Genomic DNA, 54,342 nt, shown 5'->3' with positions numbered 1-54,342 from the left:
GCTATCAAGGAGGCGAATTTGATCCTTGGGCTAAGAACTCCCATTGGAAATGCCATCACCCAGTTGGCGTTGAGCGCCTTGCTAAAGCAGGTCGGTTGGCCCTGCCTTCTACTGCTTCAATTGCCTATCTCAGATACATGGATGACTTTCCTGTCCAAGCGATCTCAAATGTTTGGATGGATACTCAAACAGGCGCCTTTACTGACGAAAAGACCTATGTCGTCCAGACCAATCTGAAAGTCATCGAACGCTGCCTCCTGATGACCACCGATCCCGGCGATCTGGTGCTCGATCCCACCTGCGGCTCCGGCACCACCGCTTTCGTCGCCGAGAAATGGGGGCGGCGCTGGATCACCTGCGACACCTCTCGCGTGGCGATCACACTGGCCAAACAGCGGCTGATGACCGCCTCTTTCGACTACTACGCCCTGCGCTATCCACATGAGGGGCTGAAAGGCGGGTTCGATTATCAAACCGTGCCGCATATCACGCTGAAAAGCATCGCCAACACCCCCGACATCGACACGATTTATGACGTGGATCATCCCAAGATCACGGTCGCACTCGACGCCCTCAACACCGCGTTGACTGCCTCCCCGCCCAAACCGATCAAGCCCACCCAAGGCGTGCGCAAGGGCAAGCCGGCGGACTTTGCCAAGGGCGACTCCCTGCATGAATGGGAGGTCCCCTTCAGTCTGCCTGACGACTGGCCAGACAGCGCCAAACAACCCTTCGAGGCTTTCCACACTGCGCGCCAAGCCATGCAGCGCCGCATGGACCGGTCCATCGCAGATCATGCCGATCAGGAGACGCTGTATGACAAGCCCCGCATCGACAAGAACCGCCTGCGCATCACCGGCCCGTTCAGCGTTGAGGCCGTGCCTGCGCCTACTGTGCTGTCGCTCGACGAAAGCGTGCCACCGCAAGAGGCGGATGAAACCGTCGCCCGTTCCGGCGAAACCTCGCGCCAATCGCTCTGGCGCGACGAGCTGCTGAAAACCGGCGTGCGCGGCAAGGGCGGCGCGATGCTGCGTTTTGCCGAGTTCGAGACCCTGCCGGGCCTGAAATACATCCATGCGAGTGGATCATTGGCCGACACCGGCGAACGCGTCGTCGTCAGCTTCGGCCCCGAGCACGCGAGCCTGGAACAGCGACAGGTGGAACTGGCCCTGACCAAGGCCGAGACCCTGCGTCCGTCGCCGAAATTCATCCTGTTCTGCGCCTTCACCTTCGCCCCCGAAGCAGCCAAGGACATCGACGAAGTGAACTGGCCCGGCGTGACGTTGCTCAAGGCGCAGATGAACACCGATCTGTTGACCGAGGATTTGAAGAATAAGCGCGCCTCCAACCAGTCGTTCTGGCTGATGGGCCAGCCGGACGTGGACCTGCGGCGGCGCAAAGACGGGATGTGGGAGGTTGAGGTCAACGGCTTCGACTATTTTGATCCGAAGGCGGGCGATCTGGTGTCTGGTGGCAAAAACCAGATCGCCATGTGGTCGCTGGACGTGGATTACGACCAGCGCTCGCTGATGCCGCATCAGGTGTTCTTTCCCATGGCCGACGCCAAGGGCGGCTGGAACCGCCTGCGCAAGACGATCCGCGCAGAGTTGGACGAGGACCTGCTGGAGCAGTTCCACGGCACTGTGTCACTGCCGTTCGAGGCCGGAGACAACAAGCGGATCGCGGTGAAGATCGTCGATGATCGCGGGATCGTGTCCCTCAAGATCATGCCGCTGGAGGGGTAAGCCCATGTCCCTCATCATCAACACACCCTTCGTCTGCCCCGCCCAACATTGGGTCGAAGCCAAGGGCGGCAAGCTGGAGATCAAGACCGAGCGACGTCCGGCAAGCTACGAGGTCTTCGACGCCCGCAACAACACCAAGCGGACCGAGGTGCTGGATCTGGTGAACACCATCCACACCCGCGTCGACGCCTGGCGCGAGGCGGGCTGGCCCGGCGTGACCATCGTCACCCGCAAACTGCTAGAGCACTGGCATGACCGCGATGCGCGGCAGTACCCGTTCTGTTTTTGCCAGCTGGAGGCCATCGAGACACTTATCTGGTGGGTCGATGGGGCCGAAGCGTTCAAGCAGGGTATAGCGATCCCCGGCGATGGCGGGACGTGGGAACGCCTGTGCAACAAGATGGCCACGGGCGCGGGCAAGACTACGGTGATGGCGATGATCATCACCTGGCAGGTGCTGAACGCGCTGACCTATCCGAAGCGGAACAAGGATTTCAGCCGCGCCGTATTCATCGTGGCTCCCGGGCTGACCGTGAAAGAATGGTTGCAGGTGCTGCTGCCAAGCGAGGGCAGCTACTACGATGAGTTCAATCTGTGCCCGTCAGAGGCGCTGCGGGCGAGGTTGAACCAGGCCGAAGTGCTGATCGACAACTGGCATTCACTGATGCCGCTGAAGGAAGCAGATCGCTCGGTCGTCAAGAAGGGCCGCGAGTCCGACGAGGCATACACGCGGCGGGTGCTGGGCAAGCTGGCCACTCACAAGGACATCATCGTCATCAATGACGAGGCGCACCACGCCTATCGCAAGCCGCCCGAGGTGAAGATCAGCAAGAAGCAGGCCGCCGAACAGGGCATCGACCTGGACGAGGCGACCCGCTGGATCGAAGGGTTGGACCGTATCCACAAGACCCGCCGGATCCAGCGCTGCTTCGATCTTTCGGGCACGCCCTTCGCGCCCACCGGAAAGAAAAGCACCGACACGGCGCTGTTTGACTGGATCATCTCGGACTTTGGCCTGAATGACGCCATCGAGGCCGGGCTTGTGAAGACGCCGCGCGTGGTGGTGCGCGACGATGCCCTGCCGGACGCCAAGACGCTGCGGTCAAAACTCTACCATATCTACCGTGATCCCTCGGTGTCCGAGGATCTCAACCGGGCGAAGGCAGAGCCGCACGAGGCCCTGCCGAAGCTGGTGCAGGACGCCTACACGCTCCTCGGTGCCGACTGGCGGAAGACGCGAGCCCAGTGGCGGGATGTCGGGCATCACTCGCCTCCGGTCATGCTGACGGTGTGCAACCGTACGGAAACGGCTGCCCGCATCGAGAATTATTTCAACAAGGGTGACGCCCACTGGCCGGAACTGCACGCCATCGCTCGAACACTGCGGGTGGATTCAAAAGTCCTCGACAAGGCCGAGATTGGCGAGACAGCGACGTCAGACAAGGATTACGAAGCGCGGCTGAAGGAAATCATCGAAGCCGCCGACATTCCCGAAACCCGGAAGCAGCGCTTCCTGTCCCTGAAAAAAGAAGAGCTTCTGCACGAGATCGTCGACAATGTCGGCAAGCGCGGAGCCGCTGGGCAGGATCTGCAAAACGTTATCTCAGTCGCAATGCTCTCAGAGGGATGGGATGCCAAGAATGTGACCCATATCATGGGCTTGCGTGCATTCACGTCGCAATTTCTGTGCGAGCAGGTCGTTGGGCGAGGCCTGCGCCGGGTTTCGTACGATACCGACGAAAACGGCCTGTTCCTGCCCGAGTACGTTAACGTGTTCGGCGTGCCGCTTTCCATCTCGGAGACTGGAGAAGGCGGTGATGCGCCCCCGCCGCCAAAGCCGACGACGCAAATCGAGGTTATCCCGGAACGGGCGCACCTCGAGATCAAATGGCCAAACGTCTTGCGTGTGGAAACCGTCGTGAAACCGCAACTGACCGTTGCCTGGGACAAGGTGCCACCTCTGCTGCTTGACCCCGCCAGCACACCGATCAGTGCGGAATTGGCTCCTGCGCTCGGCGGCGCGACGGACATGGGCAAGGTCACAGCGATCGATCTGGAAAAGCTGCCGGATGGTTTCCGGTTGCAGCGCCTTGTCTTTCAGGCCGCCCGGAAGGCGTTTGCCGAACTGAGCCACGGTTTCTCTGGGACACCTGATCGAGCCAAGCGCATCCTGACTATACCGGCCGCTCGGATTCTTTGTTATCGCCAATCACCGCCAGCAGGGCTTCGTCCAGCTTCGGATCATCCCATGCTACGGAAATCGCCAGCCAGCGATCGAGGTGGTCACGAAACTGCGGATCGTCCCGGTTCATATGGAATGTGTAGAGCCGGTTAACGATTTGCCGCATCACGTCGCGCATCGCGCCATCGTCCATGTGACTGACATCGGTCCACGCTATCCGGCGGCCGTCTGCGTCGGTCACAAAGACATCGGAAAAGTCGCCAGTGTGAGTGACCGGAACGATCCCGGCATGAAGATCCTCAATGCCGGTGTTGCGCGCACAGATCATCGCCATCAACTTGGCCAGCCTGGCAGCGATGCGTTCCTCATCCGCTTTCTTCATGGATCGGTGCCTTGCGCGCCATCGTGCCGCTTCGCAAACTTTGCCAGCAGGGCTGCCTCGGCGCGTGCAAGCCCGTCCTCGGTCAACATCAGGGACTTTGCCTTGCCGACAGGATCAGCGATCAACCCTTTGGCATGAAACCGGTCAGTGATGGCCCAGTCGAGGCCTTTCCAGACGCGGTTTCCATCATGAAGTGACAGGCTGAGGATCGCCAGCGCGACGTCGTCAAGCTTCTCAGTATTGAGGTCCAGTTCCGCCATTTTGGCACCCTCCCAGAGCAGCATGGCGGCTGGGTGGAAATTTCTCAATGGCACAAAGGGCTTGCAAGCGTCGAATGAGGAAGGAGAAAGTTCGATTTCGGTCCGTTTAAAGAGCCGCGACCGACGTCGAAGCGTTCAGGTTGACCGAGACCCCATCCCAACAACTTCAATAGGTTACAGGCTTTGCACCAAATCCGCGCAGTCGAGAGGTCCAGAGAATATCGGCCCGGAGAGAACACCTTTGGGCATGCTGGCCCAGGTGCCGGTTTACAGCCCCTCCCGCATAACCCTTTAATATAACGGAAAAATCCGGCCGCAGCCGGATCTGGAGAAACGTTTCTCTAGGGCAAGTGGCGGGGAGACAGGGATTCGAACCCTGGGAACGCTCTCACGTTCAACGGTTTTCAAGACCGCCGCATTCGACCACTCTGCCACCTCCCCGGTCCGTTCAGCGGTTTAGGACGCAAAACCGGATGAGGCAAGGGGAAATCCACAGCGCAAGGGAAATCTCAGCCCTGCCCCGGCCGCGCGGATTCATGCCGTCCTTGCGGGTTTCCCTTGTGCCGCGGCCCGTCAGGGTTTTCATGGCCGTATGCGCAGGCTATCATGCCGCCAAATCAAGAAGACCGGGCATTCCGGCGGGGGCGCAAAAGCGCCGCGGGCACAGGCAAGGATGAGAGCATGAAAGACACCATGTCGACAGCAAAGACGGCCCCGCGGATTGCCGCGGCGGTCTTGGGCCTGCTGTTGATGGCAGGCTGTGAAGACGGTTCGAAACTGGCCTTTTTGCAGCCCAAAGCCAAAGCCGGGGGGGAGGTTCAGGCCTCCAGCAGCACCAAGCTGGTCGAGCGCGACGTGGAAGCCCCTGATGTGTTCCAAGTGACCGAAGCGGGGCTGTGGGACGGGCGCCCGTCGATCGGCGGGGTCTGGGTCGCGCATCCCGACACCAAGGACCCGGAGCGGGTGATCATCCGCAACAATGCCAATGGCCAGTTTGTGATCGGCGCCCTGTTCCGGCGCGAACGGGAAATACCGGGTCCGCGGCTGCAAGTGTCCTCCGACGCGGCCGCCGCGCTGGGAATGCTGGCAGGCGCCCCGGCTGAGCTGAACGTCACCGCCCTGCGGCGCGAAGAAGTCAGCAACGAGCCCCCGGTTGAGGATCAGACAGCTGAGCTGCCTGCAGCAGAGGCAGACGCCGAGGCGGATCCTGCCGCGGTACTGGCCGCAGCCGCCGGACAGGAAATCTCTGAAACACCGCTGGATCCGATTGCAGGCGCCGCCGCCGCGATTGAAGCCTCTGCCCCGGCCGTTCCGGCGCAAACAGCGCCCGCACAGGCGAAGCCTGCTGCCGCGCCGGCAGCCAGCGCGCAAAAATCCGCCCTGGACAAACCCTACATCCAGATCGGCATCTTCAGCGTTGAAGCCAATGCCAAACGGACGGCCAACATGATGCGCAGCGCCGGCATGGTGCCAGTGGTGCGCGAGCAAGCCTCCAGCGGCAAAGCGTTCTGGCGGGTTCTGGTTGGCCCGGCGCAGAACAAGACTGAACGCAGCCAGCTGTTGAAAAGCGTAAAGGAAACCGGATTTGCGGATGCCTATGCTGTCACCAATTGATCCCGGCGCCAAGCGCCTGGGGCGCACTCTGATCTCTTCGCTGCAGCTGGCTTTGGCCGCGGGACTGGCGGTCAGCCTGCCGGCGTTGCCGGCCGCCGCCTTTGATACCAAAGCGCGCGCTGCCTATGTTCTGGACGCAGGCACCGACACGGTGCTTCTGTCCAAGAACGCCGATGTGCCGCTGCCGCCTGCCTCGATGTCCAAGCTGATGACGCTGTATGTGGCGTTTGAGGCCCTGCGCGACGGACGGCTGACGCTGGACGAGACGCTGCCGGTCAGCGAGCACGCGATGAGCTACAAAGGCTCCACCATGTTCCTGGACACCCAGGACCGGGTGCGGGTTGAGGACCTGTTGCGCGGCATCATCGTGCTGTCCGGCAATGACGCCTGTGTGGTGATCGCCGAGGCGTTGAGCCCGGACGGAACCGAGGCCGGCTTTGCCCGCTATATGACCAAGCGCGGCCAGGACCTGGGCATGACCGCCTCGACCTTTGCCAACTCCAACGGCTGGCCTGCTGCCGGGCACCGGATGTCGGTGCATGATCTGGCAATTCTGGCCGAGCGGATGATAGAGGACTTCCCGGAATATTACCCGCTGTTTGCCGAAACCAAGTTCGAATTCGATGGCCGTGCGCCGTCCAACATCCGCAACCGCAATCCGCTGCTGAAGCTGGGCATCGGCGCGGACGGGCTGAAGACAGGCCATACCGAAGAAGCAGGCTATGGCCTGGTCGGCTCTGCCCAGCAGGGCGACCGGCGGGTGATCTTTGTGGTCTCCGGGCTGGACAGCGAGCGCGGGCGCGCAGAGGAGGCCGAGGCCCTGGTTAACTGGTCGTTTCGCCAATTTACCAAAAAAACCGTTGCCCAGGAGGGCGTCGCCATCGCCGAAGCCGAAATTTGGCGCGGGGCCGAGCAATCGGTAGGGCTGGTGCCGGCCAAGGATCTGGAGATCCTGCTGCCGTCGCTGTCGGCCAAGACCATTCAAGGCGAAGTTGTCTATAACGGCCCGATCGAGGCGCCGGTCGCGAAGGGCCAGCGCCTGGCAGAATTGGTTTTGCAGCCCGAGGAGCTGCCGGAGGTCCGGCTGCCGCTGGTGGCCGAAGCTGACGTGCCCGCCGGCGGTTTTGTGGTCCGTGTGAAAACCGCGGCACAGGTGCTGATCAAGCAGTTTCTGACCGGTCCCGAGGGGGCGCTGTGACGGCTGGCGCAGGGCGCGGCCTGTTCATCACCTTTGAAGGCATAGACGGGTCCGGGAAATCAACGCAGTGCCGCTTGCTGGCGGAAACCTTGCGCGACGCAGGCCGCGACGTTGTGCTGACACGGGAGCCCGGCGGCTCCCCGGGCGCCGAGGAAATCCGCCGCCTGGTGCTGGAAGGTGATCCCGACCGCTGGTCGGCTGAAACTGAACTGCTGTTGTTCATGGCAGCGCGGCGCGACCATCTGGAGCGCACCATTGAGCCTGCTCTGACGGCGGGCAAGGTGGTAATCTGCGACCGTTTTGCTGACAGCACGCGAATGTATCAGGGGTTGTCCCGCGGTGATTTGCGCGCGGCAGTGGACCAGATGCACAAGCTGATGATCACACGCGAGCCGGACCTGACCCTGCTTATCGACATGGACCCGGCCACAGGCCTTGCCCGTGCCAAGGGGCGGCAGGGCAAGGAAGAACGGTTCGAGGATTTCGGCATCGGGCTGCAGGAGAAGATGCGCGCGGGTTTCCTGGCGCTGGCGCTGGAGTTTGCGGACCGCTTCCGGGTTGTCAATGGCGCCCGCCCGGTGGAGGCCGTTGCCGCAGATGTGCGCCGGCTGGCGGATGCGGCCTTGGAAGGATCCCGGGTATGAGCACCGATGACGACCTGCCGCGCGCAGATCAGGCCGAAGGCGCCCCGCATCCGCGCGAAACCCAGCAGCTGATCGGCCAGGACGCGGCGGAACAGGATTTTCTGACCGCCTACACCTCCGGCCGATTGCACCACGGCTGGCTGCTGACCGGCCCGCAAGGTGTCGGCAAGGCCACGCTGGCCTGGCGGATAGCCCGTTTTCTGCTGGCCACCCCCCCGGCGGAGGAAGGCCTGTTCGGCGCCCCGCCCCCGCCGCAGACATTGGACATTGATCCCGAACACCCGGTCTCGCACCGTATTCAGGCGCTGGCGGAACCGGGGCTGGCGCCGATCACCCGCTCTTATGACGACAAGGGCAAGCTGCGCAGCCAGATTGTGGTGGACGATATCCGCAAGCTGAACCGTTTCTTCGGCCTGTCGGCGACGGATGGCGGGCGCCGGGTGGTCATTGTCGATGCCGCCGACGATATGAACATCAGCGCTGCCAACGCGCTGCTGAAGATGCTGGAGGAGCCGCCGGCCCGCACTACGATTTTGCTGATTTCGCACCAGCCTTCGCGTCTATTGCCCACCATCCGTTCGCGCTGCCGCACCTTGCGGCTGGGGCCTTTGTCAGCTCCGGATATGGAGGCTGCGCTGGCGCAATCCGGCGTTGAACTGCCTCAGAACATGGAAAATCTCGCCGCTTTGGCCGGCGGTTCCGTGGGTGCTGCGCTGCGGCTGATCAATCTTGGCGGACTCAGGATCTATGCCGAGCTGGTGAAGATCCTTGCTTCCATGCCGCAGCTGGACCGCCAGCGCGCCATGGCGCTGGCCGAAGCGGCCGCTCAGCGCGGGGCATCCGCGCGTTTTGAACTGCTGCTCACGCTGACTGAGATGGCGCTGGCCCGGCTCGCGCGTACAGGCGCAACCGGAGTACCGCCAGCGCCGGAAGCAGCACCGCAGGAGGCGGCGATGCTGTCGCGGCTGTCGCCTGACACGCGCAAGGCGCGCGCCTGGGCTGACCTCGCAGCAGAAGTGACCGCCCGCGCCCGCCACGGGCAGGCGGTGAACCTTGACCCTGCCGCGCTTGTCCTAGATACGGTTTTCAAGATGCAGGAAACCGCGTCGCGCTGAGGCCGGAAAGGCCCCGCGGCACTTACGGCGGCAGAGGATAAATGACCGAAGCGACCCCCCAGATAACGGACAGCCATTGCCACCTGGACTTCCCAGATTTCGAGGGCCGGCTGGATGAGGTGATTGCCAGCGCAGCAGAGGCCGGCGTGACCAGGATGGTGACGATTTGCACCAAAATGAAGAATGAACCCGCGGTGCGCGCCATTGCCGATGCGCATGCGCCGGTGTTCTATGCTGCGGGCACCCACCCGATGAGCGCGGCGGATGAGCCGATGGTCCCGGTGGATGAACTGGTGGCGCTGGCCAAGCACCCGAAGTTTGTCGGCATCGGCGAGACGGGCCTCGATTACCACTACACCGCCGACAGCAAGGACGTGCAGCAGGAGTCTTTGCGCATTCATATCGCGGCCGCCCGCGAAACCGGCCTGCCGCTGATCATCCACGCCCGCGCGGCGGATGACGACATGGCCCGCATTCTGGGCGAGGAGATGAAGAACGGCGCATATTCTTGCGTGATGCACTGCTTCTCCTCCTCGGCCGGGCTGGCCAAGGCAGCACTGGATCTGGGGTTCTACCTGTCAATGTCCGGCATTGCTGCCTTCCCCAAAAGCCAGGAGCTGCGCGATATCTTTGCCGCCGCTCCGGTGGAGCGCATTCTGGTTGAGACCGACGCCCCCTATCTGGCACCGCCGCCCTATCGCGGCAAACGCAATGAACCGGCCTATTCCGCCTTTACCGCCAAGGCGGGCGCGGAGGTTTTCGGCATGGACTACGCCGATTTTGCCGCGCAAACGCAGGCAAATTTCGACCGGCTGTTCTGGAAGGCTGCCCAGTATGAGGCCGCCGCCTGATGGCTGAGATGCGGTTCACCATCCTCGGCTCGGGGTCTTCGGGCGGGGTGCCGAGGATCGGCGGCCATTGGGGCGACTGCGACCCCGAGAACCCGAAGAACCGGCGCCAGCGGTGTTCAATGCTGGTGGAGCGTGTTGATGAGGGCGGCACCACATCCGTGCTGATCGACACAACACCGGACATGCGAAGCCAATTGCTGGATGCAGACGTCAGCCGCCTGGATGCGGTGGTTTACACACACTCCCACGCCGACCATCTGCATGGCATCGACGATCTGCGCATGGTCTATTTCAATATGCGCCAGCGCATCCCTGTCTATGCCGATGGTGCCACTCAGAACGACCTTCTGAACCGCTTCGGCTATGCCTTTGCGCAGCCGGATGGCTCTCCCTATCCGCCGATCCTGGACCTGAAGACCATTGGCGGGCCGTTCACAATAGACGGCCCCGGCGGCGAAATCACCTTTCGCCCGTTCGAGGTCAGCCATGGCTCGATCGACGCGCTGGGGTTCCGGATCGGCGGGTTGGCCTATTTGCCGGATGTGTCCAGAATTCCCGACGCCGCCCTGCCAGAGCTGGAGGCGCTGGATACTTGGATCCTGGACGGGCTGCGGCGCACGCCGCATCCTACGCATTTCAGCTATTCCGAAGCGCTGGAGTGGTTCGCGAAGATGTCTCCCAAACGCGGCATCATAACCAACATGCATATCGACATGGATTACGCCACGGTCGAAGCCGAGACTCCGGACCACATCACGCCGGCCTATGACGGCATGGTGATCCGGGTTGAGCTATAGCGCAATGCCCGGGTCTGCCGCCGTGCGCCCAGGCCCGTTGGGCAGACCGCAGACTTCATCTTTGCAAAAGTACTCCCGCCGGAGGCATCTGCGGCCAGAAGCCGGACAAGCCCCCCTGAACGGCAGCATCCCTTGCCTTCAAGGAACAGGCTGATGTTTCAAAGCCTGATCGACGTCATCCTGCCGGTATTTCTGGTCGTCGGCGCGGGTTACGCCGCCACCGCGCGGGGCGTGCTGACCCAGACACATATCGAAGGCGTGATGAAATTCGCGCAGGGCTTTGCCATCCCCTGCCTGCTGTTCAAGGCGATGGCGGAGCTGGATCTGTCATCCAGCTTTGACCCGCGGTTGCTGGCGAGCTTTTATACCGGCGCTTTCACCTGCTTCCTGATTGGCGTGTTCGGCGCGCGGATCCTGTTCAAGCGGGAGTGGGAGGACTGCATTGCCATCGGATTCTGCTGCCTGTTCTCCAACTCGGTGCTGTTGGGCCTGCCGATCACTGAACGCGCCTTTGGGCCGGAGAACTTGACCGGCAACTATGCGATCATCGCTTTCCATTCGCCGTTCTGCTACGGCGTCGGGATCACCGTGATGGAGATCGTGCGCAATCGCGGCGCGGGCGGGATCAAGACCGTCTCGGCTGTGCTGAACGCAATGTTCCGCAATGTGCTGATCCTGGGCATCGCGCTGGGGTTTGCGGTGAACCTTTCAGGGCTGGCCATTCCGATGGTTGTGAGTGAAGCCCTGTCGCTGATCATCCGGGCCGCCCTGCCCTGCGCGCTGTTTGCCCTTGGCGGCGTGCTGGTGAAGTACCGCCCCGAGGGCGATCTGCGGGCAATCCTGTTTGTCTGCTTCATCTCTTTGATGATCCATCCGGCGATCGTCTGGATGCTGGGCTCGGCCTTGGCCTTGCCGCAGGATCTGTTCCGTTCGGGTGTTTTGAACGCGGCAATGGCGACCGGGTTCAACGGTTACATCTTTGCCAATATGTACGGGCGGGCCAAGCGGGTTGCGGCGTCTTCGGTACTGATTGCCACCGGGGCGAGCATCCTGACCGTGTGGTTCTGGCTTCTGGTGCTGAGCTGACAGCCGCAGCGCAGCAGCGTTGCGCCCGGCATCAGCCGGGCAGCGCCCGCCGTCACAGTGTCGGCGGACGCTCGCGCCGGTGACAAGTCACCAGCGCGGGTCGTCCAATTCCAGCGGGAAGCCTTTGGGCAGCAGGCCGGCCTGGAACCAGTTCACAAAGGAGTGGATAGAGAATACCGGCAACCCGGTGGCTTTGCGCACGTCACGGGCATAGGGCACCATATTGGTGCATTCCAGCACGATGGCGCCAAGATCCGGGGTGTCCGCCACCATCGCGCGGGCGGCGTCGATCATATCCAGCCGGCAGGCTGCAAAGTCGATTTCCGGCGCATCGCCCAGGATATCGCGGGTAAAACAGCGCAGACCGTCAGTGCCGGCAATCGGCGTGTCCAGCGGCACGCCTGCGGCCTCAAGATGCGCAGGCGTCAGAGTGGCTTTGGAAATCGTCAGGATGCCGCAGCGCTTGCCTGCGGGCAGCAGGGTCTGCACCATCGGAACCTGCATTAGCGAGGATGTCGCCACCGGCACCCCCAGCGCCTGTTTCACCTCGTCCTGGATCAGCGCCAGAAAGCCGCAGTTGGTGGTAATGCCGTCGGCGCCCATGGCGACCAGATCGCGGCCCGCATCCACAAACAGATCAACCAGTTCCTTGGGGTTGCCGCGCACTACGTTTTCGGGATTGGCACCGCGCACCACCTTGTAATGCACCGGAAAGTCCCAGGTCATTGCGTTGCCCATATCGCCGTGGATGCGGGGAAAACGGGTTTCCAGCATCAGGATGCCGACTGCTGCGCCAAAAACCGTCTTACCACCGTGTTCCATGGGGTCCCCTATTCATCCGGCACGTAAAGCTGAGAGAATGCGATGCGGACGGCTTCCGTCGCCTCTTCGCGGCGTTTTTCGATGTGGCTGCGCATGGCCGCTGTGGCCGTTTCAGCGTTGCGGGCAGCGATGCCTTCAACAATCTGGCGGTGAGCCGAGATATCGCCCGGCGCCTTGCCCCCTGCCCGGTCGCGCATGCGTTTGAGGTCAATCAGGCGGATATAGCGGATCCGGCCATTGAGATTGTTGAGGATCCGCTGCAGCTCGCTGTTGCCCGAAAGCTGCGCCAGGCGGGCGTGAAAGCTTTCATCCATCGCCAGGAGCGCCTCCGGATCCGTCGCGCTTTGATACTCCGGCTCCATCCGGTTGAGGTAATCCGCCAGCGCCGCGATGTCGTCATCCGATGCGCGGGTGCAAGCAAGACGCACCGCCTCGCATTCCACCGCCACCCTGGCCTCATAGAGGTCCATGATGTAGCTGGGCGTCAGCGGGCGGCAGAAAAAGCCGCGGTTGTTCTGGAAGGTCAGGAACCCTTCGGCCACCAGCCGGTTCAGCGCCTCGCGCAGCGGCGTGCGGCTGGCACCCAGCACCTCGGACAAGGCGCTTTCGTTGATCCGCTGGTCAGGCTTAAAGGCAAAATCCGCTGCCATCCGGCGCAGCGCCTCATAGACCCTGTCCACATTGCTTTCGCGTTTGGCCATGTTCCCGCCATTCGTTCATTCCGCGGTGCAGATTAGGTGAGCCATCAACCTCGTGCAATATTGAATTCTGGTTTGCATACAATTTACACGGCCGTCTGGGCACCGCCTGCGGTATATGGCGCCAGCTCCTGCTTCAGAAGCGCCAGGAACTCCTGCCCCACCGCAGACAGCGGCCGCGACCTGGAGGTGATCACCGCCATTTCCATCATGATCCGGGGCCGAAACGGGCGGGAGATAAAGCCGCCGCCGATCTCAAAATCCAGCACAAAGGGATCAAGGATCGAGACCCCCATGCCTTCCTGCACAAAGCTGAGGAGATTCTTGAACAAATGCGAATGCACACGGGTTTTCAGCGGGATACCGGCCTGCTGAAATACCTCGCGGGTGCGGCGATGGGTCATGTGATCGGGGCCCATGACGATGAACGGCACGCCTTCCAACAGTTCAGGCGTCAGCACGTCATGTTCCGCCAGCGGACTGTCAGCGGGCATCGCCAGCAGGGTTTCGACGTTGATAGGATGCGCCTCCAGCCCGTCGTGGATCAGGGGCATTTCGCAAACACCGATTTCGAAAAGGCCCGCGATCACCCATTCCTGGATCTTCAGCGAATACTGCGCCTGAAAGGAGATCGACAGGTCCGGCCTTGTGCGGGCGAAGCGGGCGATCAGCGCGGGCATGAAACCGAAGGACAAGGAGTGCTGCGAGGCGACCTGCAGCTGCCCTGCCTGTTTGTTCTGCAGGTCGGTTACCGCCTGTGCCACATGATCAAAACCGCGCACCACGGTATCGACCTCCTGAAACAGGACGCCTGCTTCGGGTGTCGGGATCAGACGGCCTTTGCTGCGCTCGAACAGTTTGAGGCGGGTCTGGCGTTCCAGCTGGTACAGCAGGTTGGAAATACCGGGTTGCGAGATGCCCAGCTGCTCGGCCGCGCCGGTGACGGTGCCGGTTTCGACAATCGCGTGGAATGCCTGCAACTGGCGGAAGCGGAGGGACATCGGCAGCACATCATTTTTTATGATACTCTATTGAATTCTTTGTATTGGTAATGATGAACAAGTCAAGGCAAGCTTTGCCCAGCTTCTGGGAGGAAGAGCAAAGTGCTGGAACAAAAGATTGCCGGGATGGATCTGTGGCATCTCGCGCTGCCCGTTTTGTCGCGCCGCGACCATGGGATCGGCTCTGTCGAGGGCTCTTGCGAGGTCGTGATCCTGCGGCTGCGCAGTGAAGGCGGGGCGGAAGGGTTCGGCGAGGCGTCGACCTGGTCGGTGTTCACCGGCACGCCGGAAGCGAGCCTGGCAGCACTTGACCGCTACATCCGCCCGCTGGTGGAGGGCCGCCGGGTGGCAGACCGCGCAGCGATCATGGAGGATGCTGCCAAGGCCGTCGCCCATTGCACCGAGGCCAAGGCGGCGCTGGAAAGCGCCCTGCTGGACCTGACCGGGCGGATCACCGGTGCGCCGGTTTGGGCGCTGCTAGGCGGCAAGTGCCGCGATACCATCCCGCTCAGCTGTTCGATTGCCGATCCGGATTTTGACAAGGACATCGACCTGCTGCACCGGCTGCGGGCGGACAAGATCGGGCTGATCAAGCTGAAGACCGGATTCAAGGATCACGCCTTTGACATCATGCGGCTGGAGCGGATTGCCAAGGATTTCCCGGAATTCAAGGTGCGGGTGGATTATAATCAGGGCCTGAGCATTGAAGATGCGCCGAGCCAGGTGCGGGATGTCGCGCAGTTCAAGCCGGATTTCATCGAGCAGCCAGTGCGGTTCCATCATTTTGGCATGATGGCCAAATTGCGCGGGATGATCGACGTGCCGCTGCTGGCGGACGAAAGCGTATTCGGCCCCGAGGACATGGTGCGGGCCGCGCGCGATGGCATCTGCGACGGAGTTTCAGTCAAGATCATGAAATCGGGCGGGCTGACCCGCGGCCAGACGGTGGCGCGGATTGCTGCGGCAAACGGGCTGTCGGCCTATGGCGGCGACATGTTCGAGGCGGGTCTGGCGCATCTGGCGGGCACCCACATGATTGCGGCAACCCCCGAGATCAGGCTGGGCTGCGAATTCTATCAGGCGAGCTATTTCCTGAAGGAAGACATTCTGGAAACGCCTTTCCAGGTGGTGGACGGCCAGGTGGTGGTACCGGACGGGGCTGGACTGGGCATCAAACCTGACGTGGGTAAGCTGAACCGCTATGCGGTTTCCAAGAAAGTCTCGGCATGACACGGGAGAAGAAAACTGTTGCCATCATCGGCGCCGGTATTGTCGGTGTTTCGGCAGCGATAGAGCTGCAACGCGACGGGCATCAGGTGGTCCTGATCGACGGCAAGGGACCGGGTGAAGGCACCAGTCACGGTAATGGCGGCATTCTGGCATCCTGTTCTATTGTGCCGGTGACGGGTCCGGGGCTGTGGAAAAAAGCGCCGAAGATGCTGCTGGACCCGAACCAGCCCGTGTTCATGCGCTGGGGATACCTGCCCAGGCTGGCGCCCTGGCTGATGAAATACATGAGCCATGCCAATGCCGAAGATACCACCCGCATTGCTGCGGCCCTCGCGCCGGTTGTAGGCGATGCGCTGGCCGATCATCAGGCGCTGGCGGCGGGAACCGCGGCGGAACGGCACTTGAAGCCGTCCGATTACCTGTTCCTCTACAATGACCGGGCGCATTTCGCAGAGGACGCCTTTGGCTGGGGTTTGCGCAAGACGCACGGCTTTGACTGGGATGAACTGGAGGGTGCGGATGTCCGGGCCTATGATGCTATCTATGCGCCGGAACTTGGCTTTGCCGCGCGGCTGAAGGATCACGGCATAATCTCGGATCCCGGCCGGTATGTGAAGGATCTGGCGGCACATGTGGTGGCCAATGGCGGCCAGTTGATCCAGGCTTTTGTTACTGATGTGGCCCGCGAGAACGGACAAGTGACCGGCGTGCGGGCTGGCGGTGAGACCATTCCCTGCGATGCCGTTGTTGTTGCCACCGGCGTCTGGTCCAAGCCGCTGGCAGAGAGATTGGGAATTTCCGTACCACTGGAAGCAGAACGCGGCTATCATCTTGAATTATGGGAGCCTTCGGCGATGCCAAAGGCGCCTGTGATGGTGGCAGCGGCCAAATGCGTGGTGACCCCGATGGAAGGAAGGATCCGGATTGCGGGCATTGTGGAATTCGGCGGGCTGGAGGCCGGGCCGTCAAAAGCCCCGCTTGAGCTGTTGCGCAGGAACGCGCGGCGGATCCTGCCTGGTGTCACCTGGAAGCACGAAGAGGAATGGCTGGGCTACCGCCCGGCGCCGGCAGATTCGATCCCGGTGATCGGCGAAGTGCCGGGCCTGAGAGGCGCCTTTGTCGGCTTTGGCCATCATCACATCGGCCTGACCGGCGGGCCAAAGACCGGTCGCCTGCTGGCGCAGATGATTTCGGGCCGCACCCCGAACATGGATATGGGCGCCTATGACCCGGCGCGCTATGCGATTTGAAACCAACCAGTGCCTCTGAAGGGGCCGAAACTGAAACAGGGAGAAGACCATGAAGAAACTGACCAGACTGCTCGCCGCCACCGCGTTAACGGCGGCTGCCGCCCTGCCCGCCGCTGCGGAGACCTGGGACATGCCGATGGCCTATTCGGCCTCCAACTTCCACTCGGCCACAGGCGCAGAGTTTGCTGAATGCGTGACCACCGGCACCGGCGGCGAAGTTGAGATCAAGACGCATCCGTCTGGCGCGCTGTTTAAAGGCGCCGACATCAAACGCGCGGTGCAGACCGGCCAGGCACCGATTGGCGAGCGGCTGCTGTCCGGCCACCAGAATGAGAACGCGTTGTTCGGCTTTGACTCGATCCCGTTCCTGGCGACCTCGTTTGATGACAGCGACAAGCTGTGGAAAGCCGCCAAACCAGCGATTGAGACGCTGCTGGCCGAGCAGAACCTGACACTGCTTTATGCCGTGCCGTGGCCGCCGCAGGGGCTGTATTTCAAAAACGAGGTGAATTCGGTAGCCGAGATGAAGGGCATCAAGTTCCGCTCCTACAACAATGCCACCTCGCGGCTGGCAGAGCTGACGGGCATGCTGCCGGTGACCATCGAGGCGGCTGAGATCAGCCAGGCCTTTGCCACTGGTGTTGCGGAATCCATGGTCTCGTCCGGCTCCACCGGTTACGACCGCAAAGTCTGGGAAAGCCTGAGCTATTTCTATGAAGTGGACGCCTGGCTGCCGCGCAACTACGTGTTTGTGAACACCGAAATCTGGAACGGCACATCCCCGGCCAACCGGAACGTGATCCAGGGCTGCGCCAAGCTGGCCGAATACGCGGGCAACTGGCGCGCCAAGGAATACACCGGGTTCACCCTGCAAGGTCTGCGTGATGGCGGCATGACTGTCGGCCCGGCTTCGGATCAGATGGCGGGCGAGCTGAAGGAAATCGGCGTCACCATGACCAATGAATGGCTGGAAGCCGCAGGTGACGAGGGCAAGGCCATCGTCGACGCATTCCGCGCCGAGTAATCAGACCGATTGGTACGGGCGGCGCGGCAGGTGCCGCCCGTATTCTCATAAAAGAACGACTGATGGGGATGATATGACTGTGCTCAGGGGGCTGCGCTCCGGACTCGATTTTCTGTATTTTGCGGCGGGGGTGCTGGCCGCCCTTTGCCTGATTGCCATTTTAGGCCTGATCGTTGTCCAGATGCTGGCCCGCTGGACCGGTGAAGTCTTCCCTGGCGCGCCGGATTACGCTGGCTATGCAATGGCCGCGGCGTCTTTCCTGGCGTTTGCCAATGCGCTGAACCGGGGCAGCCATATCCGGGTGTCGATCCTGCTGAATGCAGTGCCCGATGGTTTCCGCCGGGTGCTGGAGATCTGGTGCTTTGGTATCGGCACTGCGGTGATGTGGTATTTCACCTATTACGCCTACCGCTTTGTCTACTGGAGCTGGAAATTCAACGACGTGAGCCAGGGCCAGGACCGCACGCCGCTTTGGATACCGCAAAGCGTGATGCTGTTCGGCGGGGCCGTTCTGGCCGTCGCCCTCACCGATCACCTGATCCATGTGATCTTTCGCGGCGACCACTGCATCACCCGGGATCTGGACGACCAGAGCCACGCGGAGTAAGCCCCATGGAAAATATCTCAGTCATCATTCTGTTTCTCTTCGTGCTGTTCACCCTTCTGGGGTCCGGCGTCTGGGTTGGCCTGGCGCTGATGGGCGTGGCCTGGGTCGGCATGGAGCTGTTCACCACCCGCCCCGTGGGCGATGTTATGCTGACCACGATCTGGTCGGCGTCTTCCAGCTGGACCCTGACGGCACTGCCGATGTTCATCTGGATGGGGGAAATCCTCTATCGGACGCGATTGTCCGAGGACATGTTCAAAGGGCTGGCGCCCTGGATGGCGCCCTTGCCCGGCGGGCTGGTGCATACCAATATCGTCGGCTGCACGGTGTTTGCCGCGGTCTCCGGCTCTTCTGCGGCAACACTGACCACCGTGGGCAAGATGTCGATCCCCGAACTGCGCAAGCGCAACTATCCCGAAACCATGGTGATCGGCACGCTGACGGGTGCTGCAACGCTGGGCCTGATGATCCCGCCGTCGCTGACACTGATTGTCTATGGCGTCACCATCAATGAATCGATCACCAAGCTGTTCTTTGCCGGCATCCTGCCGGGGCTGGTGCTGGCAGCGATGTTCATGGGCTATGTGGCGATCTATTCCAAGGTCGGCAAGGACTGGAACCCAACCCCCGAGGCCAAGCTGAGCTTTGCCGAGAAGGTGAAGAACTCCCGCTTCCTGGCGCCGGTGATTGCGCTGATCATTGTGGTGATCGGGTCAATGTACCTAGGCATTGCCACCGCGACCGAGGCCGCAGCATTCGGGGTCATCGGTTCTCTGCTGCTGGCATTGGGCCAAGGCTCGCTGAACTGGAAGACCTTCACCGAAAGCCTGATGGGCGCCACCCGCACCAGTGCGATGATTGCGCTGATCCTGGCCGGCGCGGCCTTCCTGTCGCTGTCGATGGGGTTCACCGGCCTGCCGCGCGGGCTGGCGGATCTGATCGCCGGCTGGGAGCTCACGCGGCTGGAGCTTTTGATGGTGCTGCTGGTGTTCTACATCGTGCTGGGCTGCTTCCTGGATGGCATCTCTTCGGTGGTGCTGACCATGGCGGTGGTAGAGCCGATGATCCGGCAGGCGGGCATCGACCTGATCTGGTTCGGCATCTTCATCGTGGTTGTGGTGGAAATGGCGCAGATCACCCCGCCGATCGGCTTCAACCTGTTTGTGATGCAGGGCATGACCCACCACGAGATGAGCTATATCGCCCGTGCCGCGATTCCGATGTTTCTGATCATGGTGCTGATGGTGTTTGTGCTGATCGCCTTCCCGGAGCTGGCGACCTACCTGCCGAACAACCTGCGGCCAGGGCCTGCCTAGCCCCATGCTGCGCGCGCTCGCCTTTGCCGCCCGGCATGGGCGGGCCGCGCTGGTTCTGGGGCTATTGGCCGGGCTGCTGCTGCCCGGTCTTGCCGCAACGCTTCAGCCCTGGCTGCCGGAAATGGTGGCCGGGCTTTTGTTTTTGAACGCCTACAGGATCGGGTTCCGCAAGGCTGCCGGCGGGCTGGCCGACGGGATTGGCACCGTCAAAGCCATTGCGCTGCTGCAAGTGGGGCTGCCGCTGCTGGCCTTGGGGCTGGCAGCGTTGTTCGGCGTGGCGCAGACGCCCGCCGCCGTGGCGCTGATCCTGATGCTGAGCGCGCCTTCGGTCACCGGCAGCCCCAATATCACCGCGCTGATGGGGCATGCGCCGGAACCTGCCTTCCGCTTGCTGATCCTTGGCACCGCGCTGATGCCGCTGACAGTAATTCCAGTATTTCTGCTGGCCCCCGGCCTGGGAGGCCTTGGGGATGTGCTGCGCGCGGCAGGGCGGCTCATTGGCGTGATTGGCATCACCGTGGTCTGCGCCTTCCTGCTGCGCCGCCTGACCCAGCCGCAACTGCGCGAGGATCAGGCCAAGGCTATCGATGGGCTGACAGTGATAGCGCTGGCAGTGATCGTGGTTGGCCTGATGGCGGCGCTGGGGCCTGCGTTGCGCACCATGCCTTTGCTGGTGCTGCAATGGCTGGGCTTTGCGCTGGCTGCCAACCTCGGCCTGCAGGCGCTGACATTCGCAGTGATGCGCCGCCGCGCGGGCAGTGGGGCCGTGCCAGTCTCCGTTGTCGCCGGCAACCGGAACTTCGCTCTGTTTCTGATCGCCCTGCCCGCAGCCACAACCGATCCGCTGCTGATCTTTCTGGGCTGCTACCAGATCCCGATGTATCTGACCGCAATCCTGATGAAGCCGCTATACGGTCGCGCAGCACTCAGGACAGAAATGTAACGCCAGTCATCCGGCGGATCAGCTCGGCATCAGCCTGGTAGCTTTCACTCATCTCATCCACCAGCGGCTGCGACCAGCCCGGCAGATCGATTTCCTCCTCCACCGCCTCCTCCGAGTGGAAGTAGCTGAGGAACAGTGCGCGCACCCGTTCACGCTGGTCTTCCGACAGGCCGGGGCGGTTTGCCAGATAGGCCTCCAGCCGCTCATATCCCGCCTCCGAAATGATGCCGCGGGTAATATCCAGTTCGCCGTCAAAACGGAAACCGTCGCCCAAACCCGTCACCTGCCCCAAAATGTTGGGCCAGATCACCGGCGTTTCCTCGTTGCACCAGACCGTGATGCGGCAGCCGGGGTTGCTGTCCTGAATATCTGCAACCACGTCCGACCAGCGCAGATTCAGAAAATCCGTGCCTGCGGCAAACTGCTCCCAGGTGCGGTTGGACTGGGATTTAAACACCGGTCCGATCAGCGTGGCCGGATTGCGCAGGCCCAGGAAAAACTCGCACGGATTGCCCGGGAAGACTGTTCTCAGCGCCGCGGTATTGCTGCCCGCATTGCGATAGAGCCGCCCGCCGTTGAGCATCCAGCCCGGCACCCCGAGAAAACCGGAGTTGGTCAGGATGATCCGCGAAACACTCTGATCCTTGACCATGCCGTCCAGCAGCGCCGCGCGTTCCTGGTCGGTGACGGTGTCCTGGTTCTGCTTGCGCAGCATTTGATTGAGCGCTGCCATATAGGTGCCCGGTCGACGGATCATCACGCCCTGCGCCAGTAGCCGCTGCGCATCCTTGCGCAGCGACCAGGTCAGCTGGCCGTTGTCGGTGTTTGGCGCCCCGACGTGGAAAGCAAGGGTTATGTCCCGCATGTCAGATTCTGCCTGGTTCATCGTCCTGTCCGGTCTTCGCCCCTTCCCTGCTCAGCATTTGGTCCCGGCGCGCGGTCCGGCAGATTTCACATGTCATAACCGCGCCTTCATCCGGCGGAAGAACCTGTCATCCCGTTGGCGCAAAATATACTCGCAGGCTTGTTTCGCAAGACGCGGATGGCCGCGGTCCAAGGCCAGATTGGCCAGCTCCCGCTGAAACCGGGGGAATTGGTGGCGTTTGCGCAGCAGGCCATGAAACTGGTGCGGTGTCAGGTCGCCGGAAATGGCGCCGCGGGCAATCTCCTGCAGGACGCCCATCTGCTGCAGCGACGACCCCAGCCGGTGGCCCAGCAGCGGGCAGCGCCAGAAGGTGACATTTGCTCCGGAAAACCGTGCCGCATGGGCCGCGTCCGGCGCCACGTATGGGTCGAACATGATATGCACATCGCCCGCCGCCTGGCTGGCCAGGGAGGCATCCCCGAAGGGTCCGGAAAAATCCCTGTCCCACACCTTCTTGTAGCGCATTTCCCAAGGCACCAGGGTCTTGTCGAGGGTGGATTGCGGGCTGATTGCAAACACCGTCGATCCGGGCGCCGCCGCCGCAAAGGCCGCCGCTGCATAGCCGCCCATCGAGGCGCCGTAGAACACCACCCGTGAAAACTGCGCAAAGAAACCGCTGTCGCGCAGTTCTTCGAACTTGGCGGACACTTCCTGATGGCGGAACCAGGTCCAGCCATTGGCCATCACCCCCAGCATCGACCAGCCCTGCGCCTCAATGAAACTGAAGCCCCAGGGCCGCCGGTCATCGCGTTTGGTCATGGCAATATCAAGGTTGTCGAAGGTCACCACCAGCGTTTCGCCACGCGGCATGAACAAAAAGGAATGCTCTTCCAGCTCGTCAAAGAAGCCTTCCTTGCCGGCCAGCTGGCGGGCCACTTTGGACCACTCACCCGAGGGCGGCAGCACCTCCTGCGGTTCGGCGGAGAGGATTGCGAGGCCGTTCTTGCCAGCCTCCGGCGGCACCAGCGTGTTACAGCTGCCATAGGCCTTGAGGAACGGGTAGCTGCCCGACCCTTTGCGGATTTCAATCACCAGACGGCTAAGCGGATGCAGCGCGCGGTCCAATATGGGCGCGGCGTTCTGGATTTTGTGGCGCGCGCCAAAGCTGTTCAGCGTCAGGATAACGTCATAGCTGCCCAAGTCCTGCGAAGGTGCCACAACCCGGATCGCGTCCCGGTCCACGCCGCCCTGTTCAAGCCGCGCCTTCCAGGTTTTCAGCTGCGCCGCATCGGGTTGTTTGGCCTGCCCCTTGCGGTCGCAGGAAACCAGATCGATGGTGCAGCCGTAGCGCTGATACAGAAGGATGCACAACTCCGGTGCCTGACCGTTGATATCGGCGACCGTGCGAACGTCGTCGGCATCCAGTGCCGGCAGCACGCCTTTGAAATCAAATCCTTCACTCATCATCCGTCGTCAACTGCCCTTCAGGGAACCCCCGGCACCGGGCCGCCCCGTGCCGACAGCCATCTGCCCGTGGAAAACACCGCAATTCCGCAGCCTTCGTTTGCGCTGCTCTAACCGAAAAAGATTAAGGATCCGGTTACCAGTCACGCCTCTTGTCCGGCACGGGTCAGAACTGTGGAATATTTGCCGTGCTTGGCCAGGACCTTGACAGTGCCGAAACTTTTCATGGCGCCAATGCCGCCGGACCCCTTGCGGATATCCAGAACAATCCCGCCGCCAGGGCTGATCTGGCTTCTGAACAGATCCTGATAGGTGCCGACGGGATAGTGGAACCCGCAAGACGCCAGGCTGATCACCAGATCAAAGGCACCAAGCGCTGCGGTGTCTTCGGTCTTGGGATTGATGGTGGTGATTTTTCCGGCCGGCACGCCGTTCTTTTCCAGAAACGCGCGGGCGGTCTCAAGGCTGGTATAGCCTGCGCCTTCCCCCTCAAAGCCGAAATGACGGCTGTTGCCCTCTTCGATATCGATCAGCGCGATGCTGCAGCCATAGCGGCGGTGCAGCAGCAGGCTGGCAAAGGCATACCCGCAGCCGATGTCCGCGGCCCGTTCGGGCGCTATGGGATCGGTGGCCTTCAGAAAGAAATCGCATTCCCGTTCCGCGATCCGGATCGATTCATGCAGAATGTGCTGCCGCTGCGACCGGGCTTCTGCCAGCAGCAGTTCTTCGTCACCTGCCATCCAGTCCTTGATGGTCTGGCCGGAACTTGCCAATTCCGAGCGTTGCAGCAGGATGTTGGCGACGTCCTGGTCGCTGAACATCGAGTAATCCAGCGCTGCCGGGTCGGTTTTTTCCACGGGTATTTCTTCCGGTTCAGGGGCCGGTTGCAGCAGGTGGCGGGTTTTTTCCGCATCAATCCCATGCTGGGCCAGCAAATCATGGACATAGCAGCCTTCGGCGGGCACGCCGCCGTATTTGGCCGCAATGTTGCGGAAGCGGCGGCCCCAGAAGTGGATCGACAGCGTGTCGCTGCGGATATGGCCGCGTGCCTGGTTCGGGCGGTTCGGGTTCAGCACAACACCGGCCCGCTTGAACGGTACAGGATAAATCACATGGCCAGGACGGGAATTCTTGACCTCTCCGGTTTCCTGAAGGAACCAGGTGAGCGCGTCCGGCCCCCAGACCCCCCAGGGCAAAAGCGAGACATGAACCCCCTGCCCGCTGTCCTTAAGCGCCTGCAGTTCGGCCTGTTTTTCAGCGCTGTACCAGGGCGGGACGGGATATTCATCGCTGGTGAAGCGCAGCATCGCCGCCAGGGTCTTGGAGGTTTTGGGCAGCCGCAGAACCCCGTTGTTGACCATCGGTTTATCGTCTGAGATCCAGCCATGGAAATGCTTGCCCTTGATGTTCCAGGGCTGACAGCAATAGGCATCGGTATCAGCCCAGATGTAATTGGTCTTGCGCAGCAAATGCAGGCGGAAGACATCGGCATGATAGGCCGGGCTGCCGGTGCGGGCGTGGCGGATGATGCGGTCGGCAGGCAGGATCTCATTGGCATCCGCTACTTGCACCCCGTCTGGCACGCCCTTGACCTCGTCATAGGTGAATAGCACCACCTCGTGGCCGTGATCCAGAAAGGACTGCAGGCAAAGCTGCTCCAGCCAGCTGAGTTCTGGACCCACCCATAGTGACGCAATGGCCGGAAGTGCCATGATGACTGCCCCTCAAAAAACTAATTAATGCAGCTGTTTATCAGTGCTTCTTTGTTAACGGAATTTAGCCCGCGGCCCGGAGTCCTGTCAATGTGCAGACCACCGGGATCAATGGTTGGTTTCGCCCCGCTCTACCGTGAACCAGAAATCGCTGCCCGGCTCCTTTTCGGCGATCTCGTCAGGGATAACTCCGGGGCCGCTCAGAAAGACATTGGCGCCGAAATGCGCGTGCATCCGAGACAGCTTGCACAGCTTACCGCCGGTCAGTTCCTGGAACAGCTCCAGCATGTCATCGCGGAGTTTCAACTCCTCAATCTTCTCGCGGTGCTTGCGGCTGGCGTATTCATGTGCCGTGGCGATATCCGGGTCTGCCAGCAGCCGCGCCATCTCTGCCTCCAGCGCCGGGATCATGCGCTGGATTGACCTCTCATCCTCGGCGTTGTTGTTCATCCGGAACCAATAAGACAGCCCCTGATCGCGGTCCACGTGGTTCACCCGGCCGCGGTCGCGCTTGACCAGAAAGCTCTCGGCGCTGCGCACGGCGTAATGATTGAGCTGCACCAGGTCATAGCCATAGGTATCCATCGATGAACGCCAGCCGTTGCGGAACATCTCCCGCGGCATGTCCTGGCCGGAGCCGTTTACCCAGCGGATGTCCTCCCACAGCTGCGGTTTCAACCCCTTGGGGCGGTGGACCCCCAGCTTCTTGAAGATACCGGTGTTGCGGAACAGGGTTTTGAAACCCCAAGCCTGGTGCGGTTTGCGGGTCATTTCAAAGGCACAGCGGGTGAATTCCCGGGTGATCAGATCGCCGGTGAAATCGCGCACGTCATTGTTGCCGAACAGCCGCCAGGTCATTGCGATCATATTGGCGTTGCCCACGGCCTGAAACAGGTCGGACAGCCGGCCATCGCCGCATTTGATGTTGATGAACTCATCCACATCCATGCAGACCAGCCAGTCTGCGTCCCGGATCACCGGCTCTTCCTCCGCCGCCTGCAAGGCCGCGTGCTGCGGCTTCAGATCCGTATTGCGGAACGGGTTTTCGCGGTGCTGGACGATGCCCTTGTCCTGCAGCAGCTGCAGCATCGTATCGGTGCCATCGGTGCAGTCATTGGTGTAGACGAGAAAATCATCGACCCCGATTGCGCGGTGGTAGGCCAGCCATTCCAGAATGAACGGACCTTCGTTTTTCATCGTGGTGACGATGGCGGTCCTGGGCTTTCCACGACGCCGCTTAATCGCATCCTCAGGAGGGATACGCACGGGCTTGGCGTTGAAATAGCCCGTGGCCAGCGACAGCAGTTCCGGTGTTTCCACCAGGCTGGTCTTCGGCACGATCTTGGACACCGTGTCGGTTGGATGCCGCAGGGCCATGCAACGATAGAACCGCAGATTTTCCGCCGGATCAGGCTCTGTCCCGACCACCCGGATCAGCCGCCAAATGCAGTTCCCGCCGGCTGTGGCCGGTGCCACGCACCAGCGCGGCCGCAGCCCGGTGGCATCAAACTGCGTACAGATGTGATCCGCAAAAGACGCCTGATCGCCCCTGCGCACCCGCCATGGATAGGCCTGCACTCCGCCCAGCCGCAGACAGCCCGTCGGCGCGGCGACAGCCCGGTCAAAGACATTCGGCCCCTCATCCGGCGCCAGCAGGTCGAATAGGTCGATGTTGGCCACTGCCCGTGCCCGCGCCAAGAAGCGGGCACGCAGGATCTCATAGATCAGAAACTCACCCAGCGGTGCCCGCCAGGGATCGGCTGGCGGGATCTCCATCCGGTCTTTGCCTGGCGCCCCCGGCACGTTGAACGGATGCGCCTCCTCCGGCAGATTATCCTTGCCCAGGGGCAGTTTGGAATGCACTACCACGACCCGTTCAAGCCCCTTGATGGAGCCAGCAAGCGTTTGCAATTCCTCTATAAAACGGCGGCTGTCTTGCGGATGCGCCCGGTCGAGGATGACAGCCCCCTGCAGACCATGCTGCGCCGTATGGAACCGCAGCCATTCGGCCGCAGTTCGGGCCGTTTCACCATTGCGGACAGCGGCCAGTACATTGAGCCCGGCAAACAGGTCTGTCTCCTCCGGGTGGAGCGGAACGTTGTAAAGCGCCCCTTCAGCAGAAACCGTGACCACGCTGGGGCCGTCCGGAATCTCAGCCTCCAGAACCGGCGCGCCGCCATAGTTGTGCAGAACTGTCTTGTCTGCCGGGGACGCAATACCCAGCCCTTCCCGCGCGGTTCCGGATTTGAAGAACAGGCGGGCAACCCGTCCATTGGACGCACGCAATTCCACGGCGTCCAGCAGGGTTTTTCCCGCCAGGGACAACGCGCTGAGTTCGCGTTCAAGGATCATGCCGTCGCAATTTCCGGGGTCTGAACTGGACATACTGCTGCATCACGTTTTTGCGTTGTTGGCTCCGAATGCCAAGCACAAGGAACGCAGCCGTTTATAGCCGGCCCGCAGATCTGCCGGAACCGGGAAACGCCGCCAGCACCCGCCAAAGGGTCCGGCAGCTGATATTCCCGCAACAGACCGGCGCGCGTGTATCGCTGACGCACAATCGCATCGGCGTTTCAATAAATTTTCAGGTATAAGTTGGTGCGGTCGAGAAGACTCGAACTTCCACTCCGGTTAAGGAACAGCGACCTCAACGCTGCGCGTCTACCAATTCCGCCACGACCGCACTGTCTTAGGCTTGGTGTCGAGGCGTATAGACCAGCCCGGATGCGATGTGAAGCTGAAAATCATCTTTTTTGAACAGAATATACGCCCCGGCAGGCGACGCAGCATAAGCGTTGGAAAACAGCCGGGTATCCGGCTGCCTCCGGTTTCTCAGCACCCCTGGGAGCAGCCTCAGTTGCCCTGGGCTGCCAGCTGGCGGCGCAGCACCATCTCGCCCGACATCTGGTCATAATAAGCCGGGAACTGATTGTGATTCACGGTGGCGGCCAGATCCTGCACATCCCGGCGCACCTGTTTGGCCAGCTGGTGCAGCGTCATGCCCGGCTGGTTCAGGCGCGACAGCAGCGCCCGGGTGAATACCGAATTCGGATTGGCGTCATTGTCCGACAACCGGTCCAGCGCGGTCTGCCCTGCCCCGGCGGAATACAGAATAAAGGCGCCCTCCGGCGGCTCCATCCGCACCAGGCCGCGGGTGCCGCCGACCGAACGCTGGCCGTCCTTCGGGAAGGGATTGTTGCGGCAGGCGTCCAGGATCATGATGGTTGAACGAGCGCCTTTGCGCTGGAAAGTGCCAAGCACCCGGTCAGCGGCAATGCTTTCCCCGGTCAGGAAGCTTTCATCGCCAAAATTCACCATCGGCACATCAGAAGGCAGCAGGTAATTGCGACCGTCGATCTCAACCCCGTGGCCGGCAAAGTAAAATAGAACTTCATCCCCCGGCTTGATCTGATTGGCAAAGGCCGAGACCGCGCTGTTGATGTCGCGGCGCCCCGCGTCATACAGCGTGGTCACCTCAAAACCGAGCGCCCCAAGCGTATTGCTGACCGCCAGAGCATCGTTGCGCGCCTTTTGCAAGGCGGTGAGGTTCTGGTAGCCGTCAACACCGATCACCAATGCGCGGCGGCTGATCAGAGGGGCAGCACTATCGTTTTGCTGCAGCAGAACCGGGGTTGCTGCAGTTCCGCTGCCCTGGACGACCGCGCCGTTCTGGATCAGCGCCTGCCCCTGTGCGGCGGCCATTACCTGCCCCTGCGGCACGAACTGCCCCTGCTGCTGGCCTTGCGGCATAAATTGGCCTTGCACTTGTGACCGCGGCACGAACTGCCCTTGCTGGCCCTGAAACTGAGGCTGCTGCGGAATGCCGTATGTCTGGGCGGTGGCTGCAAACCCCATCTGCTGCTGGCCGTATTGCTGCGGCGCACTCTGCCCGTATTGCTGCGGCACGCCATAGGTGCCGGTGCTGTTCCCGGCCATGGTGGCCTGGGGCAAGCCATAGGGCTGCTGCGGCTGTGGCTGCGGTGCCATCCGCTCGGCCAAATAGATCTTCAGCAGCCCGCGCGGCCCGTCGGGATGTGCCATCGCTTGCTGGCTGGCGAGATAACCGCTGGTTTGCGCCCGCTGAAAGGAACTGATCAGAAGGTCTTTCTCGAACTCATTCAGCTGCCCGGTGACCGGGTACCCGAGATAAGCCTGATAGGTGGAAGCCGCCTCGCGCGTTTTACGGCCCAGCTGACCGTCGACTGCTCCCGCGGGGAAGCCGAAGTAGTTCAGCGATTCCTGAATTTGGCGGCCTTCCTGAGTGGACGGCAGCCGGGAACGCCGGGGCGCCTTACTGCCCGAGCGCCTTTGATTCTTGGACAGGGCGCCGCCGATGATGCCACCAAGGATGGCGCCGGCAGCAAAATCACCCGCATCAGCAGAAACACGGGCGGCCGGCGTCATTGCCAGCGCAGAACAGATAATGAATGTGGAAAGCAGCTTGAACCGCATAAACACCCCCTAAGACAATGCACTTTTTGATTGCATAAATTGCATTCAAGACCGCGCGGAGTCAAAGGCTGAAATCCAGCATTTAATGGAAAAAACCGGCCACAACCGCCAGGACGCCCCAGGGTACCGGCAGTATAGAAATTCTATGCAAAAAAGTGGCCGGCAATTCTGCCGGCCACTTGCATTCAACAGCTGCGGCAAACAGCGGTCAGTCAGTGGAGAACGACGGCAGGGCCGTACTGCCGGAGGCCTGCACCGGCTGCACCCGGCCGCCTGCCAGCTTGGCCGAAGCTGTCTTGATTAGCTCTGCCCGCTCAGGCTGTCCCGGGGCAAAGACAGGAGCCGCGCCGCTTTCCAGCGAAATCACGGCCATGCCGTACCAGTCCTGCGCCCGCTCTGCCGTGACCGGCGCGCCAAAACCCAGAGCCAGATGGTGGCCGATCAGCTCAGCATAGGGACGCTGGCCGGTGCCTGTCAGGATCAGCGCAGCGCCCAGCGCCACGTCCATGTCATCGCGGCGGTAGCCGGAGAACAGGCAGATCCCGGCGGTATTGGCCAGCTGTTCCAGCGACATGCCGGATTGCAGCACGAACTTCTGCACATCGCCCATCACTTCACCGCTGCCCGCGGTTCCCAGTTTGGCCAGGAAGGGCTGCACAGCCGGGCCGAATGCATCGCATTGGCTGTCGATCTGTGCTTGCGAAACGCCCTGAACCTTGCCGGCCCGGGTCTCGCCCGCATTGATGGCATAGGTGCGGGCAAGGCAGAACTGCTCACCCAGCGCCAGCTCCGGATCAGTCATACTTGCCGCCGTCATGAAGCCGCCGTTGGAGCTGGTCAGCAGGCTGACCTTGCTGCAATAGCTGGTGAGCGACGCGCTTTGCGCCGGCTGGTCAAACAGGGTGATGCCGCCCAGCGAGGCGCTTTCCTGCCCGGCAAAGGCTGTCACTGTGCTGCGGTTTTGCTGTGCGGCCTGGACCGGAGCGGTTTCGCCCGTATCCGCCATTCTGCAGGTGCCCTGATGGCAGGCAAAACTGGCGGGTGTCACGCCGCGCGCCAGGAAGTCATTGCGCTGATAACCCTGCGGGGTGGAGGCAAACACCATCACCGAGCAGTTCGAGGCACCGCACCAGAAGGAGGAGCCGGAGACCGAAGTGTCGAGCACATAATCGTTCCGGCCATCGCCGTTCAGATCCGCCAGCTGCATGAAGCCGGTGCGCTGCAGCAGCTGTTCCCCGGTCGGCTCGGAGCTGGCGGCGATCTCATCCACCGCCTGGCTGACTTCGGACGGCAACCCGCCGTAGCCGCCGCCGCTGTAGCCGCTTCCTGCGGTCCTGACGCCCGCAGCTTCATTCCGCCAGCTGTGCAGCAATCCCCGCACTCCGTTGGGGCCTTGCATCGCCTTGATCACCTGCGGGCCGCCGATTTGCGCCCGGCTGTAGGAGCTGACCAGGAAATTGCGTTCATACGGAGCCAGATAGCCCGTGGCCGGATAGCCCATGTGAACCTGATACTGTGAAATGGCCGCGCGGGACCGCCTGCCCAGCACCCCATCCGGCGTACCGGAATGGAAACCGAAGTAATTCAAGGCAACCTGGGTTTCACGGTTCTGCGCCCTGGTGGCGGAACTTGCCGGCGCGCGGCGGTAGGTGGTGGCACGGCGCTGGCGCTGTTTATTCCTGTGAACTTCATTGACGATAACCCCGCCAATCACCCCTCCGACAATTGCGGCGCCCAAATCGCTCGCGGTCGCAGGGCTGGTGAATGACGTTGCCAGAAAAGCGGCCGTCAATGCCGGCTTAAGCGGCTTGGAAAGCATGATACTCGCCCCCTATAGATACAAACAATGGAATCACGATACCCCACAGTCAGGGCTGCCACCTAGGGATTTTACGATCACTTTTCCGGCGGGCCTCCAAGGCGGGACGGAAAAGGACGGCAGAAACCATGGTTGAATGGATCGCATCGGACGGTCTTGTTGAATATGATCAAGCGGTTGTCTTCATGGAGGAGCGCGCGGCATTGATTGCTGCGGGCACGGCGGAAGAATGCATCTGGCTGGTCGAACATCCGCCGCTTTACACCGCCGGCACCTCGGCCAAGCGCGAGGACCTGACCGATCCGGACCGTTTCCCGGTCTATGACAGCAAACGGGGCGGCCAATACACCTATCATGGGCCGGGCCAGCGGGTGGTCTATGTGATGCTGAACGTGGGCCAGCGCGGCCACGACGTGCGGCAGTTCGTGCAGCAGCTGGAAAGCTGGGTGATCGCCGCCCTGGATGAGTTCAATATTAAGGGCCATATCCGCGACGGCCGGGTCGGCGTCTGGGTCGAACGCCCGGACAAGCCGCAAACCGTTGCGGGCGGCATGGCCGAGGACAAGATTGCCGCGATCGGCATCCGCCTGCGCAAATGGGTCAGCTTCCACGGCATCTCAATCAACGTGGAGCCGGAGCTGGAGCATTTCACCGGCATCGTGCCCTGCGGCATCACCGAATACGGGGTGACCAGCCTGGTGGACCTGGGTTTGCCGGTCACCATGGCGGATGTGGACGTTGCCCTGAAGCGCAGTTTTGAGCAGGTGTTCGGCGGCTAACCCTTGCCCTGCGCCGCCGAAACGCAGTCCTGCAGCGCCGTCAGCACCAGTTCCGGAAGGGTGTAGAACAGTAACGCGCCCGCCTCCTGGCTGACACAGAGCTGAGCGTTTTGCTGACCGCCGAAAGTATCGCGGATATCGGAAAGCGGTGCGACGTGGTCCTCGCCGCCATGCACAAAGACCGCCCGCGTATGCCGTGTCAGCGCCATCTTCTGCGTTCCCTGCCGAATCATTTGCACATCTGCCAGAAAGCCGGCACCGCCCTGCTGCCGGAACAGCAGCTGGCTTTGCTTAAGCAGCGGCAGCAGGCCCAGCTGATCCAGCATGGCCCTTTCCCGGCTGTTGCGCACCGTCTGGAACTTCAGCAGCGCCTTGTGCCCGTACCAGCGCAGGGCGCCCGACCAGGCCTTCATCAGCACCGGCAGCATCCAGCGGGCACGGGCAGCGGAAAAGGCCACCAGCCAGGCATAACCGCTGAGCCCGGAGAACTGCCGCGGCGAAGTAATTGAACAATTCGAGGCGACAGCCACCAGTCCGGAGATCCGGCTGTGCAGCCGGTTGGCCGCCGCGCAGCCGTACAATGCGCCGCCACGGTGGCTGAGCAATACCGGTCTTTGCAGGTTTTCGCGGGTGATCAGCGCATCCAGCTGTTGCACAAAGGCATCCGCCGGGTCCTGCCCCCGCGGCAGCGGCACCGAGCCGCCGTAGCCCGCGCGCATCGGCGCATAGACCCGGAACCCAAGGGTCCTAAGCTGCGGCTGCAGGCGCTGCAGCGGCACGATCCCGTCCAGCACCCCGTGCACAAATATAACCGGCTGTCCGGTTTCCGCACCAAACCGGAAAAACTGGCTGCGCCGCCCGCTTCTGTCCTCAATCTCCTCAGAGGGCGGCAGCAGCTCACCCCGGGCAATTTTCAGGTCCCGCACATGCTCGTTGATCAGGAACGCGGCCAGCCGGATCAACTCGGCTGTTCCCGGTGCTCCGGCCCTTGCTGCAATCTGTTCCAGCTCCGCTGCCACCCGGCCGCCGGCGCCGCTCATCACCGCCTTCAGCGGGTCAAGATCAGATTTCTGCAGTCCGAAAGCAGACGCCACGGGGCCTGCGGCCTCTGCGCTCCATTCGCAATCCAGCCGCTCTGCCATGACGGCTGCGACAGGGCCGCCTGCCCCCTTCAGCCGGACAGGGCGGCATAAATACCGCTCGCCCGGGCGGCCGGTGCCGAGAAGCAGAACGTCCTGCCAGGAAAACTCCCCCTCGCGCACCTGCTCCAGAAAGATGCTCCACCGGTCTGTTGCGGCCCGCGTCAGCCCCATGGCTGCGGCAAGATCGCCGCCGCTGACAAGCTGCCGGGCAGCGCGCTGCGACGCATTCAGCAGGCGTCCCTCGGATCCGCCACCAGCCAACAGCCAGAACCGGCAGCACTCGCCCGAGTATTCTCCGGGGTGCGGCCGCCCCGCCCGCTCCCACTGCTGTTCCTGGATCTGGGCCGCCCGCGAGAAATGCGCCTTGAGTGCCGGCACGGGCCTGGGCTGCCCAAAGGCGCGCCAGCGTCCACTGCCCTCTCCGGCGTCCCCCCCGGTTGGCGGACCAGCAGAAAACCGGTCGAATTGCTCCGCCCGGATCATCGTCTCATAAATTGCGGCAACAACCTGGTCCTGCGACAAGGCCTGCGCGCGGCACAAGAGCGTCACTTCGCTCCCTCCAATACTGCTTTCCGCGTCAATGCGACGGCGCGCCCTGCAAGCATACGTTCTGGCACGGGCGTTTTGCCCGCATGTTTCAGGCTGTCAGCCTGGCAACTGAAAATTCCCGGCTGTTGCCGCCCTAATCCGGGCTGGCATACCGTGCCGGACCACCCAATTCTTGGGTCCCCATACGCTTGGGCGCGGGCGCCCTCTTTGACCTACAACTAATTTGCGAAACAGCTATGATCAAATTCAACTAAAATTCAACATTTATTTCGAATGCACAAATTCACATTGAAATCACCGCTCTAATTACAGAGGTGATTTCATTTTCTCAAAGGTCCTGCCGCCAAGCAGGCATCAATGTCCGGCGAGTGCTGCGCGGATCTGTTCCGCCTGGGTCTGGATCAGCGCCTGGTCGCCCATCGTTCCCGGCGGGCGCAGCCGGTCGCCCTCCTTGCGCGGCAGCACATGCAAATGAAGGTGAAAGACTTCCTGCCCGCCCGCGGCCTCGTTGAACTGCTGCACGGTCACCCCGTCCGCGCCAAAGGCCTTGATCACCGCATGCGACAATTTCTGAACCGTCTGCATCACTGCTGCCAACTGCGCAGGGCTGGCGTCCAGCAGGTTGCGGCACGGGGTTTTCGGGATCACCAGAAGATGCCCGTCGCTGCGCGGCATGATATCCATGAAGGCCAGCGTATCGTCATCTTCATAGACACGGGCCGAGGGAATCTCACCGCGCAGCAGCTTGGCAAAGATATTGTCGGGATCATAAGCGGGCATGCGTCCGGCCTCCTGATTTTGGCATTGTTCCGGTTGTGCGCGTGCCGTGCGGCCAGGTCAAGCACCCTGCGGCGCCGCAGCCCGCCTGGCATTCAAGCCCCTGCGGCAATAAATCTTGATCCAGATCAAACTCCGCCATTGAAGGCTCTGGCGGGCCACACTAATACTCCGAAGGAATCCAGGCCGCCCGGAGTCCGTCTCCGGGGGCCTTTCGTTATGCAGCAGGAGGCACCTAAATGGCAGACGCAGCCATTCATGGTCACGGCCACGAGGACGAGCGGAGTTTCTTCACCCGCTGGTTCATGAGCACGAACCATAAAGACATCGGCATTCTCTACCTGATCGTTTCGGCGTTCGCCGGTCTTATCTCTGTCATCTTCACCGTCTATATGCGGCTGGAACTGATGGATCCCGGCGTTCAATACATGTGCCTGGAGGGCGCGCGCATGTTCGCAGACGCCTCTGCGGAATGCACCCCGAACGGCCATCTCTGGAACGTGATGATCACCGCCCACGGCATCCTGATGATGTTCTTCGTGGTAATTCCGGCGCTGTTCGGCGGTTTCGGCAACTATTTCATGCCGCTGCAGATCGGCGCGCCGGACATGGCGTTCCCGCGGATGAACAACCTCAGCTTCTGGATGTATGTCACAGGCACCTCGCTGGCGGTCCTCTCGGTTGTCTCCCCGGGCGGCAATGACCAGCTGGGCTCCGGCGTGGGCTGGGTTCTTTACCCGCCGCTGTCGGTGAACGAGGGCGGCTACTCGATGGATCTGGCGATCTTTGCCGTGCACGTCTCGGGCGCGTCCTCAATCCTGGGTGCGATCAATATGATCACCACCTTCCTGAACATGCGCGCCCCTGGCATGACCCTGTTCAAGGTGCCGCTGTTCTCCTGGTCGATCTTCGTCACCTCCTGGCTGATCCTGCTGTCCCTGCCGGTTCTGGCCGGCGCCATCACCATGCTGCTGATGGACCGCAACTTCGGCTTCACCTTCTTTGATGCAGCCGGCGGCGGCGACCCGATCCTGTACCAGCACATCCTGTGGTTCTTCGGCCACCCGGAAGTCTACATCGTGATCCTGCCGGGCTTTGGCATCATCTCCCACGTCATCGCCACCTTCGCGCGCAAGCCTGTCTTCGGCTATCTGCCGATGGTCTGGGCGATCATCGCGATCGGTGTTCTGGGCTTTGTTGTCTGGGCGCACCACATGTACACCGTCGGCATGTCGCTGAACCAGCAGGCCTACTTCATGCTGGCCACAATGGTCATCGCGGTTCCGACCGGGGTTAAGGTGTTCAGCTGGATCGCCACAATGTGGGGCGGCTCGATCGAATTCAAAGCTCCGATGATGTTTGCTTTCGGCTTCCTGTTCCTGTTCACCGTCGGCGGTGTGACCGGTGTGGTGCTGTCGCAGGCCTCTGTGGACCGCGCCTATCACGACACCTATTATGTGGTTGCGCACTTCCACTACGTGATGAGCTTGGGCGCTGTCTTTGCGATCTTCTCGGGCATCTACTTCTACTTCGGCAAGATGACCGGCCGTCAGTACAACGAGCTGGGCGCCCAGATCCACTTCTGGATGTTCTTCATCGGCGCCAACCTGACGTTTTTCCCGCAGCACTTCCTGGGCCGCCAGGGCATGCCGCGCCGGTACATCGACTATCCGGAAGGCTTCGCCTACTGGAACAAGATCTCATCCTATGGCGCGTTCCTGTCCTTTGCATCCTTCCTGCTGTTCTTCGGCGTGGTGATCTATTCGCTGCTGCGCGGCGCCCGCATCACCCAGAACAACTACTGGAACGAATACGCGGATACCCTGGAGTGGACCCTGCCATGCCCGCCGCCCGAGCATACCTTTGAAATCCTGCCCAAGCAGGAAGACTGGGACCGCTCGCATTCGCACTAAGCGGCTGCGACACTGACATCAAAAAAGGCCCCGGCGCAGATGCTCCGGGGCCTTTTTCATGCGCGCGCCCCGCGGTAATAACCCGCAGTGGAAATCCGGACTTTCCGGCACATCATTTATGAAGAACCCACTTTGCGCAGCAGGCGTTGAACAGATGCCCTACAACTGGACCCGACCGCAGCAAGACGCCGAACGCGAGCTGCACCTTTGGCCGCATCAATCGCTGCCACCGCAGGGCTATGTGCGGTTCCTTGGCTTGACAGCGGCACTGATCTGCGTGCCGCTGATCCCTGTCCTGGGATCTTTCCTGCTGTGGGGGCTGCTGCCGTTCCTGCTGCTGGCCCTGTTCGGCATGAAATGGGCGCTGGACCGCAGCCGCCATGACCACCAGATCCTGGAGGTGCTGACCATCGGAAAAGAAGAGGCCCATCTGGAGCGGATCAATCCCGATGGCGGCCGTCAAAACTGGCGCTGCAACCGCTACTGGACCCGCGTCGAGATGCACGACCACGACGGCCCGGTGCCGCATTATGTCACCCTGCAGGGCGGCGGCCGCGAAGTGGAGATCGGCGCCTTCCTGTCTGAAGACGAACGGGTCGCGCTTTATGGCGACCTCAAGTCTGCTTTTTCGCATTGACCGGAAAAGCAAAAGGCCCGCAACGCGGACCTGCCCGTTTCATCTTTGCAAAAATACTCCCGCCGGAGGCAGCGCGCGCCAGCGTGCCTTTCTATCAGCAGTCGCCTTTGCTGCAAAGCTGGTCCTTGACCAGGGGCCCGGCTTTGCCGAAATCCATCTGGCCGGTGTATTTCGCCTTCAGCGCCCCCATCACCTTGCCCATGTCGCGAATCGATTCGGCGCCGGTTTCCGCCACCGCCGCAGTGATCGCCTCGCCGGCTTCCTCGTCGCTCAGCTGCTGCGGCAGGAACTCCTCGATGATGGCGATTTCGCCCAGTTCCCGCTCCGCAAGATCCAGCCGCCCGCCTTCTTCATAGGCGCGTGCGCTTTCGTTGCGCTGCTTGGTCATCTTTCCCAGGATGGCAAGGATTTCCCCTTCCCCGATACCGCCCTCTTCACCATCGGCGCGGGCGGCGATTTCCCGGTCCTTGATTGCCGCGTTGATCAGCCGCAGCGTACACAGCCGCTCCGCCGCCTTGTCTTTCATCGCTTGCTTCAAGGCCTGATTGACCTGTGTGCGCGTATCCATCGTAGTAAGCATCCCATGGTTGCCGGACACCGATGGTTATCCATTCTGCACCCGCTGTGCAAGTTTACTATAAATTTCCTATTCCTGAACCTGCGTCTGCCTGCCCGCCGCTGCAGGCTTGACCCGCTTGGGCGCTCCCCTTACAAGCCGATGAATTTCACCGCATGGAGACTCGCGCAATGGCCGCTTCCGCCCCGTCCAAGCCCACCGCATGCCTGGCGCTCGCCGATGGCACCGTCTTTTACGGCACCGGTTTCGGCGCCACCGGCGACACCGTGGCCGAGCTCTGCTTCAACACCGCAATGACCGGCTATCAGGAGATCATGACCGATCCTTCCTACGCCGGCCAGATCGTCACCTTCACATTCCCGCATATCGGCAACACCGGCGTGACGCCTGAGGATGACGAGACCGGTGACCCCGTCGCGGCCGGCATGGTGGTGAAGTGGGATCCGACCCTGGCTTCCAACTGGCGCGCCACCGAAGAGCTGAAATCCTGGCTGACCCGCACCGGCCGCATCGCAATTGGCGGCATCGACACCCGCCGCCTGACCCGCGCGATCCGCCAGCAGGGCGCGCCGCATGTGGCACTGGCACATGACCCCGACGGCAACTTCGATGTCGAAGCGCTGGTTGCCAAGGCGCGTGACTGGCCGGGTCTTGTCGGCCTCGATCTGGCCAAAGACGTCTCCTGCGCGCAAAGCTACCGCTGGGACGAAATGCGCTGGGCCTGGCCGGACGGCTATGCCCGCCAGGAAGCGCCCGCGCATAAGGTTGTGGCCATCGACTATGGCGCCAAGCGCAACATCCTGCGCTGCCTGGCCAGCGCGGGATGCGACGTTACAGTGCTGCCCGCCACCGCCACCGCCGAGGAGGTACTGGCGCATAATCCCGACGGGGTGTTCCTGTCCAACGGCCCTGGCGACCCCGCCGCGACAGGTGAATATGCGGTGCCGATGATCAAGGACGTCCTGAAGACAGAATTGCCGGTTTTCGGCATCTGCCTGGGCCACCAGATGCTGGCACTGGCACTGGGAGCCAACACCATCAAGATGAACCACGGCCACCATGGCGCCAACCATCCGGTCAAGGAGCATTCCACCGGCAAGGTTGAGATCACCTCGATGAACCACGGCTTTGCGGTGGACGCGCAAACCCTGCCGGAAGGCGTGGAAGAAACCCATGTTTCGCTGTTTGACGGCTCCAACTGCGGTATCCGCATTTCCGGCCGCCCGGTCTATTCGGTGCAGCACCACCCCGAGGCCAGCCCCGGCCCGCAGGACAGCTTTTATCTGTTCGAACGCTTTGCCGAGGCCATGGCCGCACGCAAATCTGCGTAAAAAAGCTGTTAACCATGCTGCCGGACGGCATGGTTAACACTGCATTTACCAATTCTTAAACCCCCGCCGCCAGCCTGAAGCCCTCAGGTGTTTTTGTTACGGGGGGGCGATGGGTTTTGTGTCTCAGCCGCTGCGGCAGTTCCGCCCGCCGCGGCCCGCCGGGGAGTATTCTCCGGGGCTGCCGCCGCCGGTAAATGGCCGCGGCATGATGAAGGCGCTGGTGCTGCGCCAGCACCAGAAGGCCGCCCTTGGGCGTGTGCTGGTGGCCGAGGGGCTGGCCAGTGAAGACCAGGTCCAGGACACGCTGGCCCGGCAATACCGGATGCAGCGCGCCGACCTCAGCGGCCAGGTTGTCAATCCCCGGCTGCTGGCCCGCAAACCCGCCCAGTTCTGGCTGCGCCACTCTGCGCTTCCGTGGATGCAATTCGGCCAAACCGTCACCGTTGCCATTGCCCACCCGGACCAATTCGAGATGCTGCGCGGCGAACTGCAGGACAGTTTTGGCTGCATCACGCCAGTGCTGGCCTGCGAAGCGCAGATCACCGCTTTGCTGACCGCGCATTTCAGCCCCGCCCTGGTGCGCCAGGCCTGCTGCAGCGTGGCTCCGCGGCAAAGCTGCCGCAGCTTGCAGCCTGCACGGGGCCGCGCACTGCTGACAGTCTGTGCCCTGCCCGCGCTTTACCTTAGCTGGACCGCCCCTGCGGCGGTCTTCACCGCTCTTAGCCTGCTGGCGCTGCTGTCGGTGCTGTTGTTCACCATGCTGAAGCTTTGCGGGCTTGCAGCCTATTGGTCCGGCCGGACCCGCTGCCGGCCTCCGGCGCAGATGCCCCTGGCCTGTCAAACCGGCTTGGGCAACCGGCCCGTCATCTCGATCCTGGTGCCGCTTTACCAGGAGGCCGAGATCAGCCGTGCACTGCTTGCCCGCATCCGCAAGCTCAGCTACCCGCCGGCCCTGACCGATGTGATCCTGGTGCTGGAGGAACATGACGCCGTCACCCGGGCAGCCCTTGCAGGCACCCGCCTACCGCCTTGGATCCGGGTGGTTGAGGTTCCGGCCTTTGGCGGGCTGACCACCAAGCCGCGGGCGCTGAACTATGCGTTGAATTTCTGCCGTGGCGACATCATCGGTGTCTGGGACGCCGAGGATGCGCCGCAGGCGGATCAGCTGGATCAGGTGGCGCAGGCCTTTGCCCGCGCCGACAGAAACACGGCCTGTTTTCAAGGTGTTCTTGACTACTACAACCCCGCCACCAATTGGATCTCCCGCTGCTTCACGCTGGAGTACGCCAGCTGGTTCCGCATCGTTCTGCACGGAATTTCCCGGCTTGGCTTGGTGGTGCCGCTGGGCGGCACGACAATGTTCATCCGCCGCAAGGTGCTGGAGGAACTGGGCGGCTGGGATGCCCATAACGTCACCGAGGATGCGGATCTGGGTGTCCGCCTCTACCGCGCCGGCTACCGCACCGGAATGCTGCCCAGCACCACTTTTGAGGAAGCCAACTGCCGTCCCTGGCCCTGGGTTAAGCAGCGCTCGCGCTGGCTGAAAGGGTTCATGGTGACCTATCTGGTGCATATGCGCCAGCCGCTGCGGCTGCTGGGTGACCTTGGCTGGAAACGGTTCCTGGGTTTTCAGGCGTTCTTCCTGGGCACCATCGGGCAGTTCCTGTTTGCGCCGGTTTTGTGGTCGTTCTGGCTGATAGCGCTTGGCCTGCCGCACCCCAGCGCCGGCACGGCTTCGCCGCTGCTGCTGTCGCTGGCGGCCGCGGCGCTGGTGTTTTTCGAGTTGCTGGGACTGGTCATCAGCGTCACCGCCGCCTTTGCCATGGGTCGGCCCAGGCTGGCGGCCTGGGCGCCGGCGATGATCCTCTACTATCCGATGGGCGCCATTGCTGTCACCAAAGCCACGCGTGAGCTGCTTGTCCGGCCGTTTTTCTGGGACAAGACGGCGCACGGCATCAAACCCGCATCCAAATGCCGCGGTGCATGGCTTCGGCTCTGGCGGTTTATCCCCGCCCGCTGGCGTCCTGCTTCAGCCGGGTCATGAAGGCGATCGAGATATGTTCCTTCAGCGCTTCACCCGCCGCCGCCTCATCGCGGCGGCCGATCGCATCAACAATACCCTTGTGCTCGGACTGGGCAATCTCGCTGCGCCCTTCGGCGGCCAGCGATGTGGTCGCCATCAGCGCCATGGTCCGGTGCACCAGGTCCAGCTGCTGCACCAGATAGCGATTGTGCGACGCCAAATGGATCTGTTCATGGAACCGGCGGTTGGCCTTGGACAGCGCCGACGGATCGCCGATCAGCTGATCATCGGCCTCGACCATTTCCTTCAGCACCTTAATCTCTTCTTCGGTAGCATGGCGCGCCGCCAGCTGTGCTGCCAGCCCTTCCAGCTCGCGCCGGACCACATACAGTTCGGCCATCTGATTGTGGTCAAGCGAGGCGACAATCAGCGACCGCCCGTCGCGCTCCAGCAGCGACTGCGTCTCCAGACGCTGCAGCGCCTCGCGGATCGGAGTGCGCGAGACGCCAAAGCGTTCGGCTAGATCGCTCTCCACCAGCCGGTCGCCGGGCTTGTAAACGCCAACGTCGATCGCCTCGAGGATCAGCGCATAGGCATCTTTCTGGTTGCTGCGGCTCTGGCTCATGGGTCTTCCTGTCTTTTTCAGTTGGCCAATCTCTACAGCGCAAGGGGCAGCAATCAACCCTGATGGCGCTAAAGCGCTGAAAACCCGCAGTCAAAATGCGCTTTTGATTGCAATAGCGGCATCCGCCCCCTAATCCGGCACCATGCCCAAGCACTCCTTTTCCCATGTCACCCAATGGGTGTTCGACCTCGACAACACCCTGTATCCGCCGTCGGCACGGCTGTTTGACCAGATTGAGGTCAAGATGACGGCCTATGTGATGGCAGCCCTTGGCGTGGACAAGGCCAAGGCCGACCACCTGCGCAGCCATTACTGGCGCGAACACGGCACCACATTGGCCGGGCTGATGCGCGAGCATGATCTGGACCCGGAACCCTATCTGGTTGCGGTGCATGACATCTCGATGGAGCCTCTTGAAAAGGACGCTGGCCTGGCGGCGAACATCCGCAATCTGCCTGGCCGGAAGTTCGTCTATACCAATGGCACTGCCCCTTATGCAGAGCGGGTGCTGGCCGCACGCGGGCTGTCGGGGCTGTTTGACGGCGTCTATGGCGTGGAACACGCGGACTACCACCCCAAGCCGGAGCGGCGCGCCTTTGACCGGGTCTTTGCCCGCGCCGGCGTAACCCCGGAACAAGCGGCAATGTTCGAGGATGACGCCCGCAACCTTGCCGCCCCGCATCAGATGGGAATGCGCACGGTGCATGTGGCGCCGGAACCGGTCAGGGCCGCGCACATTCATCATCATTCGGAAGATTTGACGGGTTTTCTGGCTGCTCTGACCTGAGTTCCCGTCTTTGCAGGCGGCGCATTCAGACGTCTTTTGCCGCCTTCAGGGATGTGTACAACTGCACACCGGCAAATCTTTGCAACTGCGGCAAAATATACCTGTTTGCCGCATGTTTTCCTCCCTATATGCGCCCCGAACCCGAATGCTTGGAGCCCGACCGATGAGCGCATATGCCCTTCCCGAACGCCTGACCCTGATGCAGCGCATGCTGTTTGCCGTGCCGCTGCTGGGACGGATGATCAAAGAGGTCGCTTACGGCCCGGATGAAAACCTCTATTACGCCATTGCAACGCTGGTCAGCCTTTGGGGCTGTTCGATCCTGCTGTTCGGCATTCCCGGCCTCTACATCCCGGCGGTCTGCATGGTGCCGGTGGTGTTCACGCTGCTGATCTCGATCACCCGCGGCTAAGCGCCCTATCTACCGCTATCGGCTTGTCTTCCCCCGCTGTCCGGGCCTATTTCTGGCGGCAGAACGGAGGGCTGAGACGATGGCCAATACCTGCGATATCCTGATTTCCGGCGGCGGCATTGCGGGTCTGACCGCCGCCGCCGCTTTTGCCTCCAGCGGCTTCAGCGTGATTTGCGCCGATCCCGCCCCGCCGGTGACAGAGCGTGACGCCGAAGGCTCCGACCTGCGCACCACCGCGTTTCTGCAACCCGCCCAGGCACTGCTGGAGCGCTGCGGGATCTGGGCGCGGCTGGCGGACCACGCCGCGCCGTTGCAGGTGATGCGCATCGTCGATGCCGGCGGTGCCCGCCCCGAGCCGCGGGTGGTCAAGGATTTCAACGCCGCCGATATCTCCGGCCAGCCATTTGGCTGGAACCTGCCCAACTGGCTGTTGCGGCGCGAGATGATTGCCCGGCTGGCGGAACTGCCCAATGTGGATCTGCGGTTCGGCACCGCCACCACCGCCCTGTTCACCCGCACCGATGAGGCGCGCGTCAGCCTCAGCGATGGCAGCCAGGTGACCGCGAAACTGGTGGTGGCTTGCGACGGCCGCAACTCGCCGATGCGCGAGGCGGCGGGCATTCCGGTCAAGACAACCCGCTACGGGCAAAAGGCGCTGGCCTTTGCCGTCACCCACCCGGTGCCGCATGAAAATGTCTCAACCGAGATCCACCGCTCCGGCGGGCCCTTCACCCTGGTACCGTTGCCCGACTACCAGGGCCAGCCGTCTTCAGCCATTGTCTGGATGGAGCGCGGCCCCAAGGCGCAGGAACTCTTGAACCTGGAACCCGCCGCCTTTGAGGCCGCGATGACGACACGCAGCTGCGGATTGTTCGGTGATCTGAAACTGGCCTCGCGCCGCACCATTTGGCCGATCATCAGCCAGTCGGCAGAGCGGCTGAATGGCGAACGGCTGGCACTGATGGCCGAAGCCGCCCATGTGGTGCCGCCAATCGGCGCGCAAGGCCTCAATATGTCCTTGGGTGATCTGCGCAGCTTGCTGGAGCTGGCCGAGGCCCGCCCCGAAGGTCTGGGGGATGCGCAGATGCTGGCGGCCTATCACAAGGCCCGCCACAGCGAGATCCTGCTGAGGGTGAAAGGCATCGACCTGCTCAATCGCACCTCCATGCTGGCTCCGCGCCCCTTGCGTGACCTGCGCGCCTTTGGCCTCAACGCGCTTTATTCGCTGGCGCCGGTGCGCAAGACGCTGATGCAAATGGGACTTGGTGTTAAATGATAGGCGTCAAGTAACATGCGGGCTGCCGGACGTTTCCTCAAAGGCCACTGGCAGCTCCTTTGTCTGGCGCTGGCAATTGCCGCCCTTTGGCAAACCCCGGCGCTGCTGCCCTTGCGCATTCTGACCGTATTTCTGCACGAGCTGTCGCACGCAGCCGCCACCCTGCTCACCGGCGGTGATGTGGTCAGCCTTACCATCGACCCGTATGAGGGTGGAATGGTTGTCTCGCGTGGCGGCAGCCGGTTCCTGACGCTGTCCGCAGGCTACACGGGATCGCTGCTGACTGGCGCCGCCCTGTTTGTGATCGCCCTTCGCACCGACTGGGACAGGAAAGTTCTTGCCCTCTTCGGCGCCTTCACGCTGGCTGTAGCGGTCTTCTATGTCCGGGATCTGTTTGCACTTGGCTTCACCCTCGCAACCGGCGCACTGATGCTGGCGGCTTCGCGCTACCTCAGCCTCAACATCAACGACATGATCCTGCGGGTGATCGGCATCAGCAGCATGATCTATGCGCCGCTCGACATCTGGGACGACACGATTGCGCGCTCTTACCTGCGCTCCGACGCGCGGATGATGGCAGAGGAATTCGGCGGCACCGCCATGCTGTGGGGCGGGGTTTGGCTGGCAATCAGCCTTGGCGTGATCTGCCTCACCCTGCGCCATGGGCTGGGCCGCACAAGCAATATTCCCTTGCGCAGCCCAATCCGGTTTCTTCGTTAAAGCACCTGATCCACGACCGTTTGCAGCCGCGCAATGGTGGCATCCACGCCGTACAGCTTGTCGAGGCCGAACAGCCCCAGCCGGAAGGTGCGGAAATCCGAAGGCTCATCGCACTGCAACGGCACGCCCGCGGCAATCTGAGTGCCCAGCGCCAGAAACTTCTTACCGTTCTGCACCTCCGGATCGCTGGTATAGCTCACCACCACGCCCGGCGCGCCAAAACCGTCAGCGGCAACCGAGGTGATGCCCTTGTCCTTCAGCAGCGCCCGCACGCCATTGCCCAGCGCCCATTGCGCGTCGCGCAGGCGGTCGAACCCGTATTCCTTGGTCTCCAGCATGGTATCGCGGAACGCCTTCAGCGCATCGGTCGGCATGGTGGCATGATAGGCGTGGCCGCCGTCCTCATAGGCCTTCATGATGGTGCGCCACTGTTTCAGGTTCAGGGCAAAGCTGTCCGAAGCGGTCTCCTCCAGCCGCGCCAGCGCGCGTTCCGAGAACATCACCAGCCCGGCAGAGGGCGAGGCGCTCCAGCCCTTCTGCGGCGCGGAGATCAACACGTCCACACCGGTTGCCTTCATGTCGACCCAAGCACAGCCCGAGGCAATGCAATCGAGCACCACCAGCGCGCCAACCTCATGCGCAGCGGCCGCCATGGCGGTCACATAGTCATCGGGCAGGATCACACCCGCGGCGGTTTCCACGTGCGGGGCAAAGACGATATCCGGTTTCTGCTCCCTGATTGCAGCCACCACATCCGCAATCGGTGCAGGCTCAAACGGCGAGGCGCTCTCATTGCCGGTGCGGCGCGCCTTCATCACGGTCGAGGACGCAGTAAAGCCGCCGGCCTCGAATATCTGGCTCCAGCGGTAGGAGAACCAGCCATTGCGCACCACCAGCGCGTTTGCACCGCGGGCAAACTGGCGCGCCACGGCTTCCATCGCATAGGTGCCGCCGCCCGGCACCAGCGCCACGGCATCGGCGTTATAGACCTCTTTCAGCATCCCGTTGATGTCCAGCATCACCTGCTGGAAGGTCTTGGACATGTGATTGAGCGAGCGGTCGGTGAAAACCACTGAAAATTCATCCAGACCCTGCGGGTCCACGGTATCGAGCAGTGCCATCTGGGCCTCCCTAGTATTCCTAATGAAACGGCTAGCCGGTGCCGATGGATTTGGCAAAGCCTACCTTGGCATACAGCGCGGGCCGTTCTCCGGAGGGGGATACTGACGGCAGCTTGGCAAAAAGACAGCTCAGTCACGACAAAAACCACCCGGATTTGCGCCAAGACGGTTTCCCATTGGAAACAAGTGTCAGCCCAGCGGCCCCGGCCTGCGCTCCTCACTCAGCAGCACGTTGGCCTCGACATTGCCCACTCCCGGCAGGGTCATCACCCGGCGGCGCAGCACGCGTTCGAAATCCGAGATGTCCCGCGCTGTCACCCGCAGGCGGTAGTCATACATGCCCAGTACATGCTCCACCGTCTGCACTTCGGGAATGGCGGAAACCGCGCGTTCGAAATCCTCCAGGCTGACCCGGCCCTTGGTGGCAAGCTTCACCCCCAGAAAAACGGTGACGCCGAACCCCAGCTTCTCCTTATCGAGATCCAGCTTGCGGCCCGCGATGATCCCCGCCTCCTGCAGCCGCTTGATCCGCCGCCAGGTGGCAGGCTGGCTGAGGCCCAGCTGCCGCCCCAGCGCGCCTGCCGACAGGGTCGCATCCTCAGACAGCGCCCGCAGAATGGCAAAATCCAGATCATCCAGCGCGCTCATACCGGCAGCACCTCATCCGACTTGATCCGCGCCACATGCATCAGCGCCTCGATATCGGTGATGTGCGGCAGGTTCAGAATGGCGGCCCGGTAAATCTGCTGGTAATGCGGCATGTCGCGCGCAATCACCGAAAGCCGCACATCGACCTGGCCAAGGAAGGTCTGGATCTCGATCACCTCAGCAATGCCGCGGGCGGATTCAATGAATTCATCAAAGGCGCGCGGATTGGTCTTGTCCAGCGTCACCCGCAGCGACACCTCGACCTCATACCCCAGGGCGCGCCAGTCGATCACCGCACGCTGGCCCAGGATCACGCGTGCCTCACGAAGCTTCTCCAGCCGCCGCGACAGGCGCGAGGCCGTGAGGCCCAGCCGTTCGGCCAGATCCGGAATCGATTGCTCCGGGTCGCTTTGCATATAGCGCAGAATGCGCCGGTCGAGGTCATCAAGCATGATTTCTTCACTATCAGGCAAAGCAGCGAATGACTACTGCAAAGAAAATGCGAAATTCATGTACAACAGCAATCGCGTTCGCCACCCACATGCCTATGATGCCCTCAAACACCAATGGAAAGGACGTGGATCATGCGCGTTTATTACGACCGCGATTGCGATGTGAACCTGATCAAAGACAAGAAAGTGGCCATCTTGGGCTATGGCTCCCAGGGCCACGCCCACGCGCTGAACCTGCGCGACAGCGGCGCCAAGAATCTTGTCGTTGCGCTGCGCGAAGGCTCCCCCTCGGCCAAGAAGGCCGAAGGCGAAGGCCTGAAAGTCATGGGCATTGCAGAAGCGGCCGCCTGGTGTGACGTGATCATGTTCACCATGCCCGACGAACTGCAGGCTGAGACCTACAAGAAATATGTCCACGACAACATCCGTCCGGGCGCAGCCATCGCATTTGCCCACGGCCTGAACGTGCACTTCGGCCTGATTGAGCCGAAAGAAGGCGTCGACGTCATCATGATGGCGCCCAAAGGCCCCGGCCACACCGTGCGCGGCGAATACACCAAAGGCGGCGGCGTGCCCTGCCTGGTCGCGGTTCACAACGACGCCACCGGCAAAGCGCTGGAAACCGGCCTGTCCTACTGCTCCGCCATTGGCGGCGGCCGCTCGGGCATCATCGAAACCAACTTCCGCGAAGAATGCGAAACCGACCTGTTCGGCGAGCAGGCAGTTCTGTGCGGCGGCCTGGTTGAGCTGATCCGCTGCGGTTTCGAGACCCTGGTCGAAGCCGGTTACGCACCGGAAATGGCCTATTTCGAGTGCCTGCACGAAGTGAAACTGATCGTCGACCTGATCTATGAAGGCGGCATCGCCAACATGGACTACTCGATTTCCAACACTGCAGAGTACGGCCAGTACGTCACCGGCCCGCGCATCCTGAAGTACGACGAAACCAAAGCCCGCATGAAAGAAGTGCTGAACGACATTCAGCAGGGCAAGTTCGTCCGCGACTTCATGCTGGAAAACGCGGTTGGCCAGCCGACCATCAAAGCGTCCCGCCGTGCCAACGACGAGCACGCGATCGAGGCAACCGGCGCCAAGCTGCGCGGCATGATGCCCTGGATCTCGGCCGGCAAGATGGTCGACAAAGAGAAGAACTAAGGCGCCCGCGGACATTTCCGCTGACCTTACCTCTGCAGGGCGCTCCACTTTGGGGCGCCCTTTTTTGCTCCGAGACATTGAGACATTTCCATGCCAGACTCTCCCGGCGCCGCCAATTGGGCCAAACTTCTGTTCCTCGGAGTGATCTGGGGTGCTTCCTTCATGGCGGTGTCGCTGGCGCTGCGGGGCTTTCCGCCAATGACCATCGCCTCGCTGCGGATTTCCATTGGCGCATTTTGCCTTCTCGGTGTGATCACCGCCATGGGGATCGGATTGCCCACCCTGCGCAACCGCGAGGACCGGATCATTTGGGCCTGCGCCATTGGCATGGGGTTTTTCACCAACGCCCTGCCCTTCACCCTGCTCAGCTGGGGGCAGACCTATGTGGCCAGCGGCTTTGCCGGGGTCTGCATGGCCGTTGTGCCGCTGTTTGTGCTGCCGCTGGCGCATGTGCTGGTGCCGGGTGAGCATATGACCCTGCGCCGCACCCTCAGCTTCCTGATCGGCTTTGCCGGCGTCATGGTGCTGATAGGGCTCGATGCCTTCCGCTCTGCCGGAACGGATTTTGAATCACTCGCCCGCCTCGCCTGTCTTGGTGCGTCGCTGTGTTATGCCATCGGATCCATCATCACCCGGCTTTGCCCGCAAGTGAACATGCTGTCGCTCTCTGCCGCGGCGCTGCTGTGCGGTGCTGCGATGATAACCCCCGCCGCCCTCTGGGCCGAAGGCGTGCCGGAACTGCCCGCCGCCCTGCCGCTGGGCGCGGTGATCTATCTCGGCCTGCTGCCCACCGCGCTGGCGCAGGTGCTGCTGGTCCAGGTCGCCCGCAGCGCAGGTCCTGCGTTCCTGTCGACCGTGAACTATCAGGTGCCGGTCTGGTCGGTGATCTTTGGCGCAGCACTGCTGGGGGAGACCCTGCCGCCGCAGCTGTTTGCAGCTTTGGCTTTGATCCTCGGCGGGCTGCTCCTCAGCCGCAACCGCCGCCCGCGCGCGGTCTAGGGTCAAAGACACTTCGATCGATAACAAAGCAATTACCATTGACCCCGTCCGCCCGGCGGGGTCTTTTCGCCCCGTGAACCGCAGGAGAAACCCATGCCCGGCATCGCACCGCGCGACACTCCCAAACAATGGCTAAAGGCAATCATGATCTGGGCCTTTCTAGGCATCTGGATCTACCTCATCTCTTTCAGCATCTACGCCTCCGGATGCCACAAGTTCAGTCGTCCTGCAGATGAGCGGCTGCGCAAGTGCGAAGTCAGCTTACGCTTTACCGGTTATCTCTTTACCGACCACCAGCACGCCTCCAATTTAATCAATCAAGGCATAGCGCAATCCGACCTTGGTGAAGATGCAAAAGCAATTGCCCTATTCATCAAGGCCATCCCTCTACTCACAGGAGCCTCATCGCCCAATCGTCACCGCTTGCAGCCACAACTAGAAACACTTGAACGCAAGATGGGGGACCCGGCAATCCTGCCTCGCGCGCACAAACTTTTTCAAACCGCAATTGGTGAATGGGCCAAGAACCAGCTATGAGCACAAGCAACATCGCCCCGCGCTACTGGCTGATGATTGCCACACTTGGCTTGGTCTGGGGGGCCACCTTTCTGCTGATCAAGCTGGCACTGGAAGGCATCACACCGTTCTGGCTGGCCGCCGGGCGGATCGGATTTGCGGCCCTTTTGCTCGGCGCAATCTGGGGCTGGCGCGGGTTCAAGCTGTTCCGGGGCGAGGCCAACTGGCCCTCTATCATCATCATCGGCATCCTTAGCACCGCCCTGCCTTTCATGCTGATCTCCTGGGGCCAGCAGCATGTCTCCTCGGGCTTTACCGGCGTCAGCATGGCGGCGATCCCGCTGATGGTGCTGCCGCTGGCGCATTTCTTTGTGCCAGGAGAGCAGATGACCCTGCGCCGCCTGATTGGTTTTACAATCGGTTTTGCCGGTGTGGCACTGCTGATCGGCGGCAAGGCGTTTGAGACCAGCGGCGCCGCGCTGGAGCCCTATGGCCGGGCCGCCTGCCTGTCGGCAGCAGCCTGTTACTCGGTCAGCTCGATCCTGACCCGGCGCCTGCCGCCGGCGGACCCGTTGGGGCTGGCGGCAATTTTCCTGGTGATCGGCTGCTTCATCATCTTCCCTGTGGCCTGGCTCACCGAAGGGCCGCCAGTGATGCCGGACACAAAGACACTGGCGATTGCCGCCATCCTCGGCCTGATCCCCACTGCTGCTGCCAACCTGCTGCGGGTCATCGTGGTCCGGGAAGCGGGACCAACCTTCATGACCTTGACCAACTATCAGGTGCCGGTTTGGGCCGTGGTGCTGGGTGCTGTCTTCCTGGGCGAGGACCTGCCGCCCTCGATGCTGCTGGCAATGGGGATGATCCTGGGCGGTCTCGGCCTCAGCCAGTTCGGCAAGCTAAGCCGTCTGTTCACCAAAGGCGGCTAAGCGCCCCCAGCCAAGTTACTCTGCGACGGCGGCCTCAACCGCAGCCACCACGCTGTCAACTGCCAGCGCCATCAGCCCCGCGTCCTCGCATTCCGCCATTACCCGCACCAGAGGTTCGGTTCCGGACTTGCGGATCAAAAGACGCCCCTGACCGGTCAGTGCTTTCTCGGCAGCGGCAATCGCCTCCTGCACGCGCTCATTTTCCAATGGCGCCTGGCCGGACTGAAAGCGCACGTTGCGCAGCCGCTGCGGCACGGTCTGGAACTGATGCGCCAGCTCAGACGCCAATTTGCCGGTCTGTACCATCTCAGCCAGGAAATGCAGCCCCGCCATCAGCCCGTCGCCGGTGGTTGCGTAATCGCTCATCACGATATGGCCCGACTGCTCACCGCCCAGGTTAAAGCCGCCCTCGCGCATCCGCTCCACCACATAGCGGTCGCCGACGGCAGTGCGCTCCAGTCCCAGCCCCTTGCTTTCCAGATGCCGTTCCAGCCCGAGGTTCGACATCACCGTCGCGACCAGCGCGCCGCCTGCCAGCTGGCCCTGCTCCGCCCAGCGGGTGGCCAGCAAGGCCATCAGCTGATCGCCATCGGCCACGGTGCCGGTTTCGTCAATCACAATCACCCGGTCGGCATCGCCATCCAGGCAAATACCGGCATGGGCACCATGTGCCACAACTGCCTCAGCGGCGGTCTGCGGCTGGGTCGAGCCGCAGCCGCGGTTGATGTTCAAACCATCCGGCGAGACGCCAACCGGAATGACCTCGGCGCCCAGCTCCCACAGGACCTCGGGCGCCGCCCGGTGGGCTGCACCATTGGCGCAGTCGATCACCACTTTCAGCCCGTTCAGGCCAAGATTGCGCGGCAGCGAGCTTTTGACCCGCTCACCGTAACGGAAGCGGGCATCGTCAATCCGCTTGGCACGGCCGATATTGGCGGCCTGCGCGGCTTCGACCCCCGCATCGATGAGGACTTCGATCTCCATCTCGGCGCTGTCCGACAGTTTGAAACCGTCAGGGCCGAAGAATTTGATGCCGTTATCCTCGGAAGGGTTGTGGCTGGCCGAGATCATCACCCCCAGGTCGGCCCGCATCGACCGCGTCATCAGCCCCACTGCGGGCGTCGGCACCGGACCCAGCAACAGCACGTTCATGCCTGTGGAGGTCAGCCCCGCCGTCAGCGCGTTCTCGAACATGTAGCCGGACAGCCGGGTGTCCTTGCCGATTACCACCCGGTGCACGCCAGACCCGTCACGCCGGAAGTAACGCCCGACTGCGGCGCCGATGCGCAGCGCCATCTCGGCGGTCATGGGATGGGTATTGGCAGTGCCGCGCACGCCATCAGTGCCAAAGAGTTTACGCATTATGCTTTTCCTGCCAAAAGCCTCAGCGGACGGCCTGCCAAAGTCGCAGTGCCTGAACCGTTTCAGCAACGTCATGCACCCGCAGGAATTGCACGCCTTGCCCCAGGGCCGCAAGCCCCACGGCGATTGAGCCGGGAGCACGGGCATCCGCGCGCGGCTCCTTGCCGATTTTACCGATGAAACCTTTACGGGACACGCCCAGCAAAATGGGGCAGCCAAGCCCGTGGAACAGGCTGAGATTGCGCAACAGCGTCAGATTATGCGCCTGCGTCTTGCCAAAGCCGATGCCGGGATCAATCACGATCTGTTCGCGGACCACGCCAATGGCTTCCAGCCGGTCGATCTGATCGCTCAGGAAGTCATAAACGTCCAGCAGCACATTGGCGTAATGCGGGTCCTGTTGCATGGTGGCCGGATCGCCCTGCGCATGCATGATGCAGACCGGCACGCTGGCCTGGGCCGCCAAAGGCGCCAGCGCCGGATCGAACGTAAAGCCTGAGACGTCGTTCAGCAGGTTGGCCCCCGCCTCCATCGCTTCCATGCCCACAGTGGCCTTGCGGGTATCAATGGAGACCGGCACCGGGCTGGCGGCCCGGATTGCGGCGATTACCGGCGCGGTGCGGTCTATTTCCTCAGCCTCGGAAACCTCTTCGGCGCCCGGGCGGGTGGATTCGCCGCCCACGTCGATGATCGCGGCGCCCTCCTCCACCATCCGCAAGGCAGCCGCCTTGCCGGCCTCGACACCGGAATGCCGGCCGCCGTCCGAAAAACTGTCCGGAGTCGCATTCAGGATGCCCATGATCTGCGGCTGGGTCATATCCAGCCCGGCAATCGACGCACGCCGCGCGCTTAAGCGGCGGCGTTCCTTCTCAGGCACCAGCCCTGCCGGTGCGATCCGCGGCGGTGCGTCGCGGCTCAGGATTTCAACCTCGGTAAACCACAGGGCACTGCCTGCCAGCGGGACCGCACCTTCGGGGCGCGCCTCGCCATGCTGAACCAATGGCCGGTAATAAATCACAGTTGTGTTTGCTCCACGCTGACGGCCCGCAAGGGGACACCGGGATTATCAGGCAAATCCCCGCCAAGCACAATCATTTCACCCGCCTCAAAAGTCGCCGCAAACCAGGCTGCCAGCGCAACCGAGTTCGACGGCGGCGCCGAGGGGCCTTCCACCGCGTCCAGCACGATCTTGGACGGCGCCCAGACGCAAATCTGGCCGTTCTTCATCGCCCAGTCCAGCTCGGTCCGGGTCGAGACCACCACGCAACGGTCATCCTTGGCGGCAAGGCGCCAGGCATTCTGTTCGATTGCCAGCAGATCGATCCGGCGCTGTGTCCATTTGTGGCCGGTGGTGGGAACCTCCAGCAGGTGGGCGCCAACGCACAGGATCAGCGGCCGCTGGCGGCATTCCATCTGGTCGATCCAGGCAGTCAGGTTACCGCTGTTGATTGCTTCGTTAGACAGATACATCAGCCGCGGATGCGGGCGCTCTTCCTCGTCCACCGGATGGGTGATCTGATCCTTGGAGCGCACCACCTCGACGCCCAGCGCCCCGGGTCCGCGGTCCAGTTTCTCGATCCGCACAAAGGCGCGCACGGCCTGATGCTCCAGCAGGATCCGCTCGGCCACGCGTTCGGCCAGGGTTTCCAGCAGGTTCAGCCGCTCGGCCGCCAGCTCATGCGCGATTGCCTCGGATACTTTGTCATAAGACAGGATCCGGTCGACATCATCGTCCAGGTCCTTCGGCAGCGGCGAGATTTCCACCACCACATTGAAACAGATCCGCTGGGTGGTGCCGCGCTCGGCCTGAAACGCGCCGATCTCCACCTCGACAGTGTGATCCCGCAAGGATATGCGGTCCAGCGGTCCGGGCGCAGCAGTGGCCACGGAACGCTCGGACGGGTGCGCAAAGGCAAGGCGGATTTCAGAGGGCATGGGAAAACGGGCCTTTGGCTGGCAGTGTCAGGTGATGGGACCCAACAATAGTATTTCAGCGCCGTCATAACAGGCCCGCAAACGCCACGCCAGTGGCTGAAAGCGGCACTGGCGTGCCGCCTTCAGGCGGTCAGTTGCTCAGCGCCGTCCGGTAACGTTCGTCCCGGTAGAACAGATGCACACCAATGCGCGTGGTGTTTGTAAAGGTGCGGCTCCAGCGCGGCCGGACCGCGGTGGTATGATAGTAGGTCGCACCACCGGTCAGCTCTGACTTCAGCCCGTTCAGCGCGGCGCGTGCCACCTTGGCCACCCGCTGATACGCCTTCTTTTCGTTGATCACTTCCTTGTGGCCATCGCAGGTGTAGGTGAACTGGCACTGGTACTTGCGCCCGGTTCCCTGCTTGATCACACCGCAAAGCGAATTCGGGAACTGCGCGCTCTTGACCCGGTTCAGGATCACTTCGGCGACTGCGAACTGGCCTTTTACGGTTTCGCCGCGGGCTTCGAAATACAGCGCTTCGGCCAGACAGGCGAATTGCTCGCCGCCGGCAGCTTTCGGCTGGGCATCCAGCCAGGCCTTGCTGTATTCGATCTGCGGCC

The 54,342-nt window shown here is 62.2% G+C and carries 49 protein-coding genes and 2 tRNA genes (1 of these 51 only partly in view); 28 read left to right on the top strand and 23 right to left on the bottom strand.

What is annotated here, in order from left to right; all coding sequences use genetic code 11:
- Window positions 1-137: 137 nt before the first annotated feature.
- Entirely contained in the window at window positions 138-1,745 is a 1,608-nt protein-coding gene (locus tag L1069_RS11045) for a DNA methyltransferase (protein ID WP_275423068.1), read from the top strand.
- Between the two features lie 4 nt (window positions 1,746-1,749).
- On the top strand, window positions 1,750-4,080 hold the full coding sequence (locus tag L1069_RS11040; protein WP_237455699.1) for a DEAD/DEAH box helicase family protein: 2,331 nt from the start codon (window positions 1,750-1,752) through the stop codon (window positions 4,078-4,080).
- Between the two features lie 225 nt (window positions 4,081-4,305).
- Here the strand turns inward: L1069_RS11040 and L1069_RS11035 are convergent, their stop codons facing one another.
- Together L1069_RS11035 and L1069_RS11030 are read right to left on the bottom strand one after the other, a co-directional pair.
- The gene (locus tag L1069_RS11035) at window positions 4,306-4,569 is read right to left on the bottom strand and encodes a DUF6429 family protein (protein WP_237455698.1); all 264 of its coding nucleotides are present in this window, start codon (window positions 4,567-4,569) and stop codon (window positions 4,306-4,308) included.
- Between the two features lie 351 nt (window positions 4,570-4,920).
- Window positions 4,921-5,010: transfer RNA gene (locus L1069_RS11030), tRNA-Ser, on the bottom strand.
- A 240-nt stretch (window positions 5,011-5,250) separates the two neighbouring features.
- Here L1069_RS11030 and L1069_RS11025 point away from each other — a divergent pair.
- From L1069_RS11025 to L1069_RS10995, 7 genes are all read left to right on the top strand, one after another.
- A complete protein-coding gene (locus tag L1069_RS11025) occupies window positions 5,251-6,183 on the top strand; it encodes an SPOR domain-containing protein (RefSeq protein WP_129371649.1) in 933 nt (310 codons plus the stop codon).
- The gene (locus tag L1069_RS11020) at window positions 6,161-7,381 is read left to right on the top strand and encodes a D-alanyl-D-alanine carboxypeptidase family protein (protein WP_237455702.1); all 1,221 of its coding nucleotides are present in this window, start codon (window positions 6,161-6,163) and stop codon (window positions 7,379-7,381) included. The genes L1069_RS11025 and L1069_RS11020 overlap by 23 nt, the downstream gene beginning before the upstream one ends.
- Window positions 7,378-8,025 (top strand): dTMP kinase, encoded by a 648-nt coding sequence (gene tmk, locus L1069_RS11015; protein WP_237455697.1) that lies wholly within the window; start codon window positions 7,378-7,380, stop codon window positions 8,023-8,025. Before L1069_RS11020 ends, tmk begins: the two co-directional genes overlap by 4 nt.
- Window positions 8,022-9,140, top strand: a complete 1,119-nt coding sequence (locus L1069_RS11010) for a DNA polymerase III subunit delta' (protein ID WP_237455696.1) — start codon at window positions 8,022-8,024, stop codon at window positions 9,138-9,140. The genes tmk and L1069_RS11010 overlap by 4 nt, the downstream gene beginning before the upstream one ends.
- A gap of 41 nt (window positions 9,141-9,181) precedes the next feature.
- Complete coding sequence (locus tag L1069_RS11005; RefSeq protein WP_134829318.1) at window positions 9,182-9,991, top strand: TatD family hydrolase; 810 nt, start codon at window positions 9,182-9,184, stop codon at window positions 9,989-9,991.
- Window positions 9,991-10,788, top strand: a complete 798-nt coding sequence (locus L1069_RS11000; RefSeq protein WP_129371654.1) for an MBL fold metallo-hydrolase — start codon at window positions 9,991-9,993, stop codon at window positions 10,786-10,788. Before L1069_RS11005 ends, L1069_RS11000 begins: the two co-directional genes overlap by 1 nt.
- Before the next feature lie 153 nt (window positions 10,789-10,941).
- Window positions 10,942-11,874: an AEC family transporter gene (locus L1069_RS10995; RefSeq protein WP_134829316.1), complete on the top strand. Its 933-nt coding sequence runs from the start codon at window positions 10,942-10,944 to the stop codon at window positions 11,872-11,874.
- 87 nt (window positions 11,875-11,961) lie between these two features.
- Here L1069_RS10995 and L1069_RS10990 read toward each other — a convergent pair whose 3' ends face one another.
- From L1069_RS10990 to L1069_RS10980, 3 genes are all read right to left on the bottom strand, one after another.
- The gene (locus tag L1069_RS10990) at window positions 11,962-12,696 is read right to left on the bottom strand and encodes an aspartate/glutamate racemase family protein (protein ID WP_237455695.1); all 735 of its coding nucleotides are present in this window, start codon (window positions 12,694-12,696) and stop codon (window positions 11,962-11,964) included.
- 8 nt (window positions 12,697-12,704) lie between these two features.
- A complete protein-coding gene (locus tag L1069_RS10985; protein WP_237455694.1) occupies window positions 12,705-13,397 on the bottom strand; it encodes a GntR family transcriptional regulator in 693 nt (230 codons plus the stop codon).
- 83 nt (window positions 13,398-13,480) lie between these two features.
- Complete coding sequence (locus tag L1069_RS10980; protein WP_129371658.1) at window positions 13,481-14,395, bottom strand: LysR family transcriptional regulator; 915 nt, start codon at window positions 14,393-14,395, stop codon at window positions 13,481-13,483.
- Between the two features lie 102 nt (window positions 14,396-14,497).
- Between L1069_RS10980 and L1069_RS10975 the strand changes: the two genes are divergently transcribed.
- From L1069_RS10975 to L1069_RS10950, 6 genes are all read left to right on the top strand, one after another.
- Window positions 14,498-15,625, top strand: coding sequence for an enolase C-terminal domain-like protein (locus L1069_RS10975; protein WP_237455693.1), 1,128 nt, complete (start codon window positions 14,498-14,500; stop codon window positions 15,623-15,625).
- The gene (locus tag L1069_RS10970; RefSeq protein WP_237455692.1) at window positions 15,622-16,875 is read left to right on the top strand and encodes an FAD-binding oxidoreductase; all 1,254 of its coding nucleotides are present in this window, start codon (window positions 15,622-15,624) and stop codon (window positions 16,873-16,875) included. Before L1069_RS10975 ends, L1069_RS10970 begins: the two co-directional genes overlap by 4 nt.
- Before the next feature lie 49 nt (window positions 16,876-16,924).
- Window positions 16,925-17,899, top strand: coding sequence for a TRAP transporter substrate-binding protein (locus tag L1069_RS10965; RefSeq protein WP_237455691.1), 975 nt, complete (start codon window positions 16,925-16,927; stop codon window positions 17,897-17,899).
- Between the two features lie 73 nt (window positions 17,900-17,972).
- Complete coding sequence (locus L1069_RS10960; RefSeq protein ID WP_237455690.1) at window positions 17,973-18,506, top strand: TRAP transporter small permease; 534 nt, start codon at window positions 17,973-17,975, stop codon at window positions 18,504-18,506.
- 5 nt (window positions 18,507-18,511) lie between these two features.
- On the top strand, window positions 18,512-19,822 hold the full coding sequence (locus L1069_RS10955; RefSeq protein ID WP_129371662.1) for a TRAP transporter large permease subunit: 1,311 nt from the start codon (window positions 18,512-18,514) through the stop codon (window positions 19,820-19,822).
- A gap of 4 nt (window positions 19,823-19,826) precedes the next feature.
- Window positions 19,827-20,765: a hypothetical protein gene (locus tag L1069_RS10950; protein WP_237455689.1), complete on the top strand. Its 939-nt coding sequence runs from the start codon at window positions 19,827-19,829 to the stop codon at window positions 20,763-20,765.
- On the opposite strand, the gene L1069_RS10945 is transcribed toward L1069_RS10950, so the two are convergent.
- The 7 genes from L1069_RS10945 to L1069_RS10915 form a co-directional block, all read right to left on the bottom strand.
- Window positions 20,749-21,651 carry a hypothetical protein gene (locus L1069_RS10945; RefSeq protein ID WP_237455688.1) on the bottom strand — a complete coding sequence of 301 codons (903 nt, stop codon included), beginning with the start codon at window positions 21,649-21,651 and terminating at the stop codon, window positions 20,749-20,751. The two genes, L1069_RS10950 and L1069_RS10945, sit on opposite strands and share 17 nt — an antisense overlap.
- A gap of 72 nt (window positions 21,652-21,723) precedes the next feature.
- Window positions 21,724-23,094: a hypothetical protein gene (locus L1069_RS10940; protein WP_237455687.1), complete on the bottom strand. Its 1,371-nt coding sequence runs from the start codon at window positions 23,092-23,094 to the stop codon at window positions 21,724-21,726.
- A gap of 143 nt (window positions 23,095-23,237) precedes the next feature.
- Window positions 23,238-24,806, bottom strand: a complete 1,569-nt coding sequence (locus tag L1069_RS10935; protein WP_237455686.1) for a class I SAM-dependent methyltransferase — start codon at window positions 24,804-24,806, stop codon at window positions 23,238-23,240.
- A 108-nt stretch (window positions 24,807-24,914) separates the two neighbouring features.
- A complete protein-coding gene (locus L1069_RS10930) occupies window positions 24,915-27,158 on the bottom strand; it encodes a glycosyltransferase family 2 protein (protein ID WP_237455685.1) in 2,244 nt (747 codons plus the stop codon).
- Between the two features lie 244 nt (window positions 27,159-27,402).
- A tRNA-Leu gene (locus tag L1069_RS10925) sits at window positions 27,403-27,489 on the bottom strand.
- A 170-nt stretch (window positions 27,490-27,659) separates the two neighbouring features.
- On the bottom strand, window positions 27,660-29,258 hold the full coding sequence (locus tag L1069_RS10920; protein WP_237455684.1) for a caspase family protein: 1,599 nt from the start codon (window positions 29,256-29,258) through the stop codon (window positions 27,660-27,662).
- Between the two features lie 208 nt (window positions 29,259-29,466).
- On the bottom strand, window positions 29,467-31,077 hold the full coding sequence (locus tag L1069_RS10915) for a peptidoglycan-binding domain-containing protein (protein ID WP_237455683.1): 1,611 nt from the start codon (window positions 31,075-31,077) through the stop codon (window positions 29,467-29,469).
- A gap of 68 nt (window positions 31,078-31,145) precedes the next feature.
- On the opposite strand from L1069_RS10915, the gene lipB reads away from it, so the two are divergent.
- Window positions 31,146-31,856: a lipoyl(octanoyl) transferase LipB gene (gene lipB / locus L1069_RS10910; protein WP_343328056.1), complete on the top strand. Its 711-nt coding sequence runs from the start codon at window positions 31,146-31,148 to the stop codon at window positions 31,854-31,856.
- Here lipB and L1069_RS10905 read toward each other — a convergent pair.
- On the bottom strand, window positions 31,853-33,547 hold the full coding sequence (locus tag L1069_RS10905; protein WP_237455681.1) for an alpha/beta fold hydrolase: 1,695 nt from the start codon (window positions 33,545-33,547) through the stop codon (window positions 31,853-31,855). The genes lipB and L1069_RS10905 overlap by 4 nt on opposite strands.
- Before the next feature lie 354 nt (window positions 33,548-33,901).
- Window positions 33,902-34,327, bottom strand: a complete 426-nt coding sequence (locus L1069_RS10900; RefSeq protein WP_237455680.1) for an HIT family protein — start codon at window positions 34,325-34,327, stop codon at window positions 33,902-33,904.
- Between the two features lie 236 nt (window positions 34,328-34,563).
- On the opposite strand from L1069_RS10900, the gene L1069_RS10895 reads away from it, so the two are divergent.
- Both L1069_RS10895 and L1069_RS10890 read left to right on the top strand, forming a co-directional pair.
- On the top strand, window positions 34,564-36,237 hold the full coding sequence (locus tag L1069_RS10895) for a cytochrome c oxidase subunit 1 (protein WP_134829306.1): 1,674 nt from the start codon (window positions 34,564-34,566) through the stop codon (window positions 36,235-36,237).
- Between the two features lie 154 nt (window positions 36,238-36,391).
- Window positions 36,392-36,874: a DUF2244 domain-containing protein gene (locus tag L1069_RS10890; protein WP_129372939.1), complete on the top strand. Its 483-nt coding sequence runs from the start codon at window positions 36,392-36,394 to the stop codon at window positions 36,872-36,874.
- A gap of 94 nt (window positions 36,875-36,968) precedes the next feature.
- On the opposite strand, the gene L1069_RS10885 is transcribed toward L1069_RS10890, so the two are convergent.
- Window positions 36,969-37,442, bottom strand: a complete 474-nt coding sequence (locus L1069_RS10885; RefSeq protein WP_129371674.1) for a GatB/YqeY domain-containing protein — start codon at window positions 37,440-37,442, stop codon at window positions 36,969-36,971.
- A gap of 179 nt (window positions 37,443-37,621) precedes the next feature.
- On the opposite strand from L1069_RS10885, the gene carA reads away from it, so the two are divergent.
- Together carA and L1069_RS10875 are read left to right on the top strand one after the other, a co-directional pair.
- The gene (gene carA, locus L1069_RS10880; protein ID WP_237455679.1) at window positions 37,622-38,782 is read left to right on the top strand and encodes a glutamine-hydrolyzing carbamoyl-phosphate synthase small subunit; all 1,161 of its coding nucleotides are present in this window, start codon (window positions 37,622-37,624) and stop codon (window positions 38,780-38,782) included.
- 109 nt (window positions 38,783-38,891) lie between these two features.
- Window positions 38,892-40,826 (top strand): glycosyltransferase, encoded by a 1,935-nt coding sequence (locus L1069_RS10875; RefSeq protein ID WP_237455678.1) that lies wholly within the window; start codon window positions 38,892-38,894, stop codon window positions 40,824-40,826.
- Here L1069_RS10875 and L1069_RS10870 read toward each other — a convergent pair.
- Window positions 40,786-41,430, bottom strand: a complete 645-nt coding sequence (locus tag L1069_RS10870; RefSeq protein WP_027259808.1) for a GntR family transcriptional regulator — start codon at window positions 41,428-41,430, stop codon at window positions 40,786-40,788. The two genes, L1069_RS10875 and L1069_RS10870, sit on opposite strands and share 41 nt — an antisense overlap.
- 142 nt (window positions 41,431-41,572) lie before the next feature.
- Between L1069_RS10870 and L1069_RS10865 the strand changes: the two genes are divergently transcribed.
- The 4 genes from L1069_RS10865 (at window position 41,573) to L1069_RS10850 (ending at window position 44,625) form a co-directional block, all read left to right on the top strand.
- Window positions 41,573-42,217, top strand: a complete 645-nt coding sequence (locus L1069_RS10865; RefSeq protein WP_129371677.1) for a pyrimidine 5'-nucleotidase — start codon at window positions 41,573-41,575, stop codon at window positions 42,215-42,217.
- 163 nt (window positions 42,218-42,380) lie between these two features.
- Entirely contained in the window at window positions 42,381-42,629 is a 249-nt protein-coding gene (locus L1069_RS10860) for a hypothetical protein (RefSeq protein ID WP_237455677.1), read from the top strand.
- 79 nt (window positions 42,630-42,708) lie between these two features.
- Entirely contained in the window at window positions 42,709-43,905 is a 1,197-nt protein-coding gene (locus L1069_RS10855; protein ID WP_237455676.1) for a UbiH/UbiF family hydroxylase, read from the top strand.
- A gap of 15 nt (window positions 43,906-43,920) precedes the next feature.
- Window positions 43,921-44,625: a M50 family metallopeptidase gene (locus L1069_RS10850; protein WP_129371680.1), complete on the top strand. Its 705-nt coding sequence runs from the start codon at window positions 43,921-43,923 to the stop codon at window positions 44,623-44,625.
- Here L1069_RS10850 and L1069_RS10845 read toward each other — a convergent pair.
- The 3 genes from L1069_RS10845 to L1069_RS10835 form a co-directional block, all read right to left on the bottom strand.
- The gene (locus L1069_RS10845; protein ID WP_237455675.1) at window positions 44,622-45,746 is read right to left on the bottom strand and encodes an aminotransferase class V-fold PLP-dependent enzyme; all 1,125 of its coding nucleotides are present in this window, start codon (window positions 45,744-45,746) and stop codon (window positions 44,622-44,624) included. The genes L1069_RS10850 and L1069_RS10845 overlap by 4 nt on opposite strands.
- Window positions 45,747-45,935: 189 nt before the next feature.
- Window positions 45,936-46,394 carry an Lrp/AsnC family transcriptional regulator gene (locus L1069_RS10840; protein WP_129371682.1) on the bottom strand — a complete coding sequence of 153 codons (459 nt, stop codon included), beginning with the start codon at window positions 46,392-46,394 and terminating at the stop codon, window positions 45,936-45,938.
- Window positions 46,391-46,846 (bottom strand): Lrp/AsnC family transcriptional regulator, encoded by a 456-nt coding sequence (locus tag L1069_RS10835; RefSeq protein ID WP_129371683.1) that lies wholly within the window; start codon window positions 46,844-46,846, stop codon window positions 46,391-46,393. The genes L1069_RS10840 and L1069_RS10835 overlap by 4 nt, the downstream gene beginning before the upstream one ends.
- A gap of 132 nt (window positions 46,847-46,978) precedes the next feature.
- On the opposite strand from L1069_RS10835, the gene ilvC reads away from it, so the two are divergent.
- The 4 genes from ilvC (at window position 46,979) to L1069_RS10815 (ending at window position 50,445) form a co-directional block, all read left to right on the top strand.
- Window positions 46,979-48,001: a ketol-acid reductoisomerase gene (gene ilvC / locus L1069_RS10830; RefSeq protein WP_024090926.1), complete on the top strand. Its 1,023-nt coding sequence runs from the start codon at window positions 46,979-46,981 to the stop codon at window positions 47,999-48,001.
- 90 nt (window positions 48,002-48,091) lie between these two features.
- Window positions 48,092-49,000, top strand: coding sequence for a DMT family transporter (locus L1069_RS10825; RefSeq protein ID WP_237455674.1), 909 nt, complete (start codon window positions 48,092-48,094; stop codon window positions 48,998-49,000).
- 93 nt (window positions 49,001-49,093) lie between these two features.
- A complete protein-coding gene (locus L1069_RS10820; RefSeq protein WP_237455673.1) occupies window positions 49,094-49,537 on the top strand; it encodes a hypothetical protein in 444 nt (147 codons plus the stop codon).
- The gene (locus tag L1069_RS10815) at window positions 49,534-50,445 is read left to right on the top strand and encodes an EamA family transporter (RefSeq protein ID WP_237455672.1); all 912 of its coding nucleotides are present in this window, start codon (window positions 49,534-49,536) and stop codon (window positions 50,443-50,445) included. The genes L1069_RS10820 and L1069_RS10815 overlap by 4 nt, the downstream gene beginning before the upstream one ends.
- Before the next feature lie 15 nt (window positions 50,446-50,460).
- On the opposite strand, the gene glmM is transcribed toward L1069_RS10815, so the two are convergent.
- The 4 genes from glmM to L1069_RS10795 form a co-directional block, all read right to left on the bottom strand.
- Complete coding sequence (glmM, locus tag L1069_RS10810) at window positions 50,461-51,807, bottom strand: phosphoglucosamine mutase (RefSeq protein WP_237455671.1); 1,347 nt, start codon at window positions 51,805-51,807, stop codon at window positions 50,461-50,463.
- A gap of 22 nt (window positions 51,808-51,829) precedes the next feature.
- Window positions 51,830-52,825, bottom strand: coding sequence for a dihydropteroate synthase (gene folP, locus L1069_RS10805; protein WP_237455670.1), 996 nt, complete (start codon window positions 52,823-52,825; stop codon window positions 51,830-51,832).
- Window positions 52,822-53,742 (bottom strand): dihydroneopterin aldolase, encoded by a 921-nt coding sequence (locus L1069_RS10800; RefSeq protein ID WP_129371688.1) that lies wholly within the window; start codon window positions 53,740-53,742, stop codon window positions 52,822-52,824. Before L1069_RS10800 ends, folP begins: the two co-directional genes overlap by 4 nt.
- 130 nt (window positions 53,743-53,872) lie before the next feature.
- Window positions 53,873-54,342 carry the 3' portion of a cell wall hydrolase gene (locus tag L1069_RS10795; RefSeq protein ID WP_237455669.1) on the bottom strand. It continues 184 nt past the right edge of the window, so the window shows 470 of its 654 coding nt (coding positions 185-654); its start codon lies beyond the right edge, outside the window — the gene reads right to left on this strand; the stop codon is at window positions 53,873-53,875.

It is taken from the genome of Leisingera sp. MMG026 (assembly GCF_021654205.1).
Taxonomy (GTDB): Bacteria; Pseudomonadota; Alphaproteobacteria; order Rhodobacterales; family Rhodobacteraceae; genus Leisingera.
The sequence above is the reverse complement of the archived record's forward strand: the minus strand, read 5'-3'. Positions and strand labels throughout refer to the sequence as shown.

What these genes read in the sequence shown, in the direction of transcription:
- L1069_RS11045 (WP_275423068.1), top strand. Translation starts at nt 138, where the DNA reads ATGGATGACTTTCCTGTCCAAGCGATCTCAAATGTTTGGATGGATACT.
- L1069_RS11040 (WP_237455699.1), top strand. Translation starts at nt 1,750, where the DNA reads ATGTCCCTCATCATCAACACACCCTTCGTCTGCCCCGCCCAACATTGG.
- L1069_RS11035 (WP_237455698.1), bottom strand. Translation starts at nt 4,569, where the DNA reads ATGGCGGAACTGGACCTCAATACTGAGAAGCTTGACGACGTCGCGCTG.
- L1069_RS11025 (WP_129371649.1), top strand. Translation starts at nt 5,251, where the DNA reads ATGAAAGACACCATGTCGACAGCAAAGACGGCCCCGCGGATTGCCGCG.
- L1069_RS11020 (WP_237455702.1), top strand. Translation starts at nt 6,161, where the DNA reads ATGCCTATGCTGTCACCAATTGATCCCGGCGCCAAGCGCCTGGGGCGC.
- L1069_RS11010 (WP_237455696.1), top strand. Translation starts at nt 8,022, where the DNA reads ATGAGCACCGATGACGACCTGCCGCGCGCAGATCAGGCCGAAGGCGCC.
- L1069_RS11005 (WP_134829318.1), top strand. Translation starts at nt 9,182, where the DNA reads ATGACCGAAGCGACCCCCCAGATAACGGACAGCCATTGCCACCTGGAC.
- L1069_RS11000 (WP_129371654.1), top strand. Translation starts at nt 9,991, where the DNA reads ATGGCTGAGATGCGGTTCACCATCCTCGGCTCGGGGTCTTCGGGCGGG.
- L1069_RS10995 (WP_134829316.1), top strand. Translation starts at nt 10,942, where the DNA reads ATGTTTCAAAGCCTGATCGACGTCATCCTGCCGGTATTTCTGGTCGTC.
- L1069_RS10990 (WP_237455695.1), bottom strand. Translation starts at nt 12,696, where the DNA reads ATGGAACACGGTGGTAAGACGGTTTTTGGCGCAGCAGTCGGCATCCTG.
- L1069_RS10985 (WP_237455694.1), bottom strand. Translation starts at nt 13,397, where the DNA reads ATGGCCAAACGCGAAAGCAATGTGGACAGGGTCTATGAGGCGCTGCGC.
- L1069_RS10980 (WP_129371658.1), bottom strand. Translation starts at nt 14,395, where the DNA reads ATGTCCCTCCGCTTCCGCCAGTTGCAGGCATTCCACGCGATTGTCGAA.
- L1069_RS10970 (WP_237455692.1), top strand. Translation starts at nt 15,622, where the DNA reads ATGACACGGGAGAAGAAAACTGTTGCCATCATCGGCGCCGGTATTGTC.
- L1069_RS10965 (WP_237455691.1), top strand. Translation starts at nt 16,925, where the DNA reads ATGAAGAAACTGACCAGACTGCTCGCCGCCACCGCGTTAACGGCGGCT.
- L1069_RS10960 (WP_237455690.1), top strand. Translation starts at nt 17,973, where the DNA reads ATGACTGTGCTCAGGGGGCTGCGCTCCGGACTCGATTTTCTGTATTTT.
- L1069_RS10955 (WP_129371662.1), top strand. Translation starts at nt 18,512, where the DNA reads ATGGAAAATATCTCAGTCATCATTCTGTTTCTCTTCGTGCTGTTCACC.
- L1069_RS10950 (WP_237455689.1), top strand. Translation starts at nt 19,827, where the DNA reads ATGCTGCGCGCGCTCGCCTTTGCCGCCCGGCATGGGCGGGCCGCGCTG.
- L1069_RS10945 (WP_237455688.1), bottom strand. Translation starts at nt 21,651, where the DNA reads ATGAACCAGGCAGAATCTGACATGCGGGACATAACCCTTGCTTTCCAC.
- L1069_RS10940 (WP_237455687.1), bottom strand. Translation starts at nt 23,094, where the DNA reads ATGAGTGAAGGATTTGATTTCAAAGGCGTGCTGCCGGCACTGGATGCC.
- L1069_RS10935 (WP_237455686.1), bottom strand. Translation starts at nt 24,806, where the DNA reads ATGGCACTTCCGGCCATTGCGTCACTATGGGTGGGTCCAGAACTCAGC.
- L1069_RS10930 (WP_237455685.1), bottom strand. Translation starts at nt 27,158, where the DNA reads ATGATCCTTGAACGCGAACTCAGCGCGTTGTCCCTGGCGGGAAAAACC.
- L1069_RS10920 (WP_237455684.1), bottom strand. Translation starts at nt 29,258, where the DNA reads ATGCGGTTCAAGCTGCTTTCCACATTCATTATCTGTTCTGCGCTGGCA.
- L1069_RS10915 (WP_237455683.1), bottom strand. Translation starts at nt 31,077, where the DNA reads ATGCTTTCCAAGCCGCTTAAGCCGGCATTGACGGCCGCTTTTCTGGCA.
- L1069_RS10900 (WP_237455680.1), bottom strand. Translation starts at nt 34,327, where the DNA reads ATGCCCGCTTATGATCCCGACAATATCTTTGCCAAGCTGCTGCGCGGT.
- L1069_RS10895 (WP_134829306.1), top strand. Translation starts at nt 34,564, where the DNA reads ATGGCAGACGCAGCCATTCATGGTCACGGCCACGAGGACGAGCGGAGT.
- L1069_RS10890 (WP_129372939.1), top strand. Translation starts at nt 36,392, where the DNA reads ATGCCCTACAACTGGACCCGACCGCAGCAAGACGCCGAACGCGAGCTG.
- L1069_RS10885 (WP_129371674.1), bottom strand. Translation starts at nt 37,442, where the DNA reads ATGGATACGCGCACACAGGTCAATCAGGCCTTGAAGCAAGCGATGAAA.
- carA (WP_237455679.1), top strand. Translation starts at nt 37,622, where the DNA reads ATGGCCGCTTCCGCCCCGTCCAAGCCCACCGCATGCCTGGCGCTCGCC.
- L1069_RS10875 (WP_237455678.1), top strand. Translation starts at nt 38,892, where the DNA reads ATGGGTTTTGTGTCTCAGCCGCTGCGGCAGTTCCGCCCGCCGCGGCCC.
- L1069_RS10870 (WP_027259808.1), bottom strand. Translation starts at nt 41,430, where the DNA reads ATGAGCCAGAGCCGCAGCAACCAGAAAGATGCCTATGCGCTGATCCTC.
- L1069_RS10865 (WP_129371677.1), top strand. Translation starts at nt 41,573, where the DNA reads ATGCCCAAGCACTCCTTTTCCCATGTCACCCAATGGGTGTTCGACCTC.
- L1069_RS10860 (WP_237455677.1), top strand. Translation starts at nt 42,381, where the DNA reads ATGAGCGCATATGCCCTTCCCGAACGCCTGACCCTGATGCAGCGCATG.
- L1069_RS10855 (WP_237455676.1), top strand. Translation starts at nt 42,709, where the DNA reads ATGGCCAATACCTGCGATATCCTGATTTCCGGCGGCGGCATTGCGGGT.
- L1069_RS10850 (WP_129371680.1), top strand. Translation starts at nt 43,921, where the DNA reads ATGCGGGCTGCCGGACGTTTCCTCAAAGGCCACTGGCAGCTCCTTTGT.
- L1069_RS10845 (WP_237455675.1), bottom strand. Translation starts at nt 45,746, where the DNA reads ATGGCACTGCTCGATACCGTGGACCCGCAGGGTCTGGATGAATTTTCA.
- L1069_RS10840 (WP_129371682.1), bottom strand. Translation starts at nt 46,394, where the DNA reads ATGAGCGCGCTGGATGATCTGGATTTTGCCATTCTGCGGGCGCTGTCT.
- L1069_RS10835 (WP_129371683.1), bottom strand. Translation starts at nt 46,846, where the DNA reads ATGCTTGATGACCTCGACCGGCGCATTCTGCGCTATATGCAAAGCGAC.
- ilvC (WP_024090926.1), top strand. Translation starts at nt 46,979, where the DNA reads ATGCGCGTTTATTACGACCGCGATTGCGATGTGAACCTGATCAAAGAC.
- L1069_RS10825 (WP_237455674.1), top strand. Translation starts at nt 48,092, where the DNA reads ATGCCAGACTCTCCCGGCGCCGCCAATTGGGCCAAACTTCTGTTCCTC.
- L1069_RS10820 (WP_237455673.1), top strand. Translation starts at nt 49,094, where the DNA reads ATGCCCGGCATCGCACCGCGCGACACTCCCAAACAATGGCTAAAGGCA.
- L1069_RS10815 (WP_237455672.1), top strand. Translation starts at nt 49,534, where the DNA reads ATGAGCACAAGCAACATCGCCCCGCGCTACTGGCTGATGATTGCCACA.
- glmM (WP_237455671.1), bottom strand. Translation starts at nt 51,807, where the DNA reads ATGCGTAAACTCTTTGGCACTGATGGCGTGCGCGGCACTGCCAATACC.
- L1069_RS10800 (WP_129371688.1), bottom strand. Translation starts at nt 53,742, where the DNA reads ATGCCCTCTGAAATCCGCCTTGCCTTTGCGCACCCGTCCGAGCGTTCC.